The organism is Frankia sp. AvcI1 (assembly GCF_001420875.1).
Classification (GTDB): Bacteria; Actinomycetota; Actinomycetes; order Frankiales; family Frankiaceae; genus Frankia; species Frankia alni.
Genome location: NZ_LJFZ01000002.1, coordinates 154,181 through 196,959, shown reverse-complemented (window position 1 = coordinate 196,959; position 42,779 = coordinate 154,181). Strand labels below are relative to the sequence as shown.

Annotated in this window: 20 protein-coding genes and 41 pseudogenes (1 of these 61 cut by a window edge); 27 read left to right on the top strand and 34 right to left on the bottom strand. The window is 71.7% G+C overall.

Features of this window, described 5'->3' with window-relative positions; all coding sequences use genetic code 11:
- The coding region (locus tag UK94_RS03095; protein WP_055748642.1) for a TetR/AcrR family transcriptional regulator at positions 1 to 608 on the top strand (608 nt) is incomplete at its 5' end.
- Between the two features lie 249 nt (positions 609 to 857).
- On the opposite strand, the gene UK94_RS03090 is transcribed toward UK94_RS03095, so the two are convergent.
- The 3 genes and pseudogenes from UK94_RS03090 to UK94_RS72710 form a co-directional block, all read right to left on the bottom strand.
- Positions 858 to 1,634 carry an SDR family oxidoreductase gene (locus tag UK94_RS03090; RefSeq protein WP_055748641.1) on the bottom strand — a complete coding sequence of 259 codons (777 nt, stop codon included), beginning with the start codon at positions 1,632 to 1,634 and terminating at the stop codon, positions 858 to 860.
- A gap of 152 nt (positions 1,635 to 1,786) precedes the next feature.
- Positions 1,787 to 2,140 (bottom strand): annotated as a pseudogene (locus UK94_RS03085) (nuclear transport factor 2 family protein); the annotation flags it as partial.
- A gap of 1 nt (position 2,141) precedes the next feature.
- A pseudogene (locus UK94_RS72710) lies at positions 2,142 to 2,197 on the bottom strand (nuclear transport factor 2 family protein); the annotation flags it as partial.
- Between the two features lie 129 nt (positions 2,198 to 2,326).
- Between UK94_RS72710 and UK94_RS03080 the strand changes: the two are divergent.
- Complete coding sequence (locus tag UK94_RS03080) at positions 2,327 to 2,938, top strand: TetR/AcrR family transcriptional regulator (RefSeq protein WP_055748640.1); 612 nt, start codon at positions 2,327 to 2,329, stop codon at positions 2,936 to 2,938.
- Positions 2,939 to 3,121: 183 nt separating this feature from the next.
- Here the strand turns inward: UK94_RS03080 and UK94_RS38160 are convergent.
- From UK94_RS38160 to UK94_RS72705, 3 genes and pseudogenes are all read right to left on the bottom strand, one after another.
- Positions 3,122 to 3,603, bottom strand: a pseudogene (locus UK94_RS38160) (LLM class flavin-dependent oxidoreductase); the annotation flags it as partial.
- 1 nt (position 3,604) lies between these two features.
- A pseudogene (locus UK94_RS38155) lies at positions 3,605 to 3,901 on the bottom strand (LLM class flavin-dependent oxidoreductase); the annotation flags it as partial.
- 1 nt (position 3,902) lies between these two features.
- The coding region (locus tag UK94_RS72705; RefSeq protein ID WP_268761200.1) for a hypothetical protein at positions 3,903 to 3,973 on the bottom strand (71 nt) is incomplete at its 3' end.
- A 285-nt stretch (positions 3,974 to 4,258) separates the two neighbouring features.
- Between UK94_RS72705 and UK94_RS38150 the strand changes: the two are divergent.
- From UK94_RS38150 to UK94_RS38140, 3 genes and pseudogenes are all read left to right on the top strand, one after another.
- Positions 4,259 to 4,893: pseudogene (locus UK94_RS38150) on the top strand (toll/interleukin-1 receptor domain-containing protein); the annotation flags it as partial.
- A gap of 280 nt (positions 4,894 to 5,173) precedes the next feature.
- Positions 5,174 to 5,698, top strand: a 525-nt coding sequence (locus tag UK94_RS38145; RefSeq protein ID WP_235486297.1) for a hypothetical protein, incomplete at its 5' end; no start/stop codon positions are given.
- Between the two features lie 267 nt (positions 5,699 to 5,965).
- Positions 5,966 to 6,190 (top strand): hypothetical protein, encoded by a 225-nt coding sequence (locus tag UK94_RS38140; RefSeq protein ID WP_011601815.1) that lies wholly within the window; start codon positions 5,966 to 5,968, stop codon positions 6,188 to 6,190.
- Positions 6,191 to 7,415: 1,225 nt separating this feature from the next.
- Here the strand turns inward: UK94_RS38140 and UK94_RS38135 are convergent.
- The 13 genes and pseudogenes from UK94_RS38135 to UK94_RS38075 all read right to left on the bottom strand — a co-directional run.
- Positions 7,416 to 7,621 (bottom strand): annotated as a pseudogene (locus UK94_RS38135) (LLM class F420-dependent oxidoreductase); the annotation flags it as partial.
- 198 nt (positions 7,622 to 7,819) lie between these two features.
- Positions 7,820 to 8,426, bottom strand: a pseudogene (locus tag UK94_RS38130) (MFS transporter); the annotation flags it as partial.
- A 1-nt stretch (position 8,427) separates the two neighbouring features.
- Positions 8,428 to 8,763, bottom strand: a pseudogene (locus UK94_RS38125) (MFS transporter); the annotation flags it as partial.
- A gap of 1 nt (position 8,764) precedes the next feature.
- A pseudogene (locus UK94_RS38120) lies at positions 8,765 to 8,844 on the bottom strand (hypothetical protein); the annotation flags it as partial.
- Positions 8,845 to 8,884: 40 nt separating this feature from the next.
- Positions 8,885 to 9,067 (bottom strand): annotated as a pseudogene (locus UK94_RS72700) (MFS transporter); the annotation flags it as partial.
- A gap of 477 nt (positions 9,068 to 9,544) precedes the next feature.
- Positions 9,545 to 9,694: pseudogene (locus UK94_RS38105) on the bottom strand (Fe-S cluster assembly protein HesB); the annotation flags it as partial.
- A gap of 1 nt (position 9,695) precedes the next feature.
- Positions 9,696 to 9,935: pseudogene (locus UK94_RS38100) on the bottom strand (Fe-S cluster assembly protein HesB); the annotation flags it as partial.
- A gap of 1 nt (position 9,936) precedes the next feature.
- Positions 9,937 to 10,111 (bottom strand): annotated as a pseudogene (locus UK94_RS38095) (Fe-S cluster assembly protein HesB); the annotation flags it as partial.
- A gap of 872 nt (positions 10,112 to 10,983) precedes the next feature.
- Positions 10,984 to 11,285: pseudogene (locus tag UK94_RS38090) on the bottom strand (carboxylesterase/lipase family protein); the annotation flags it as partial.
- 1 nt (position 11,286) lies between these two features.
- On the bottom strand, positions 11,287 to 12,528 hold a 1,242-nt coding region (locus tag UK94_RS03035; protein WP_268761192.1), incomplete at its 3' end, for a carboxylesterase family protein.
- A 242-nt stretch (positions 12,529 to 12,770) separates the two neighbouring features.
- Positions 12,771 to 13,243 (bottom strand): annotated as a pseudogene (locus UK94_RS38085) (epoxide hydrolase); the annotation flags it as partial.
- 1 nt (position 13,244) lies between these two features.
- Positions 13,245 to 13,700 (bottom strand): annotated as a pseudogene (locus tag UK94_RS38080) (alpha/beta fold hydrolase); the annotation flags it as partial.
- A gap of 1 nt (position 13,701) precedes the next feature.
- On the bottom strand, positions 13,702 to 13,859 hold a 158-nt coding region (locus UK94_RS38075; protein WP_235486390.1), incomplete at its 3' end, for an epoxide hydrolase N-terminal domain-containing protein.
- Positions 13,860 to 14,027: 168 nt separating this feature from the next.
- Here UK94_RS38075 and UK94_RS38070 point away from each other — a divergent pair.
- The 4 pseudogenes from UK94_RS38070 to UK94_RS03015 all read left to right on the top strand — a co-directional run.
- A pseudogene (locus UK94_RS38070) lies at positions 14,028 to 14,277 on the top strand (MarR family transcriptional regulator); the annotation flags it as partial.
- Between the two features lie 196 nt (positions 14,278 to 14,473).
- Positions 14,474 to 14,536: pseudogene (locus UK94_RS75720) on the top strand (hypothetical protein); the annotation flags it as partial.
- A gap of 26 nt (positions 14,537 to 14,562) precedes the next feature.
- A pseudogene (locus UK94_RS38060) lies at positions 14,563 to 14,721 on the top strand (type II toxin-antitoxin system prevent-host-death family antitoxin); the annotation flags it as partial.
- Positions 14,722 to 14,769: 48 nt separating this feature from the next.
- Positions 14,770 to 15,157, top strand: a pseudogene (locus UK94_RS03015) (type II toxin-antitoxin system VapC family toxin); the annotation flags it as partial.
- 431 nt (positions 15,158 to 15,588) lie between these two features.
- Here the strand turns inward: UK94_RS03015 and UK94_RS03010 are convergent.
- The 3 genes and pseudogenes from UK94_RS03010 to UK94_RS38040 all read right to left on the bottom strand — a co-directional run.
- Entirely contained in the window at positions 15,589 to 16,395 is an 807-nt protein-coding gene (locus tag UK94_RS03010; protein ID WP_011601804.1) for an FAD:protein FMN transferase, read from the bottom strand.
- Positions 16,396 to 17,881: 1,486 nt separating this feature from the next.
- Positions 17,882 to 18,191, bottom strand: a pseudogene (locus UK94_RS38045) (ferric reductase-like transmembrane domain-containing protein); the annotation flags it as partial.
- A gap of 1 nt (position 18,192) precedes the next feature.
- Positions 18,193 to 18,429, bottom strand: a pseudogene (locus UK94_RS38040) (oxidoreductase); the annotation flags it as partial.
- A gap of 1,366 nt (positions 18,430 to 19,795) precedes the next feature.
- Between UK94_RS38040 and UK94_RS75715 the strand changes: the two are divergent.
- From UK94_RS75715 to UK94_RS02975, 6 genes and pseudogenes are all read left to right on the top strand, one after another.
- A pseudogene (locus tag UK94_RS75715) lies at positions 19,796 to 20,090 on the top strand (SWIM zinc finger family protein); the annotation flags it as partial.
- Between the two features lie 605 nt (positions 20,091 to 20,695).
- Positions 20,696 to 23,047: DUF5691 domain-containing protein (locus tag UK94_RS02990; protein ID WP_235486293.1), on the top strand; the 2,352-nt coding region annotated here is incomplete at its 5' end.
- A pseudogene (locus tag UK94_RS38030) lies at positions 23,044 to 23,508 on the top strand (AAA family ATPase); the annotation flags it as partial. The gene UK94_RS02990 and the pseudogene UK94_RS38030, both read left to right, overlap by 4 nt.
- A 1-nt stretch (position 23,509) precedes the next feature.
- Positions 23,510 to 24,045: pseudogene (locus UK94_RS38025) on the top strand (AAA family ATPase); the annotation flags it as partial.
- Between the two features lie 164 nt (positions 24,046 to 24,209).
- Positions 24,210 to 26,684 carry a DUF5682 family protein gene (locus UK94_RS02980; RefSeq protein WP_055748628.1) on the top strand — a complete coding sequence of 825 codons (2,475 nt, stop codon included), beginning with the start codon at positions 24,210 to 24,212 and terminating at the stop codon, positions 26,682 to 26,684.
- A complete protein-coding gene (locus tag UK94_RS02975) occupies positions 26,677 to 27,933 on the top strand; it encodes a VWA domain-containing protein (RefSeq protein ID WP_095212512.1) in 1,257 nt (418 codons plus the stop codon). Before UK94_RS02980 ends, UK94_RS02975 begins: the two co-directional genes overlap by 8 nt.
- A 14-nt stretch (positions 27,934 to 27,947) precedes the next feature.
- Here UK94_RS02975 and UK94_RS38020 read toward each other — a convergent pair.
- Together UK94_RS38020 and UK94_RS38015 are read right to left on the bottom strand one after the other, a co-directional pair.
- A pseudogene (locus UK94_RS38020) lies at positions 27,948 to 28,263 on the bottom strand (transcriptional regulator); the annotation flags it as partial.
- Between the two features lies 1 nt (position 28,264).
- On the bottom strand, positions 28,265 to 28,805 hold a 541-nt coding region (locus UK94_RS38015), incomplete at its 3' end, for a helix-turn-helix domain-containing protein (protein ID WP_235486291.1).
- 204 nt (positions 28,806 to 29,009) lie between these two features.
- On the opposite strand from UK94_RS38015, the pseudogene UK94_RS38010 reads away from it, so the two are divergent.
- The 3 pseudogenes from UK94_RS38010 to UK94_RS72695 all read left to right on the top strand — a co-directional run.
- A pseudogene (locus tag UK94_RS38010) lies at positions 29,010 to 29,371 on the top strand (SDR family NAD(P)-dependent oxidoreductase); the annotation flags it as partial.
- A gap of 1 nt (position 29,372) precedes the next feature.
- Positions 29,373 to 29,712 (top strand): annotated as a pseudogene (locus tag UK94_RS38005) (SDR family oxidoreductase); the annotation flags it as partial.
- A gap of 1 nt (position 29,713) precedes the next feature.
- Positions 29,714 to 29,768: pseudogene (locus UK94_RS72695) on the top strand (3-oxoacyl-ACP reductase); the annotation flags it as partial.
- Between the two features lie 116 nt (positions 29,769 to 29,884).
- Here UK94_RS72695 and UK94_RS02960 read toward each other — a convergent pair.
- Complete coding sequence (locus UK94_RS02960) at positions 29,885 to 30,595, bottom strand: WYL domain-containing protein (protein ID WP_011601793.1); 711 nt, start codon at positions 30,593 to 30,595, stop codon at positions 29,885 to 29,887.
- Positions 30,592 to 31,599 (bottom strand): alpha/beta hydrolase fold domain-containing protein, encoded by a 1,008-nt coding sequence (locus tag UK94_RS02955; RefSeq protein WP_011601792.1) that lies wholly within the window; start codon positions 31,597 to 31,599, stop codon positions 30,592 to 30,594. Before UK94_RS02955 ends, UK94_RS02960 begins: the two co-directional genes overlap by 4 nt.
- Positions 31,600 to 32,762: 1,163 nt before the next feature.
- On the opposite strand from UK94_RS02955, the gene UK94_RS02940 reads away from it, so the two are divergent.
- Both UK94_RS02940 and pip read left to right on the top strand, forming a co-directional pair.
- Entirely contained in the window at positions 32,763 to 33,605 is an 843-nt protein-coding gene (locus UK94_RS02940; RefSeq protein ID WP_157734095.1) for a GNAT family N-acetyltransferase, read from the top strand.
- 14 nt (positions 33,606 to 33,619) lie between these two features.
- A complete protein-coding gene (pip, locus tag UK94_RS02935; RefSeq protein ID WP_011601788.1) occupies positions 33,620 to 34,573 on the top strand; it encodes a prolyl aminopeptidase in 954 nt (317 codons plus the stop codon).
- Positions 34,574 to 35,213: 640 nt separating this feature from the next.
- Here the strand turns inward: pip and UK94_RS02925 are convergent.
- Positions 35,214 to 35,463, bottom strand: a pseudogene (locus UK94_RS02925) (DUF427 domain-containing protein); the annotation flags it as partial.
- A gap of 1 nt (position 35,464) precedes the next feature.
- A pseudogene (locus UK94_RS72690) lies at positions 35,465 to 35,597 on the bottom strand (hypothetical protein); the annotation flags it as partial.
- 322 nt (positions 35,598 to 35,919) lie between these two features.
- Here UK94_RS72690 and UK94_RS02920 point away from each other — a divergent pair.
- The 3 genes and pseudogenes from UK94_RS02920 to UK94_RS37995 form a co-directional block, all read left to right on the top strand.
- Complete coding sequence (locus UK94_RS02920) at positions 35,920 to 36,327, top strand: hypothetical protein (protein WP_011601785.1); 408 nt, start codon at positions 35,920 to 35,922, stop codon at positions 36,325 to 36,327.
- A gap of 178 nt (positions 36,328 to 36,505) precedes the next feature.
- Positions 36,506 to 36,647, top strand: a pseudogene (locus tag UK94_RS38000) (tyrosinase family protein); the annotation flags it as partial.
- Position 36,648: 1 nt separating this feature from the next.
- Positions 36,649 to 37,152: pseudogene (locus tag UK94_RS37995) on the top strand (tyrosinase family protein); the annotation flags it as partial.
- A gap of 684 nt (positions 37,153 to 37,836) precedes the next feature.
- Here the strand turns inward: UK94_RS37995 and UK94_RS37990 are convergent.
- Positions 37,837 to 38,119, bottom strand: a pseudogene (locus UK94_RS37990) (helix-turn-helix domain-containing protein); the annotation flags it as partial.
- 209 nt (positions 38,120 to 38,328) lie between these two features.
- Between UK94_RS37990 and UK94_RS02905 the strand changes: the two are divergent.
- The gene (locus UK94_RS02905) at positions 38,329 to 39,549 is read left to right on the top strand and encodes an FAD-dependent monooxygenase (protein WP_041938713.1); all 1,221 of its coding nucleotides are present in this window, start codon (positions 38,329 to 38,331) and stop codon (positions 39,547 to 39,549) included.
- A 126-nt stretch (positions 39,550 to 39,675) separates the two neighbouring features.
- Here the strand turns inward: UK94_RS02905 and UK94_RS72685 are convergent.
- The 5 genes and pseudogenes from UK94_RS72685 to UK94_RS02895 form a co-directional block, all read right to left on the bottom strand.
- Positions 39,676 to 39,755 (bottom strand): annotated as a pseudogene (locus UK94_RS72685) (hypothetical protein); the annotation flags it as partial.
- A gap of 1 nt (position 39,756) precedes the next feature.
- Positions 39,757 to 39,964 (bottom strand): annotated as a pseudogene (locus tag UK94_RS37985) (putative protein N(5)-glutamine methyltransferase); the annotation flags it as partial.
- Position 39,965: 1 nt separating this feature from the next.
- Positions 39,966 to 40,382 (bottom strand): annotated as a pseudogene (locus tag UK94_RS37980) (methyltransferase); the annotation flags it as partial.
- A gap of 26 nt (positions 40,383 to 40,408) precedes the next feature.
- Positions 40,409 to 40,578: pseudogene (locus UK94_RS72680) on the bottom strand (putative protein N(5)-glutamine methyltransferase); the annotation flags it as partial.
- A 106-nt stretch (positions 40,579 to 40,684) separates the two neighbouring features.
- Positions 40,685 to 41,191: a hypothetical protein gene (locus UK94_RS02895; protein WP_157734094.1), complete on the bottom strand. Its 507-nt coding sequence runs from the start codon at positions 41,189 to 41,191 to the stop codon at positions 40,685 to 40,687.
- Positions 41,192 to 42,099: 908 nt separating this feature from the next.
- On the opposite strand from UK94_RS02895, the pseudogene UK94_RS37970 reads away from it, so the two are divergent.
- The 3 pseudogenes from UK94_RS37970 to UK94_RS37960 all read left to right on the top strand — a co-directional run.
- Positions 42,100 to 42,334: pseudogene (locus UK94_RS37970) on the top strand (histidine kinase dimerization/phosphoacceptor domain-containing protein); the annotation flags it as partial.
- Positions 42,335 to 42,468: 134 nt separating this feature from the next.
- Positions 42,469 to 42,753, top strand: a pseudogene (locus UK94_RS75710) (histidine kinase); the annotation flags it as partial.
- Position 42,754: 1 nt separating this feature from the next.
- Positions 42,755 to 42,779 (top strand): annotated as a pseudogene (locus tag UK94_RS37960) (histidine kinase); its annotated part runs 295 nt beyond the window's last position; the annotation flags it as partial.

The following is a 42,779-nucleotide window of genomic DNA, read 5'->3' as shown; positions in this document are numbered from 1 at the left end:
TATCGGGCGCCACCGGCCGGACGAACCAGAAGGCCAGGACCCGCAAGGCCATCGTGCAGGCGTGCCGAGAGCTGATCCGCTCGGGCGCCGAGGTCACGATGCCGCAGGTCGCGCAGGTCGCCCTGGTGTCCGAGGCCACCGCCTACCGCTACTTCCCCGACCTGGTCTCACTGATCCAGGAGGCCCTGGTCGGGCTGTGGCCGCAACCGGCGCAGGCCCTCGCCCCGATCGCCGGGTCGACCGATCCCGGGGAGCGCGTCGCCTTCGCCTGCGAGCATCTCCTGCGCCAGGTACTGGCCTACCAGGGCGCGGTGCGGGCGACGATCTCCCACACGATCACCGCACCGCTCCGGGCGCGGGACCGCCCCGGCCTTCGTTTCGGCCTGATCGACCACGCCCTCGCGCCGTTCCAGGACCCGGCCGGTCCGGCCTACCTCGGCCCCGCCGCGCTGGACCGCCTGAAGCTCGACCTGGCGATCACCGTCAGCGCCGAAGCCCTGTTCGTCCTGACCGACCTGTGCCGGCTGCCACCGGAGGAAGCGATCGCCAGCGCGGTACGTACGGCCACCACCCTCACCCGAGCCGCCTTCACCGACCCGCCCGGCTGACAGCGCGGAACAAGAAAACAAGGTCAGCGCCGAAATCGACTTACTTCCAGGGGCGCGAGATCCACAATGACCCGGTGACTGAGACTCGCACAATTCGGTCCGCGACGATGGCGGATGTTACGCTGCGACTCAACACGGGAATTTTCAACACCGCGCACAGCGGTTTTTCGGGCGACTCGGTTACGAGCCGTACAGCATTCGACTCATGNGACGACCCTTGAAATGCGCGAACTCTCACGCCAGGCCAGCTCAGGGCTGTGAGTGAGACGGCAGCGGCGCCGCGCCGTGGTGGGCGGTGAGCCCTCCGTCGGCGACCAGCGTCGTACCGGTGATGTAGGACGCCTCGGGCGAGGCCAGGAACCAGATGGCCGCCGCGTGCTCACGCGCCTGTCCCCAGCGCTGCATCGGGATCCGCCGGCCTACCGCCGCCGCGGACTCCGGCTCGGTCCGGTGCCGCGCCGTCAAGGGGGTCTCGCTGAGGCCCGGCGCCACGGCGTTGATCCGGATGTGCTGGGCCGCGTGATCGAGTGCCGCGGCGCGCACCATGTTGATCACCGCCGCCTTGGATGCGTTGTACGCCCAGTTCCCCGGCTCACCCTGAAGCCCGGCACTGGACGCGGTCACGACGATCGCGCCACCGCCGGCGGCACGCATGGCCGGAACGACCGAACGTATCCCGATCGCGACGCCTCGCACATTGACGGCGAAGATCCGGTCGAGCCGATCGATCGCATCGGCGTCCTCCCACGGCAGGGTCCCGCCGATCCCGGCGTTGAGGACCGCGACGTCCAGCCGCCCGAACCGATCAAGCGCGAGCCGCGCCATGGCCGTGCCGGTCTCCTCGCGGGAGACGTCCCCGACGAGCGGCACGACCTGCTCCGACGCCGACCGTCCGATCAGGGCGGACAACCCGGCCTCGTCCAGGTCGACCGCGACGACCCCGAACCCCCGGGCAGCGAACAACTCCACGCACGCTCGCCCGATGCCGGACGCCGCTCCCGTGATGACGACCGACGAGGCGACCACGCTTCCTCCAGGGAACTCGGGGAGACCACCGCGGCGGCGAATCCGGTTGCGACGCCGGCGTAAGCCTNCCCCATCAGGGTGAACGAGCAGCTTCGACGCCATGATGCGCAGGAGTCGAATCCCGACGAGATGGCCTACCCGTGGACGTGCTGTCAGCGGGGCACACCGCCGAGCGGCGCGCGGCGGGCGACGATCTTTCGGTGGCTGATGCGCCAGGTGCCGTCGCGGCGGACGATCAGGTCGTCGTAGAGCACGCTGCCGGTGGTGCCATCGGCCATGATCCCGATGCCCTTCGACCGGGCCCGGACCCGGCCGTCGGCCTGTTCGGTGAGAACGATGTTGGTGACGTGGTGACCGACGGGGTTCGCCTCGCCCAGGGCGAGGGCCGCGGATCGGATGGCCGCCACCCCGGTCAGCGTCCCCTGCCCGAAGTCGATCAGGTCATGGGTCACGTCAGCAGTGAACAGCTCCGCCAGACGGTCGAGTTCCCCGGCATCGACGAGATGNCCGTACTCGTGGATGAGGTCGTTGACAGCAATCCGGTCGTCGACGGTCAACGTCATCGGCTGGGTCTCCGCATCGTCGCATCCAACACATAAGTGGGGAGATCCCCATTTCCTGTCGACGATAATGGGCGCCTCCCTCGGTCCGCAAGCCCCGGGTCCGCATGCCCCGGTCCGCAAGGAGCCGCCGTGACGCAAGACCTGCCCCCGCGCGCCGCGGGAACGCGCGCGGCCGGGCGACGGCTGCGGTCGGACGCGGCACGCAACGTCGAGTTGCTGGTGACGGCGGCGCGGGCGTTGTTCGACGAGCGCGGCACCGAGGTAGCCCTCGACGAGATCGCCCGCCGCGCCGGCGTCGGCAACGCCACCCTGTACCGCAACTTCCCGACCAGGGGCGACCTGCTCGTCGCCGTCTACTCCGAGGAGGTCGACGCCCTGTGCGGGCACGGCGCCGCGCTGCTCGAGACGACCCCTCCCGGTGACGCCCTGTTCGCCTGGCTGGACCTCTTCGTCGTGCACGCCGCGACCAGGCGCGCGCTCGCCCTGGCCGCGATCTCGCAGGGGCCCGACGAGCGGCGCGGCGAGTTGGCGGAAGGCTGGCACGCGTCGATGCGCTCGACACTGGCAGCACTCCTGGCCCCAGCGCAGGAAGCCGGCGCGGTGCGCCCGGACCTCACCGCCGCCGACCTGCTGGCCCTCACCAACGCCACCGCCCTGGCCAGCACCGACCCCGCGGACGCCGTCCGGTTGATGCACGTCCTGCGCGGCGGCGTCGAACCTCGACCGGACCTGCCGCCCTGAACCTTCGCGGCGCCATCTGGCCGTCGGCAGTAGATCGCGGCAAGGCTCTGTCCTCTGCGGTATGGCCGCGTCGCCGCGGCGGATCGGCTCACGGGACCGCGGCCGGGCTCATCCCGCCAGACCGCCGAGGGCCTGAAGGGTGCGATCGCGCTCGGCGGCGGTGGTGATCCCGGTGGGATTGGNGATGAAGCGGGTGGCACCGGCGTCGGTGAGGCGGTGAAGCTGCGTTTCGAGGTGCCGCTCGTCGCCGATGATCGCAACCTCGGCAGGATTGGCGGCGCCCTCCTGGTCGAACATCGCCTGGTAGGAGGGGAGGTCGGCGTAGCACGCGAGATGGGCGGCGGCGCGGCGGCGGGCCTCCTCGGGATGGTCGGTGACGCACACCGGCAGGCTCACCGCGACCTGCGGCGCCGCGGCCCCGCCGCCGGCGGCGGTGATGGCGGGAACGATATGGCTGCCGATCGTCCGGGGGCCGGCCATCCAGGTCACCGTTCCGTCGGCAAGCTCGCCGGCGACGCGCAGCATCGCCGTGCCAAGCGCGGCGACGAGGACGACGGGCGGGGTGCTCCCGGCGACGTGACCGGAGAATCCGCTGGTGTCTGCGGTGATCATGTCACCCTCGAAGACGACCGTGCCGTCGCGCAGCAGCGGCTGCAGGGCGCGTANGTACTCGCGCATGTAGGTTGCGGGGCCGTCGAGATCGATCCCGAAGCGCCGCGCGACCGGCCGCCGGTGTAGCACGCCGAGGCCGAGGGTGAGCCGACCACCGCTGGCCGCCTGCACGGTCTGTGCCTGACTGGACATGGTGATCGGATGCCGGCTGTGGGTGACGGTGACGGCGGTGCCAAGCCCGACCCCGGGCACGTGTACGGCCAGCGCGGCGAGGGCGGTGAGCGCGTCGAGGTCGTACTGCTGGCCCAGCCAGACCGAGCCGAGGCCGGCCGCCGCGGCAGCTTTGGCCTGNCCTACCAGCACGTCGATGGCGTTCGACGCCTCGGGTCCGGGCGGTACGAGGGCGAGCCCGATCGGGATCATGTCGCCCACGCTAACCACGTCACCCCGAACTATCGAAACCACTTGAGTGGAATCCAGCGCCGGCACCGAGCACACGGCCGCCGCGCAAGATCGGGTCTCGTGGGGCGAAGATGCCGCCGAACTATACTCGACCACCCGGATGGACGATCCACGGCACGACGGAAGGGCGCTTCCGACGTCCCACTCGAACCGTTGATCCGTCCTGCCCCGACCGAGACCCGCATGCCGGTCGAAAGGCGCCGCCTGCAATAATGCGATATCACCGTCCTGACAGGGGTCCCCGAGGTGGCCGAGCAGCAGTGGGATTTCTTTGTTTCGTATGCGGCCGTCGACCGGGCCTGGGCCGCGTGGATCGCCTGGGAGTTGGAAAACGCCGGCTACAGCGTACTGTTCCCGGAGTGGGACTTCGTCCCCGGCTCACACTGGACGAGTCAGCTGCGCGCCGGAATCGAACGATCCACCCGGATGCTCGCCGTACTTTCCGAGCAGTATCTTTCGTCTGTATACGGGACGGCGGAATGGCAGACCGTCTACCGGGCCGATCCCCAGGGTTTCCGGCGTCGCCTGGTGCCAGTCCGCATCGAGAACTGCCGCCGGCCCGACGTTCTGGGCGGGATCGTGTCGTTCGACTTGTTCGGCTGCTCCCGGAAGGAAGCCGGCGATCGCCTGCGGACGCAGATCACGGCGGTGGTGGGCGGTCGCGCCAAACCACTGACCCAGCCTGCCTTCCCCAACGACGGAACGCTCGAACCAGGTATTCCCGGAAGCGCCGCCGACGGTGCCATCGCGCCGTCGGATGGCCCGATCCCGCCCATGACGCAGCCCTCCACGGAACCACCGGGATTTCCGTGGACTCCGGCGGCACCGGCCAGTGCGGACACGGGCGGCCGCGCGGCGCCGAACCATGGTCGGACTCCCCANCTCCCCGGCCCGTCGCCGTTGCGATCCAGCGCTCCCTCCGGCCTGCAGATCGTCTCACGTGAACCGGCCGTCAGTGTTGGTCGACGCGTCGATGTCGCAGCCGACCACCCGGCACACGGACCGTCCCACCGGGGCGAGAAGAGATCGGGCAGAGATCCTCGTCGGTCGCGCCGCATGCCCCTGATCATCGGCGCCATGATCACTGCGGTCACCGCGGTCACGCTGGTCATGTATTTTCCCAGGTCGCCATCAGGGCCACCGACGACACGTCCCGACCCNCCGACCACACCCGTTCCCACCAGATCGCCGGCAACGACTGCCAGCACGCCGACGCCGATCCCACCCGACGGTCGGGACGAGGGATCGGTCGACAAACCGAGAGAGTCCGCGACTCCCAGGCCCGCGGGAGGCGCTAGAGGTGCTACTGGCACTCCCTCCAGCACTCCTTCCAATACCCCTTCCGAAATTCCAGGAATCACCCAGCGACTCCACGGAAGCTGGAATTGCATTTACCAGGAATACCCTCAGGGTACAGCAGGAGGAGAATGTCAGGCCAGGGTCAACTTCTCCGCCCAAGAGACCTTCATCCTGCACTACGACGATGATCATCCAGAGACTTCAGGCGAATATCAGGTTCTGGGTAGAGACAAGGCGGCCGGCCAAGGAAACGAGGCAGAATACCTTATGCAGATCAGCGCCCCCGGCGAGCAGAGATTCTTGAGATTCTGGTTTGATAATGATCAACTCTACCTGCTGGACAACAAGGATAATAAAGAGGTTCTCTACCATCTGCAGCATGCCTGAATGATGGCCGTGAAGTGCGGCCCGCTCGGTGCCCGCCCAGTCTCGGAAGGTGACCAAGACCCGGGCGGACCTGACCCTCAACGATCTCCGACGCCCTCCGATGCGCCCAACCGCCGTGACCCCGCGTGCATGGCGGCCTTGGGACGATCTCGCGGAGGTCTTCGCCCTGCCGTCCGACGCCGACTGGCCCGGCGATCGCGACCTCGTCGACAACACCCTGACGGACCCCTGGGAAGATCGATGAATCGTGGCGTCCTGCACACCAGCGTGCTGGTCGCCACCGACGTCCTTCCGATCCCCGGTGAACTCGCGGTCAGCGTCATCAGCATCGCCGAGCTTCAGTTCGGCGTTCTCGTTGCCAGGACACCCGAGGCCCGCGCGAACCGACTCGCAGATCGCACCCAGCACGATCTCCTCGACCTGGTCCTCGGTCATCACGGGCGCGTCGCGGCTCTCCACCGCGCGCGACAGGATGCGCCGAACCAGGGCTGACGTGGGGAGGTGCTCAGCCGCCGCGCACGCCTTGAGCGCATCCGCCGACGACGCCGGCACCCGTACCGAGACCTCAGCCTGCTCGGACTCGATCGAATCGCCCGCGCCTAGAACACCTCAGGTCCGGCAGACGTAAACATGCCGCCCGTCGCAGGAAAGGTTGCCGTCGATCGCCGCCCGTCAGTCGAGCCCGCCGATGCCCTCGAGGGGAAGGGACACGCCGTTTGCGGCGCGCCAATCTCGCTTCGATGGGTACGACGTGCTCTCAGGTGCGACGTGCTCTCAGGTGCGACGTGCTCTCAGGTGCCAGGTCGGTCGGACCACCAAAAGCCACCTTCCATGTCTGCCAACGAAAAGGATCTACGCTCGGCGCCTCGTCGACGGACAAGAGAGACGCGACCATCAGCCGACCGGTCGAGCCGGATCTCGACAAGCGACAAGAAGGTGTCCGACTCGAAGTATTCCTGAATCAGCATGATGATGTACTGCAACCGGACTCGGTCCCGCTCATCCCCCTGCGCTTCGGCAAGACCGAGGACGGAATTCTCCTCGTCCAGCCGGCTGAAGTACTCCTTCAGAAGATTCAGTTCAAGCGTGACGCGAACCGCTCGATCCTCATCACGAAGATCGAATGTTCCAGCTGTAGAGTCCAGGCCAGAGATCGGATATCGACGCCGGAGGATTTCGACAACAGCATCGAACAGTTCTTGCTTGTCGGCCATGTAAACCTCGGNGATTCATGGTGACTGTCACAGTGGCCAGCCTGGGCTGTTCATCTCGAACGTTACCTGATCCTACTATGAGGGTAGCCGGTGCCGGGACACAGGAAAGTGCTTCTGACCTGGGAGGACACAGGTGTCTCACCCGAGAATGACAGGGAGGGGACGGCCCAGGACGCTCGCCGAGCGCGACGGAGACCGGACGCCNGTGGAAGAGCATCGCCCTGCGACGAGTCCTCGATGCCCTGTTCTGGGTCAGCAACCGCGACACGTGGAGACTCATCGGTCGGCACCACCATGATGGTGAGACAACCGCAGGGACATGATCCTCGGACGCGGAAGGCCGAACAAAGCCGTCTCGGCAGACCGGACTGGCCCGAGCCGGTGCCGGCGGCGGTCACGGCATCCAGCTTCACCGTGCCGCGCCGATGACGCGTGCTCCGCGGCTACGAAGAAGCTGGACGAGCAGGATGCCCGCGCCGCGGCGCTGCGGCGCCGCCGCCGCCGGCGGCGGTGATGGCGGGCACGATGTGGCTGCCGATGGTCCGGGGACCGGCCATCCAGGTCACCGTTCCGTCAGCGAGTTCACCGGCGACGCGCAGCATCGCCGCGAGCCGTCGTGCAGCAGCGGCCGCAGGACGCACAGGTACTCGCGCATGTACGTGGCCGGACCGTCGAGATCGATTCCGAAGCGCCGCGCGACCGGCCGCCGTGCAGCACGCCGAGGCGTCGTGGGGGTGTATCTCGACCCGCCGGGACCCCCGCGGTGAAGAAGTCCGCTGCTGAGCCACCCGCGGTTCCACCTCCGCTTCACCCCGACCTCGTCGTCATGGATGACTGCTGCGGTTGTTTTGACGCGTCATTGGGATGGATTTCACGTTGCCCTTGCCGAAATCTTCATCCGTGCGGCTCATGCAGCATTCCGCAAACCTGGCAGGATCAGGCACAGCACTGCCGCCGTGGCGGCCGTGGCGGCGAAGGCGCCCACCGCCCAGGCGCCGGACACGTGCTGGACAAGCAGCCCAGCGGTCAGCGGCGCCAGCGCAGCCAGCGCGGTAGTCGCCATGACCACGGTATTGATGACCCGCCCGCGCATTTCTGCCGGTGCACTGCGGAGCGTCACGGCAAACAGCGCGGCGTTCACGGCCGGCGCGAGCAGCAGCGCCAGAGCGATCGGCGCCGCCACCAGCGGCGACGGGAGGAGCGGCGCCGCAGCACCGAACAGCAGCGCCCCAGCCAGGGTGATCGTGGTGGCCAGGGCTCCCAGGCGCATGCGCCCCTGCAGCCGGGGGGCCACTACGGCGCCGAGCAGCCCGCCGGCCGCGATGGTCGCCTGCACCAGGCCGAGCACCGCAGTGGAGGTACCGTGATGACGCAGCGCGAGCGTAACGGTGAAGATCACGCCGGTGAAGGCAAAGTTCATCAGGGGTGCCGTTATCGCTACCGCGCGCAGGATCGGCACCTGCCAGACGAACTGCAGGCCGTCGGCCACCTCGCGCCACAACGCCTTGCGCTCGNCCACGTTCTCCGGGCGGAACCGCCCCCGGATCCTGTTCACCGTGCCGAACGAGACAACGTAGGAGACGGCATTGGCGAGGAACGGGACGGCCTGGCCCAGCCCGAAAAGAGCCCCGCCGAGCGCCGGGCCGGCCAGGGCGGCAGCGTAGGTCCTGGCCTCGGTGGCGGCCGACGCCTGCTCCAGTTGCCCGTCCGGCACGATCCCCGGCAGTACCGCGGCAGCCGCCGGGTTGAAGATGGCGCCTGCGCCTCCCTCGATCAGGCACACGACCAGCACGACCGGCCAGGACGCGAGATCGGTCGCGATCAGGATGCCGAGCAGGGCCAGCAGGGCCGNGCGCATCGTGTCACAAATGATCATCGTCAGCCGCCGGTCGAACCGGTCAGCGAGCGCCCCGGCGGGCAGCTGCAGGCACANNAGGGTCATTGCCCGCGACGTCCCCACCACCCCGGCGANCACCGCCGAATGGGTCAGCGCCAGGATAAGCAGCGGATAGGCGAGCAGGCCGATCCCTGAGCCAGTATCAGAGAGCAGCTGGCCGGTCCACAGCATACGGAAGCCCTCGTTGCGCCGGAGAGGAACCTCTTGGTGCACATTGGCATCTGTCCCGACTCCGGTAGCGTCGCTCACCTTCGGCATTGTATGTACCAAGTTTTAACGATGTCCACGTATCGGATTATCTTCGGCGGGCGATGATCCAAATCGCCGCCCAATATCCTGCGTCGTTGATTCGTCCGCGGTAGGCAGCGAGGGTTCCGAGACTCTGGTCGGCGGTCTTCGTCCAGACGAACGGCCTCGGGTCCCTTGTTCCACGCACTGATCCACTTTNGGATGCCGGCTTCGAGTTCGACGACGGACCGGTGGGTCGAACGGCAGAGTTTCCGGCGGCTGAGTTCAACGAACCAGCGTTCGACCAGATTCATCCATGACGACGAGGTCGGGGTGAAGCGCAGGTGGAACCGCAGATGGCTCAGCGCCACTACTTCACCGCGAGGTCCCGGCGGGTCGAGAGACACCCCCACGACGTCACGGACCTTCTCCACGAACCGCGGATCGGTCGCAAGCTTCCGCCTCTCGACCAGATGCGGCTTCAGACCGATACTACGGTCAGGGCGGCTACGCCTTGGCGGCGGCCTTCATAGCTTTCTTGTAGTCGCGGACCTTGCTGCGGGACTCGGGGCTGGTGATGTCGGCGACGGAGCGGTGGCTGCCGTCCTCGCCGAACGGTGCACACGCCTCGCGCCAGCCGGGCGGGGTCACACCGAGNTGCTTGCCGAGCAGGGCAACGAAGATCCTGGCCTTCTGCTCGCCGAAACCAGGCAGCGCCGCGACCTGCTTGAGCAGCTGACGGCCGTCGGCCGCCGTCGTCCACACCGCCGCCGCATCACCATCGTAGGAGTCGAGCAGTAGCCGGCACAGCGACTGCACCCGCTTCGCCATCGAACCCGGGAAGCGATGCAACGCCGGCTGCCGGGAAAAGATCGCACCCAACTCGTCCGGGTCGAACNCCGCAAGCTCCGCCGGATCCAGCGGCCGCCCCAGCCGCTCCACCAACTCGTACGGCGCCGCAAACGCCCGCTCCAACGGGATCTGCTGGTCCAGCACCATCCCGATCAGCAGCGCCAACGGGTCGTTCGTCAGCAGTTCGTCGGCCTCGTTGATCTGGCTCAAGTGCAATCCCACGGCATCACCGTAGCCGACCACGCCAGGCTCGGCGTTGGCCCGACCGGCGATGGTGCGGAAGGCGTTGCTAGCACCGCACCACCACGGCTGGTACGCCGCCCGCCTGAACGAGCCGGGTGATGTCCTTGGGGTCGCTGGTCAGGATGCGGTCGCCCGGACGCGCGAGCAGGACGACCGTCGCGTCAACCACATCGGACGTACCGGCCCGGCCAAGTAGCACACCGGCATCGCGGCCGGTCCGCTCATCAACGGTGNACACCTCCACCGCGCGTAGCAGGCGGGCCAGTGCGGCCTGCGGCCCGGCGTGATCCCGCCAGACCTGGGCAACGACGACGGCGTTGCTCCGTAGCCCGATGCCGAGGTCCGCGCGGCGCATCTGGATCACCTCACCTCCGCCACGCACGAGTTCACCGTGGCCGTGGCGGAACGGGCCGGACGCACGGCGGAGGACCCCGACGTCATCGCGGTCAGCGGCGCCATCATCGGCATCATGATGATCAGCCAGCTTGACACGTCCAGGCGGCCGGGCCGTCCTCACCGCATCGGGACCCGGTTGTTGCGATCGACGACGCCCTGGCCCGGCTGCACAAGGGATTCGGCACGCTCTGAACGGAAACGTCAACGGCGGAACCTCCGGCGGCTCGGAGTGCTCACGGCGACGCGGCCTCCATTCCGCGATCCCGGAGCACGAATCGGTGGGCGGTCCGGTTCTGTTCCCTGTCTGTCCGAGGTGCTTGTCCAGCACCATCCCGATCGGCAGGGCCAGCGGATCGTTCGTCAGCAGCTCGTCCGGCTCGTCGCTCTGGCTCACGTGAAGTCTCAGGTCGCCGCGCCGACGTACTCGAAGACGCCGCCAGCCTGCCGGGCAGTCGTCACGGCGCGTGGAGGAGGAGGGGCGGGAAGGAGTGGTCCTGCCAGATCAGGCGGGATCGCTCCTCCGGGTAGGCGGTGACGACCGGGGAGGTGTCGAAGATCTGGGTGAGGCGGTGGTCGCAGTCGTAGGCCGGCCAGCCAGGGTCGCTCCGGGTGGCGAACGTGGTCCAGGCGCTCCGCATCCGCGCCGACAGCGCCGTCGCCTCCGGGGTGGGGCTGTCGCCGATCAGCAGGGCGGGCTGGCCGCTGGTGAGGTTGCCGAACACGAGCGGGACGTCGAGGCCGTGGCAGGCGCCGAGTGNGCCGCCCATGCCCGGGGCCGGCCAGGTCAGCTCGTAGAGGTGCACCCGGCCGCCGCCCGCGACCTGCACCTGCGCGAGGTGCAGGGTGGGCATCCGAAACAGCCAGTCCGAGTGCACCAGTTCGTACAACTGCTCGGGGCCCGCGTCCGGGTAGGCGTCACGGTAACGGCGGGCGCCGTCCCGGCCGGGGGCGAAGTCCTGCAGCGCGGTCGCCGCCTGGTCGGGTGTCACCTGGCCGAGCAGGCCGGTGAGGGCGGTGAACAGCCGCTGTTCGTCGCGGGTGTGGCCGGCGAGCAGGTCGACGTCCCGGCCGGCGCCGGCGGCCAAGGCCTGCCACGGCGTGGCCGGCAGGACCTCGCCGTCGACGACGGGGGCGAACAGGATCGACCGGAGTGCGGCCTGGCCCCAGCGCCGCGACCGCGTGGCCATCGTGGCGGCGACGGTGTCAGCGGCGACGGTCAGCAGGGCCGGATCCACAGTGGCCAGGTCCGCGACGGTGGGACGCAGTCCCAGTTCGTCGGCGCAGGCGGCGGCGATGTCGGCGGCGAGCTCGGTCGAGAAGAAGGTGCCCGGCACGCTCTGCGCGATGGCCCTGCGGAACAGCCCGGCCGCCCGAGGCATGGCCAGCAGGGCGGCGACCGATCCGCCGCCGGCGGACTCGCCGAACACCGTGACCTCGTCCGGGTCACCACCGAAGGCGGCGATGTTGTCGCGTACCCATTCCAGCGCGGCGACCTGGTCGAGCAGGCCGCGGTTGGGGGGCGCTCCCGTGATCTGCGCGAAGCCCTCCATCCCGAGGCGGTAGTCGAAGGTCACCACGACCACACCGCCGTCCCGGGCCAGGTGAGCGCCGTCGTACTCGGGCCGGCTGGACGCGCCGATCGCGTACGCACCGCCGTAGATCCAGACCATCACCGGAAGCTTCGCGGCCGGGTCGGGTTCAGGCGACCAGACGTTGACCGTCAGCCAGTCGTCGCCCGGCGTGCCCTCGGCCGACGGGCCCCGGCCGAGCACGTCGGACTGCGGCGGCGGAGTACCGTAGGACAGCGCCGACCGCACACCGTCCCAGCTCGCGGCCGGCCGCGGTGCGGCGAAGCGGAGCCCGCCGACCGGCGGCGCGGCGTAGGGAATGCCGCGGAAGACCGCCACGCCGGACTCCCGGCTCCCGCACAGCGCCCCGCCCGCCACACGGGCCCCGGGCCTGGACCCGGCAGACGCCGGTACAGCACCGACGGTCGTCATCGCTCCTCCAACGCGGACGCTGCGCACTCGTCCGCGATCGCGATCGCGGACGCGGACGCGGACGGCGGAATCATCACGCAGGACCGGGAACGCTCGCCATCCATTTACCGTGCCCTGTCGACGGCTCCACCACAGGACGGCGACCAGGGCGTGCCAGGGGTTGAAGGAGACGGGTGCATCGAGGCACACCAGCGCCGCCAGTGCCTGCCCCAGCCGGGACAGCACTGGCGAGGCTGCTGGCCTCACAGGCGCTGGAAGAAGGCGCGGATGTCGGCGGCGAGCAGTTCGGGCACCTCAAGTCCTGGGAAGTGGCCGCCACGGTCGGCCTCCGTCCACCGGGCGATCGGCATCCGCCGCTCGGCGTACGGACGGATCGGGCGGGTGATGTCCTCGGGCAGGACGAGGACGCCCACCGGTTGGACGGTCCGCCACGAGGGCGGGCCGCCGGTCTCCCGGTGCAGGCGCGGGGCCGAACCGGCGGTCCCGGTCAGCCAGTAGAGCGTCGCGTTGGTGAGCAGCCGGTCGGGACTGATCGAGAAGTCCGCGGCCGCCCACATCGTCATCGGGTCGAGCAGCCAGGCGAGCAGACCGACCGGTGAGTCGTTGAGGGCGTACGCCGGGGTCTGCGGCCGGGTGCCGTTGATCGTCCGAACCGCCGGCTGGTTACGCAGGTAGGCCTCGGTCTGGACGAGCCGCTCCTGGTCTCCCGGGGTCANCCGGGCGCGGTCCGGGTCGCCGGGCAGCGGTGGGGTCGGGAGGTAGTTGAGGTGGATGCCGACGACGTGGTCGGCGTCGTGCTGGGACAGCGCCCGGGACACCGAGGCCCCCCAGTCTCCCCCGTGGGCGCCGTACCGCCGATAGCCCAAACCACACATCAGCTCCGCCCAGGCACGTGCCACGCGGTCGACATCCCAGCCGCGCTCGCGCGTCGGGCCGGAGAAGCCCCAGCCCGGAATCGACGGGACGACCAGGTGAAACTCGGCCGAGAGCGGCCCGATCACGTCGAGGAACTCCACGATCGAGCCCGGCCAGCCGTGGGTCAACACCAGCGGGAGCGCCTCCGGCCGCGGGCAGCGCACGTGCAGGAAGTGGATCCGCTGGCCGTCGATCTCGGTGACGAACTGCGGATGGCTGTTCAGCTCGGCCTCCGCCGCACGCCAGTCGTAACGGCGNCGCCAGTGGTCGGCCAGGTCCCTGACTCTGGCCAGCGGCACGCCGAACTCGTCGCCGACGCCCGGCAGCTCGTCGGGCCAGCGGGTGCGGTCGAGGCGTGCCTGCAGGTCGTCGAGGTCGGCCTGCGGCGCGTCGACACGGAAGGATTCGATCCTCACCGTTAGTCCTCCTAACGTTTGTCGCACCAACGTAAATCGTTGGTGGGACGAACGCAAGGCGCTACGATGTGGTTCATGCCGGAGCGCGGCCGTCACGGGTCGATCGACCCCACCGCCGTCCCCGCGCGCCTACGGTCGCTGGCCACCCGGCTCNTCGGCCGGGGCGCGGTGCACGCGGACCGGATCTCGCACGCCCGCCTCGCGGCGGTGGGGGCGACGCGGTGGCAGTACGCGACGCTTGTGACGCTCCGCGACGCCGGCCCGGCGAGTCAGGCCGCGCTCAGCGAGCGCACCGGCATCCACCGCAGCGACATGGTGGCCGTGCTGGGCGGCCTGACCGAGGCCGCGTACGTGGAACGCACCCCCGACCCCGCCGACCAGCGCCGCAACATCGTCACGCTGACCGCGGCCGGGCGCTNCCGGCTGCGCGCCCTGGACCGACTCGTCGACCAGACCCAGGACGAACTGCTCGCCCCGCTGACCCCGACCGAACGCGCGGAGCTGATCCGCCTCCTGCAACGCATAGACGATCATCACTCGACACGCTGACACGGCTGGCGGGCAGGCATGAGGCCGCGGAGGCACAGCGCTGTACATGTAATAACGTGGAGCGCATGACAGCGTTGCCAGACGGCGGCCAGCCTCGGGTGGGGATGCGCGAGCTCTCCCAGCGGACCNCCAAGGTTCTCGCGCTGGTCCGCGNGGGTGCGACGGTCGAGGTGACCGACCGAGGCAGAATCGTTGCGAGAATCGTTCCGGCGGAGGACGACCGCTACGAACAGCTTGTCGCCGCCGGCCTGATCCGCCAGGCCACCGGTCCGTTCAACCCTGCGCATCTACCGGAGCCGGCGGCCAATCCGACNGGCCGTTCCACCGACGAGTGGCTCGCCGACCTGCGCGGCGAGGGCTGATGCCGACGCGGATCTATCTCGACACGTCCGCCCTGGCAAAGATGTTCATCGCCGAGAAGGAGTCAGATGACCTTCGTCAGTGGCTCGTCGAGCAGGTGCAGCCGCTGCGTCTCGTCTCGTCGGCCCTGCTCGCAGTCGAACTGACCCGGCTGCTCGGACTGATCAACCCAGCCATACTCGGCCTGGCGGAGTCCTTCCTTTCCAGCGATGTGGATCTCGTGCAGATCACTCCACCGCTGCTCGCCGACGCTTCCCGCGTGCCTCCGGCCCGGTTGCGGACCCTCGACGCGATCCACCTGGCGACAGCGCTCGACCTCAGAGACTCTCTGGACATCGTGCTCAGCTACGACAAGCTGCTCATCGAGGCCGTGAGCGCGTCCGGCCTGGNACCCGCGTCGCCCGGCGCCGAGGCTTAGATCCCGTCGCCGCAGCGGACGACCAGTTTTCCACGGGTGCGCTCGCGCAGGAGATCGACACAGGCCTGGGNACCGTCCNCGAGNTGGTATCGCCGACTGATCGGGGTCTTCCGCCACTTCGCCAGCAAGGAGAACCTGGTTGCCGCGATCCTCTGTGACCAGCTCGATCGTCTTTCCGCCGCCGGGACGGCGCTGCTGACGGCGGCCGATCCGAAACCGATCCCCTGCCCAGTCCGGCGCCGGCCCGACCCGCCCTCGGCGGATGACCACGGCCATGNCGCCCGAGTGGACCAGGACGGAGCACTCCTCTCGGCTGCACCGCCCGGGTCCGCTGCGGCCAGGCCGCACATTCGGACGCCTCGGGACCGAGCGGGACACGCCCGTCCGACGGGAATCCACCCGCTACAGTGCCGGCATTCCCAGCTGCTGTCTCCCGGCGGCCAGTTGACCGGGGAAGGCCTTGCCGGCGCGGATCCGGCCGGTTGTCGTGACGGTAAGCCACGCCCAACCCGCCCGAGTGAACTCCGCGAGCAGGTCGCCCGTATCCGACCCGGCGGCGAGCGCCGCGGTCGCGTAGGCGTCCGCCACGGTCAGGTCGGACCCGACGACGGTCACGGAGGCCAGACCGCTCGCGGGCACGCCGGTCGACGGGTCGACGACGTGGCTGCCACGCTCCGCGATACCGGACGTGGCCACGGCGAGATCGGTGCCTTCGACGACCGCGACCAGCCCGCCCCGGTCGAACGGGTCGACGATGCCGATCCGCCAGGGCTTGCCGGACCCCGATCCCTCGGCTGACGATCCCTCGGCTGACGGTCCGGCCGCGCCGCGGATCCGCAGGTCGCCGGCCGCGTTGACGCAGTGGTCCGGGGCGCCGGCCTCGATCAGGGCGGCGGAGGCCGCATCGGCGGCCCAGCCTTTCACCAGCCCGGTGGGGTCGAGGGTGCCGTCCCGCCGCCAGGCCGGGTCGAACCAGCCGCCGGTGGCGTCCCGGCAACGCCCGGCCAGCCGATACACCTCGCGCACGTGCTCCGGGCAGTCGGCGAGGTCGACCTCGCCCCGCCGCAGCCGAGACACCCAGGACTCGGGCCGGAACGTACTGAAGTCCTCGTCCGCCTGATGCAGGACGGCGACGGCCGTCTCGATCGCCGCGTCGAGGGCCGGCGGCGGCAACGGGGTGCGCACGTCGATGCTGACGACCGTGCCCATCACCGGCTCGGGGTGAACCCGGCCGGTCCGGCCCGCTGGCCTCGGCGCGTTCGTCGGGCTAGGCACCGAGCTTGTCCAGTACCGACTGGACGGACCATGCATACCCGTAGCTGGTGAATGATGCGCCGGAGACCGAATCGATCTTCGCGCTCTGCGCGTCGAGGACCTCCTGCNGCAGGAGCGGCACGGCGTACTCGTTGATCTGGCGGTCGCGTGGATCCTGATCCGGCACTACCACCGGCACCACGTCGACGATCGTGCTGCCGGCCAGGACGACGTCGACCTGTACCGGCCCGAACCTGGTGTCGATCGCGTCCCCTCGCACGGTCTGTCGGGCGCTGGAGCCNCCGGAGCCGGCCGCACCACCGGAGCCGGACGAGACGGATGGGTCGGGCGCGGCGGATGCCTCGGACGGGTCGGAATCGGGTGAGGCCGAGGGGGCGGCGTCGGCTGCCGTGGCCCGGTCAGGCGGCGCGGACGCCAGCGCGGAGCTCGGTGCGGACCCGTCGCCGGAAATCGTCTTGACGCCGACGACGAGGACGACCGCGCTCGCCAGGGCGGCGAAGCCGAGTGGACCCCGGTAGCGGCGACTGCCGATGTCGTTCATCGCAGGCTGTACTCCTCCGTGTGGATCTGACCCGTCGGGACGCCGAGATCACGCAACCCGCGTGCGACAACCGCCGTCATCCCGGGGGGTCCACAGACAAAGACGTCACGCTGCGCGACGTCCGGTACGGAGACGGCGATGATGTCGGATGCGAGCGGGTCGTAGCCGAGTTCCCGCCGGCTGCCGACGACCTGGTGGAACACGAGGCGCCCGTGAGCGGCGAGAAGCGACAGCTCGCCGCCGAGCGGCAGATCGTCCGGCCGNCTCGCCCGCTGCAGGACGATGACGTCCCAGCCCCGGTTGACGAGGTCCTCGGCCACCGCCCGGACGGGCCCGATGCCGCTGCCACCGCCGATCAGCAGCGCCTTGCGTGCGGGGGCGTGGGCGTGGGCGTGGGTGAAGTGCCCGAACGGCCCTTCCGCGAGCACGCGGGTTCCGGGCCGGAGCCGGGCGAGGTCCCTGGACTGGTCGCCGAGATCCTTCACGGTGATCCGCAGCAGGTCCGGATGCGGGGGCATCGACAACGAGTAGGCGTGCGCGGACGCCCACTGCCCGCGGGCGAGGAACCGCCACAGCAGGAACTGCCCGGGAAGTGCGCCGAGCTGGTCCAGCCGCCGCCCCCGAATCCAGACGGACACGACCCCGGCTGCCTCCACCACCACCCGGTCGACGGTCATCCGGTGTCGCAGGTCGGCCCGCGCCGGCAGGACGATCCGCCAGACCACGAGGCAGGCGGCCACGGCCAGGTACAGGGCCGTCCACAGCAGCCTGTTCCGGGGATGGTCGACGAAGTCCTCGCCGCTCGCGATCTGATGGAAGAAGGTGAGCGCGACTGCCGCGTAGACCGTCAGATGGACCGCGTACCACGCCTCATACGANATCCGGGCGCGCAACGACCAGGCGCTGCTGATCCCCACGGCGACGAACAGCAGTGCGCCGATGGTCGCCTCCCACTCGTCCGGGTACCGCGTGATCACCGTGACGAGTTCGGACAGCGGCTGCTCGTGCGCGCTCAGCCCGTAGCCCCACACCGTCAGCAGGACGTGCCCACCGATGAGGAGCACGATGTTCGTGCCCAGCCCTCGATGCCAGGACGCCAGCCGGTCGAAGCCGATCGCCCGCTCGAGCGCCGGCACCCTGGCCATCAACATCAGTTCCACCAGCACGAGATAGGCGGCCAGCAGGCCGGNCACCCGGCCGAGCGCGGTCATCGTGGCCGCCGCCGTCTGCACCCGGGACGAAGGCGTGTCCACCCACCACAGGGCGATGACGGCGACGCCGACCGCGGTGAGCCCGAGGCGCACCGCCAGATCGGGAAGCCGATCCTCGGACAGCAGATCGCGCGACCACGCCGTGACGCGCGGCCGCCTGGGTTTCAGCCCGAGGCGAGCGTGCGGCTCGGGCGCCGGAGGAGGCATCCACGTCATGTGGCAACGTTGNGCGAAAAGGCTGAAAAGTGGCTGACCTCGGTCGCTGTTGAACCTGAAAAGCACCTGTGGGTCAACCGAGANCCCNCCCCGGTCTCCGCCCGCCGTGTGTCGACCACCGTGCGTGTCCGCTTCGCCGGCTGGCTGCGCCCGGATCCGGGGCGTTTCGCAGGTCGCCGTCGGGAACGTGCCGGCTCGGGGGTGGTCGGACGGCCGCGACTTNGCGATCTTCTTGATCTCCCGGTGTTCCAACCGCCGTCGTCACCTCGCGCAACCGGACGAAAGCCCGAACGGAACCCGCGCCCTCAGGTAAAATCTTTCGCGGTATGCCGAGAAAATCGGACGAGGTGACGCCGGCCGAAGCGACACGGTTGAAGGCGTACTGGTACGCGGTCCGCAAGCCCCGGGTGGTCCACGAGGCCGGGGTGGTGTCGCTGGTTCTCCCNGGGTACTTCGGTGGCCGTCCATGGTCCATCCCGGTAGATCGGGTTGCCGTGCGCGACCTGAGCAGCGCGCCGCTACCGGAGGACATCCCAGANCCCGAGCCGGTTCTGGCCCGTCAGGTGACGATTCCCTACCTGTTCACCACGGGGCCTTTGACCCTGCCGAACCTGCTGCTGATGTTCACCGAGCCGCAACGGGTGCCACCGCTTCGGCTCGGGCCCGCGATGGCGCCGAACTCCGACCTTCCGTTCGGTTACTTCTCGACGCGGGCGGAGCGCGGGGCCTACGTCGACGGCGTGAAGCTGCGTGCCGAGAACCCATCGGGGCTGGAGCGACTCCTGCTCGCCGCCGGAACCACCCGGTTCGAGGACCCGGTCCGATGGCTGCACCGGCACCGGCAGGTGATCACGGATGCGGCCGATCAGGAGAGGATCACCCGCCGCCGCGTCGTCGGACACCGGATCCAACTGGCCGCCGCGTTCGTCTGGGTCCCGGCNGTCATCGGCGAGGAGGCCCTCATCGGCGAGGACGGACCCCTCTGGGCCATCCTGTTGCTCCTGGCCGTCATCGTCGGGACGCTCGGGCTGAGCGTGGTCGGCGGCCGGCGCGCGCGATAACCACCGTGGCCCTCCCGCAGCCCGGTGGCGCCAACCATCTGCCGTGCCGGTCGGCAGTGCAGGCAAAGCGTGGTCTCGCCGGGGAGCCGGGTCCCGCCAGGTAGGTGAGGCCCACCTTCCTCGGCCGGGTTGAGCGGCTCGGGTGCGGTGTGAGAATTCAGACCTGCGGATGGTTGAACCATTTTACGTAGTGCCTATTCACTGCATGGCACCTCGGCCACCAGCGCCGCCGGTCGGATCGATGGCCTTCGTCCGGGTGCTTGCGCCGGNCAAAAGTGTCGGAGGTCGGGGCCAGACTCCCTGGCATGTCGCTGACACCTGTCTCGGCCATGAGCCGCGAGGCCGTCCTCACGTTGGCGCCCGATTCGGCTTCCGCCCGGGCGGGCGAACGGCTCGGTAGCACCGGAAGCTGGTCGGGCCTCGGCATGTCCAACCAGGCGCTGTGGGGGGCGTGCCGGGGAAGCGGAGCCACGCCGTACCGGGTGGTGGTGCTGGCCGGCGCCGAGTTCGCGTCCTCCTGCACCTGCCCGAGCCGGAAGTTCCCCTGCAAGCATGCCCTCGGCCTGCTGTTCCTCGCCTGTGCCACCCCGGCCGCGCTGGNCACCGGCGACGATCCGCCGGACTGGGCCGCGGACTGGCTCGCCCGGCGGGCCGCCCGCGCCGCGCGTGCAGCCTCACCGGAGGCGGCACCGGGTGAGGCCGCGGGAACGGGCAAGGCCGGAACCGGTGGGAAGGCCGGGGCGTCCCGCGCCACGTCGGCGGCGCGCACGCAGGCCCGCCGCGACGCCCGGGTCGACGCCGGGGTCGCGGAGCTGAGCCGCTGGCTGGTCGATCTCGCCCACGGCGGGCTCGGCGCCGCCCAGGTCCAGCCGGCCTCCTGGTGGGAGGCGACCGCGGCGCGGATGGTCGACGCGCAGGCTCCGGGCCTGGCCGAAGTCGTCCGCGACATGGCGCGGATCGCCGCGGCGGGCGGTCCCGACTGGCCGGCGCGGCTCACCGACCGGCTCGGCCGCCTGTACCTGCTCTGCGAGGGCTGGTCGAGGCGGGGGGAGGTGGAGCCCGCGCTGGTCGACGTCGTGCGCGACCGGATCGGCTTCTCCCGCAGCGCCTCGGACGTGCTCGCCGGCGAGCGGCTCGCCGGGCCGATCGACGTCCTCGGCGAGCGCCGGTTCACCACCGGAAAGCTGCAGGGGCGGCGGCAGTGNCTGCGGGTGGCCGGGATCGAACGGCTCGCCCTGCTGGTCTCCTACGGCTCCGCCAAGGAGGTCCCGCCGCCGACTCTGCCTGTCCTCACCCGCTTCCAGGGTGAGGTAGCCGCGTATCCGGGGCGTCGTCCGACCAGGGTGGCCCTCGCCGAGACCACCACGGCACCGCAGCCACTCGCCGAACTGGCCGCTACCGACGCCGGTGACACCGCCGGGACCTGGCAGGAGGCACTGGCGGCGCTCACCCCGGCGTTGGCGGCGGACCCGTGGGCCGACCCCGTCGCGTTCATCGTCCGGCAGCTCACCGTGCTGCCACCCATCGTCGACGCCCACGACAAGGCGCCGACGGGCGCGGTGGCACGGAAGGGCCGACAGGGCGGGGGCCCGTCGGGCGTCGGTGCTCGCTGGCTGCTGCGAGACCGGGCCGGTCAGGCCCTTGCGCTGACAGCCGACGCGGGCGCCCGGTGGGGTTGGCACCTGCTGGCCCTCGGCGGCGGCCACCCCCTCGACCTCGGAGTGGAGTGGGACGGGTTCGAGCTGGTGCCGTTGGCGGCGATGGCGTCCCGGCCGCAGCCCGGCACCGGCCTGCCCGCGCGGACGGGCGCCGCGGATCCTGGGGCCGAGCCCCCAGTACCCCCCGGGCAGCCCGCCTGTCCGCGACCGACGCCGGGATGGTCGAGCCTGGTCGACGCGGCTGTCGTCGGCTCGGCGCGTGCCGCCGTGCCCGTCCTCCCCGACCTCGGGGACGCTGCCGGCTCCGGCGGAGGCGGCGGTGGAAGCGGCGGCGGAGGCGGCGCGGCGGGGGACGGGCCCTCGCGCGCCACCGCTCTGCTGCGGACGGCGGCCCTCGCGTCCTGCGCGCGCCGCGCCGGCCTGTTCGCCGCCGACGCCCGTGCGCTGCCGGACCCCGCCCCCGCCCCGCCCGAGCGGGCTCCGACGCTGGCGCCGCACGCGGCGCGCATCGTCGAGGGCGCGCTGGACGGATCCGAGCCCGCGGGGACCCGCCAGTACCTGGAGCTGATGGCCGAGGGAGGGTGGCGCGTTCCGGATCTCCTGCTGGCGGGGCTGCTGTCGCGGGGCCTGCGGGATGTGGCGATGCGCGCCCCGATCGCCAGGGTTCTGGGTGAGCGCGGGCGGTGGCTCGCCGGCCTGCACCCGGACGGCCGGTGGGTCTCGCGCACCCGCCTCGCCGAGTGGCCGACCGCGAGCGCCCTCGAGCGGCGCACGCTGGTGCAGGAACTGCGGCAGCGCGACCCGGCCGCCGCGGTGACGCTCCTGCGCGGCCCGGCGGACGATCCCCCCTTCGCCGCGTTCGACGCGGCCGGCGCCGCGGAACGCCTCGCCTTCTGCGAGGCGCTGCGGGTCGGTCTCGGTCCCTGGGACGTCGACCTGCTCGACCATGCCCTTGACGACCGGCGCGAGGACATCCGCCGGGCCGCGGTCGAGATCGCTCTGCTCCTGCCCGGCTCCGGGCTGCAGGCACGCGCCGAGGCGCGCACCGAAGGAATGATCGCGTCGCGGCGCGGCAGACTGATCGGGCGCCACCATCTCGAGATCACCCTGCCGACCGAGTGCAGCGACGAGATGCGCCGCGACGGCATCAGCGACACGGATCCGCCCAGCCTGATCCTCAGCAGGGCGACGGCGGGCGAGATCATGTTCGTGGCCGAACTCGCCCGCGTCGATCCGACCGTGTGGACGCGCCGCACCGGGCTGACCCCGAAGGAGTTCCTCGATGCCGGGGCCGACCTGCCCGGGGCACGCCATCCGGTGAGCCAACTGCTGAGCATCGGGCTGCTGCCCGCCGTCCTGCGCCATGGCGATCCCGGCTGGGTTGCGGCGCTGCTGCCCCACGTCGGGCGGACGGACCAGGGGCGGCTGCTCGCCTGCCTGGCCGAGCCCGCCCGCACGCAGGCTCTCACGGACACGCTGCGCGGGCTGAGGCTCGACTCCTACCACCCAGACGGGTCAGCCGCCCGAGACCAGGACGGGCGGTGGCCGGACACGCCGGTCGAGCGGATCACGACGCTGTTGACCGCGGTGCCCGGCCCGTGGTCCGAACCGTTCTCCCGGGCGGTGTGGACCGCGCTCACCGCCCTGTCCGCACGTCACTACTCCGACGACTACCTCCTGCGTGAGCTCATCGGACCTATGGCCTGGGCGTTGCATCCCGACACCGATCTCGGCGATCCCAATCCGGATCGGCCGAGGTACCTGGATCTCGACGGGCGCACCCGGCTGACCACGATCCTCGGCGCCCGACGGCGGCTACGCGCCGCACTGACCGACCCACCCCCCGCCGACACCGCGCCGACCCGCCCGGTGCACCTGCCTCAGGAAGGCCCCTCATGACCCTGGCGCCCCCGTCCACCAGCACCGCCACGCCCGACGCCGGTCCCACCGCGGACAGCGCGCCGCTGCTGCGTCCGCACGCCGAGCAGGCGTACGCCGGCGAACTCGCCGCGCTCACCGCCGCCGACACCAGGGCACGCCCGCCGTCGTGGCGGCTGTCGCCGTGGGCGGTCGTCACCTACCTGCTCGGCGGCGTGCTCGACGACGGGACGGTCATCTCCCCGAAGTACATCGGTTCCCGGCGCCTCGTCGAGGTCGCGGTCGCCACCCTCGCCACCGACCGGGCGCTGCTGCTGCTCGGCAGCCCCGGCACCGCGAAGAGCTGGCTGTCCGAGCACCTCGCCGCCGCGGTCAGCGGCGACTCGACCCTCGTCGTGCAGGGCACCGCCGGCACCTCCGAGGACGCCGTCCGCTACGGCTGGAACTACGCCCGCCTGATCGCCGAGGGGCCCTCCCCCGATNCGCTGGTGCCCTCGCCGGTGATGCGCGCGATGACCCGCGGGTCGATCGCCCGGGTCGAGGAGCTCACCCGGATGGGCGCCGAGGTGCAGGACGCGCTCATCACCGTGCTGTCGGAGAAGACCCTGCCCGTGCCCGAGCTGGCCAGCGAGGTGCAGGCCGTCGCCGGATTCGCCGTGATCGCCACCGCCAACGACCGGGACCGCGGCGTCAACGAGATGTCCTCGGCGCTGCGCCGCCGGTTCAACACCGTCGTGCTGCCGCTGCCCGCCAGCGAGGACGCCGAGGTGGAGATCGTCACCAGGCGGGTCGCCGACCTCGGCCGGACGCTGGCGCTGCCGGACGAGCCACCGGCCGCGAGCGAGGTGCGCCGCGTCGTGCAGATCTTCCGGGAGCTGCGCGCCGGCGTCACCCGCGACGGGCGCACCACGCTGAAGTCCCCGACCGCCACCCTGTCCACGGCCGAGGCGATCAGCGTGATCACCGGGGGCATCACACTGGCCACCCACTTCGGCGACGGCCGACTGCGAGCCGAGGACNTCGCCGCCGGNCTCGTCGGTGCGGTGATCAAGGATCCCGCGACGGATCCCGTGGCCTGGCGCGAGTACCTCGAAGGCGTGGTCCGGGACCGGAAGGGCTGGTCGGACCTGTACCGGGCCTGCCGTGACCTGGACGACGACGCGCGCGTCCCCGGCGACGCCTGATGACCGTCACCGTTCTGGGGGTGCGCCACCACGGCCCCGGTTCGGCGCGTGCGGTGCGGGCGGCGCTCGCCGAGCTCGATCCGGACCTCGTCCTCGTCGAGGGGCCGCCCGAGGGGGACAGCGCGCTCGTCCACGTCGGCGCGCTCACCCCGCCCGTCGCGCTGACCGCCTACGCCGTCGACGAGCCGCGCGACGCCGCCTTCTGGCCCCTCGCCGAGTTCTCCCCCGAGTGGCAGGCCCTGCTGCACGGCCGCGCGGCGGGCGTGCCCACCCGGTTCATCGACCTGCCCTTCGGGCACGACCTGGCGTTGCGCCGGCGCGACGCCGAGACCGACTCTGACGAGGACACGGGGGAAGCCGACGAGGACACGGGGGAAGCCGACGAGGACACGGGGGAAGCCGACGAGGACACGGTCCCGGAGCTGGTGGCCGACCCGCTTGGCTGGCTGGCGTTCGCCGCCGGCCACGACGACCCGGAACGATTCTGGGAGGACCTCGTCGAACACCGCCGGCCCGCGAGCACCCCGACGGCCGGCGCGGGCGGCCGTTCCCCGGGTCTGGAGCTGTTCGCCGCCGTGGCCGAGGCCATGGCGGCGCTGCGCGATCCCGACCACCAGCCCGGTCCGGCGGCGTCGCGGGGAGCGCACGCTCGGCGGGAGGACCTGCGGGAGGCGCACATGCGCCTGGCGATCCGTGCGGCCAGCACCGGCGCCGACGCCGCTGCGCGGGTTGTCGTGCTCTGCGGTGCGTGGCACGTCCCGGCGCTGACCGGCCGGACGGGCCGGACCACCGTCGCGGCGGACCGTGAGCTGCTGCGCGGCATCCGGCCGGTGCGCACCACCACGACGTGGGTGCCGTGGACGCACGCGCTGCTGAGCGCCGACTCCGGCTACGGCGCCGGCGTCACGTCACCGGGCTGGTACCACCACCTGTGGACCGCCCCCGACCAGGTCGGCGCCCGGTGGGTGGCCCGCGTCGCGGCGCTCCTGCGCGCCGCCGACCTGCCCGCCTCGACGGCCTCGGTGGTGGAGACCGTGCGGCTGGCCGAGGCCCTCGCCGCGGTGCGCGAGCGAGCCGTCCCAGGGCTCACCGAGCTGACCGACGCGGTGCTGGCCGGGCTCTGCGCCGGTGACCCGGTGCCGCTGGCCGTCGTCCGCGAACAGCTCGTCATCGGTGACGTCGTCGGCGCCGTCGGCCCCGACGTGCCCACCGTGCCGCTGGCCGCCGACGTCGCCCGCACGCAGAAGAGGCTGCGGCTCGCGCCCACCCCGGTGGAGAAGCCACTGCGCCTGGACCTACGCCGCGAGCTCGACCGGGAACGCAGCGCCCTGCTGCACCGGCTGCGCCTGCTCGACGTCGACTGGGGCATCCCCACCGCGACCAGCAGCACCGGCACGTTCGCCGAGGGCTGGACGCTCGCCTGGCAGCCGACGTTCGCGCTGGCACTCGTCGTGGCCGCCCGGCACGGTGCGACCGTCGAGGACGCCGCGGGCGACGTCGTCGCCGAGCGCACCCGGGCAGCGCCCGACCTCGCCGCCATCACCGGGCTGTTCGAGCAGGTGGTCCTCGCGGACCTGCCCGCCGCGCTGGAGGCGGTGCGCGCGGGGCTCGAACAGCGCGCGGCCACGACCGGCGACGTCGCCCACCTCATGCTGGCACTGGCCCCGCTGGCCCGGGTCCACCGCTACGGCGACGTGCGCGGCACCGACACCGGCCTGGTCGTCGGGCTGACGACGAGCCTGATGACCCGCATCTGCGCGGGGCTGCCGGCGGCCTGCGCAAGCCTCGACGACGACGCCGCGGACGCCATGGTCGCCGCCGTCGACACCGCGGACACCGCCTTCGGGCTCGTCGCCGACCCCGAACACGTCGCCCGGTGGCACGCGGCGGTCGGCGTCGCCGCCACCACGGCCGGTGGTAACCCGCTGGTTGCCGGGCGGTGCACCCGCATCCTGTCCGATGCCGGCCGGCTCACGCCCGCGGCGGTGGCGACCAGGCTGGCGCGGGCGTTGTCCGCGGCCGGCGGCGCCCCCGCGGACGCCGCGCACTGGCTCGCGGGCTTCCTCGGCCGGTCCGGCGCGGTGCTCGCCCGTGACCCCGCGATGCTCTCGCTCGTCGACACCTGGCTGGCCGGCCTCGACGGGGACGCCTTCACGGTCGTCCTCGCGCCCCTGCGCCGCACGTTCGCCGCCTTCGCCGGCCCGGAACGCCGCCTGATCGGCGAACGGGTCCGCTCCGGCCTGCCCCGGCCGACCGCCGAGCCCCCGGGCGGCGCCGTGACAGACCCGGCAGACACCACGAGCCCGGGAGGGAGTCCGGCCACGGCCAGACCGCCGACCGGGGCGATCCCGCCCGGCGACGGCCCGGCCTGGGACCCCGCTCGGGTCGCGATCGTGTTGCCCACCCTCGCCGCCCTGCTCGGCCCCGACAGCGCAGCGCCTGCCCGCGCGGAGAAGGAACACACCGATGCCTGACCCCACGATCACCGACGTCGACGGTCCGCCACCGGCACGGTCCGCCCACGGCGAGACGGACAAGACGGAGGTGGCGGAGGAGGAGCGGCTGCGGCGGTGGCGGCTGGTCCTCGGGGCGCCGGCGGCGCCCGCGTTCGGCCCGGCGCGGGCGCTGTCGAAGCGGGACGCCGACATCGACGCCGCGCTGGGCGCGCTCTACGACGCCGACGGCGAATCCGGTGGCGGTCGCGGCCGGGAGCGCTCGGCGGGGCTCGGCGGATCGGCGCCGGCGGTGACCCGCTGGCTCGGCGACATCCGCGACTACTTTCCGTCGTCGGTGGTGCAGGTCCTCCAGCACGACGCCGTCCAGCGGCTGGGGCTCGCGCAGCTGCTCATGGAGCCCGAGCTGCTGGCGGCGGCCGAGCCCGACGTCCACCTGGTGGGCACGCTGCTGTCGTTGCGTTCGGCGCTGCCCGAACGCACCCGGGAGACCGCGCGGAGGGTGGTCCGCATGGTCGTCGAGGACATCGAGCGGCGGTTGGCGCAGTCGCTGCGCTCGGCGGTGTTCGGCGCGCTGAACCGCGGCGAGCGTGCCCGCACCCCACGGCTGCCCGACGTCGACTGGAACCGGACGATCCTCGCCAACCTGCGCAACTACCAGCCCGAGCAGCGCACCGTCATCGTCGACCGACTGGTCGGATACCAGCGGGCCCGGCGGGTGGCCGCGTTGCGCGACGTCATTCTGCTCATCGACCAGAGCGGCTCGATGGCGTCGTCGGTCGTCTACGCCGGGGTGCTTGGCGCGTCGTTGGCGAGTATCAGGTCCCTGAGCACCAGGCTGGTCGTCTTCGACACGTCTGTGGTGGACCTGACCGACTCCCTCGACGACCCCGTCGACGTGCTCTTCGGGGTCCAGCTCGGCGGCGGCACCGACATCGACCGCGCGGTCGGCTACGGCGCGAGTCTCGTGCGCCGGCCCGCCGACACCGTCCTCATCCTCATCAGCGATCTCATCGAGGGCGCCGACCAGTCGTCGTTGATCGCCCGGCTGCGTGCGCTGGTCGACGCCGGGGTCACCGTCATCGTGCTGCTGGCGCTGTCCGACGACGGCGCCCCCGCCTACGATCACCAACTCGCGGCGACCTGCGCGCAGCTCGGCGCGCCGGCCTTCGCCTGCACCCCGGACAGATTCCCCGAGCTGCTGGCCACGGCGCTGCGCCGGGAGGAGGTCGGCCGGTGGGCAGCGCTGCACGGCCTCGTCCCGGCCTGACCCGGCGGCCGGCGTCAGCGCGAACGGCCAGGTGCCAGGAAGGTCTGGGTGCCGAGGACGGCGAGCATCTCCAGGCGTTCACCCGCCCCCGAACCGGGCTGCGGGCGGAACAGGACCAGTCGCTGGCCGGACGGCGGGCTGACCACCGCGTCGCACTCCAGGTCGAGCCGGCCGACCTCGGGATGGAGGAGCACCTTCCGGGTGGTCCGCCGCACCGCCACCTCCTGGCGGGCCCACACCTCGCGGAACTCGGCGCTGGCCGCCGAGAGCTCGGCGACGAGGGATCGGACCGCCTCGTCCTCATGCCGCCGGCCAAGCGTGACGCGCAGGNCCGCGACGTGCTCGCGGCCGAGCGTGTCGTGCTGGTCGGCGAGGTATCGCGCGCGCAGCTCACCGTCGGTGAACCAGCGCCACAGGAAGTTGTGCGCCCGACCCGGCGCGCGGGCGATCGGGCCGAGCAGCGCGATGTTCAGCGGGTTCTGCGCCACGACGTTGGCGAGGTCGTCGGAGATGAGCGCTGGCACGGTGGGCGCGAGTGCGTCCAGCACGCACATCAGGCCGGCGTCGGCGTAGCCGAGCGAGCAGTGCCGCGGCGGGGCCTCGTGGCCGGCCAGCAGGTAGACGTGGTCGCGCTCGTCCAGCGTGAGGCGCAGCGCCCGCGCGATCGCGCCGAGCATCGACGGCGACGGCCTCGGCCCACGGCCCTGCTCAATCCGCTCGTAGTAGTCCGTCGACATGTCGGCGAGCACGGCGACCTCGTCGCGGCGCAGACCGGGCGCCCGCCGCCGACCACCGGCGACCAGCCCGACGTCCGACGGCCGCAGCAGCTCCCGCCGGTGACGAAGGAATGCACCCAGCTCCTGGCGCTGCACGGCGGTACCTCCGCGTGTTCCACTCGACGGCTTCCACGCGGCCGTGTGCCCACGGCCCGTCCGACCTCCCCATCATGACCGCGGCCGGCCGGACTATCCCCGGACTCGCGATCCGGGGATGACCGAGACTCCGCTGACGGCCGGCGGAGGTGCCAGGGTGGTTGACGAGCANCACAGGCGTGTCACGGGAGAAATGAGGAACTCATGTCCGACAGCAGAATCGCCCTGATCACCGGCGCGAGCCGCGGCCTCGGGCGCAGCATGGCCACCCACCTCGCCCGCGCCGGGGTGGGCGTCATCGGCACCTACAACAGCCGCAAGGACGAGGCCGACCGGCTCGTGGCGCAGCTCGAAGGGCAGGGGGTGCCCGCGGCGGCGTTGCAGCTCGACGTGGGCAACAGCGGCGACTTCGCCCGATTCGCGGCCGACGTCCGCACGACGCTCGCCGGCCTCGGCGCCGAGCGCCTCGACTACCTCGTCAACAACGCCGGCGTCGGCCTCTACGCGCCGTTCACGGAGACGACCGAGGACCAGTTCGACGAGTTGTTCCGGATTCACGTCAAGGCNCCGTTCTTCCTGACGCAGACGCTGCTGCCACTGCTGGCCGACGGCGGACGCATCCTCAACGTCTCCTCCGGCCTGGCCCGCTTCACCCATCCTGGCACCTCCGCCTACGCCGCCGCGAAGGGGGCGATCGAGGTCCTGACCAGGTATCAGGCCAAGGAGCTCGGCGAGCGAGGTATCCGGGTCAACGTACTCGTGCCGGGGGCGATCGCCACCGACTTCGGCGGCGGCCGGCTCCGGGACAACGCCCAGCTCAACGAGGCGGTCGCGAGCGCCATCCCGCTGGGCCGCGTGGGCGAGGCCGAGGACATCGGCGCGGCCGTGCCGCTGATCCTCGCCGATGNCTTCGGCTGGGCCAACGGCACCCGTATCGAGCTGTCCGGCGGCCAGAACCTCTGATCCACCGCTGTCCCACCTCACCCGGCGCCGCCCCACCCAGCTCCCCGCCGGCCTCTCCCGCCCGCCGCCGGACCGGTCCTACCCGGGCCGCGTCGGCGCGGATCGGGCTGGCTGCGTCAGGGGGCCAGGCTGTCCAGCACGGCCGGAGTGACCGCGCCCGTGGCGGCCGAGCCGAGCAGGTCGGCGAGCTCGCGGCGGGGGGCGGCCTGCCCGGTCGGGGCGGCGGCGCGAATCCGGTCGAGCCGGAAACCGCGCGGGGCGCGCCGCAGGCGGCACCAGGCCACCAGGTACCAACGGCCCTCGGCGGCGAGCAGGCCGGCCGGCTCCACCTCCCGCTCCGAGGTGCGCCCGCCGGCGTCCAGGTAGCTCAGCGACAGCACCTCCCGCCGGGTCAGGGCCCACTCCACCGCGCCGCGGACCGTTGGGTCGAGCCGGGACGGCAGGGCGACGATCTGGGCGGCCAACTCGTGCGCCTCGACGAGGGCCTGGCCGGACAGGGACGCGGCAATCTTCCGCATCGCGCCGCGGATGCCGTCGGCGAACGGCGCGGAGCCCTCCGCGGCGGCCAGCGCCGCGGCCACCGCCAGGGCCTCCCCTGGCGTGAACCCGATCGGCGGCAGGGTCATCGCCGGGTCCACGGACCAGCCGCCGCCGCGCCCGGTGGCGCTGTAGACGGGGGCGCCTGTCTCCGCCAGCGCCTTCAGATCCCGCTGCACGGTGCGCTCGCTGACCTCCAGACGTCGCGCGAGCACCGGCACCGTGACGGGACGCGGCGCCACCGCCCGCAGCTCCTCCATCAGCGCATAGAGCCGGTCCGTTCGGGTCACGGCCGGAGGCTACGTCCCGCCCCCGACAGGAACTCGGTCTGCCGGCGCAGCTCCCGTTCGGTGATGGTGAGGGGGAACAGGGTGAACCCGTGCATCGCCCCGGCCACCACCTCCAGTTCCACCGGCAGTCCGGCGGCCCGCCAGCGCGCGGCCATGAACAGTGAGTCGTCGCGCAGCGGATCGTCGGTGCCGACCACGAAGCGCGCCGCGGGCATGCCCGCGAGGTCCGCGTACAGCGGGGACACGTCCGGGTCGCGCCGCTGCTCGGGCGTCCGACCGGGGACGAACGCGTCGTAGGTCCCCCGTAGCGAGTCGGTGTTGCTCACCAGCCGGCGGGAGCCGAACAGGCGCTGGCTCGGCGTCATCGACAGGTCGTACGGCCCGAACGTCAGGTGGGCCGCCCGAAACGCCCCCGTGATCGCGTGTCGGTCCCGCAGCCGCAGCAGGCTGGTCAGCGACAGGTGCGCGCCGGCGGACTCGCCGCCGATGAGCAGCCGGTCGGTGCCGAACTCGACCGCGGCGTTGCGGACCAGCCACAGCGCGGCCCGTTCGCAGTCGTCCAGCGCCGCCGGGTACGGGTGTTCGGGCGCGAGGCGGTAGTCGACGCTGAGCACGGCGAGCCGGGCGGTGCGGGCGAGGTCCCACAGCTGCTCGTCCTGCCCGTCGGCCGAGCCGAACATCCACGCGCCGCCGTGGATGTGCAGGTAGGCGCCCTCGACGACGGGCGGGACGAAGACCCGCAACCCGACCCGCACCCCGTCGACCTCGACCTGCCGGTCGTGCGCCTCGGCCAGGCGCACCGGCGGCGCCTCGCCACCCACCCGGTTACGCCGCAACGTCGCCAGCGTCGCGGCGTCCACCCCTCGGCTGCGGTCCGGCACGGAGCCCGCCTTGGCCTCGAACGCGGCGTTGAACGCCTCGGTCTCGGCGAGACAGTCGAGCCCGGTCGTGACGAGGGAATCGTTACGGACAGCGGACGGCGGCGCGATCGCGAACTCAGTCATGATTCGATCGTTGCCCCGGCCGGCGACAACCTACTGTCACCCTTCCGCCGTGACCATCGTCACGGAACGGTGGTGAAGAACTCGTAGGCGATGCCGTCGGGGTCACGGATGTAGACGCCCCGGCCGCCACCGAGGTGGTTGATCTGACGGTCGACGGTCCGCGGCGCCGAGCCCCAGGCCAGGCCGGACCGCCTCGCCTGGTCGAGGGCGACGTCGAAAGTGACGTCGTCGACCAGGAAGGCGTAGTGGCCGGGACGGGCGCCGAGCCGGTCATCGAAGTCGAGGGTGAGCTCGTCGTTGACGCGGACCGGAACAAAAGGACCGGCCGGTTCGCCCGCCTCGACACCAAGCAGGGCGGCGAGCAGCCGGGCCGAGCGTTCCTTGTCGGCCACCGGGACGATGGTGTGGTTGAGCACGACAGTCATGGGCGTACCTCCAATGCGGTCCGAGTGGCCGGCATGGCGGCGGTCGGTGTGGTTGTGGCAGTCGGTGTGGTCGTGGCAGTCGGTGTGGTCGTGNCAGTCGGTGTGGTCGTGGTGGCCGGCGTGGTCTCGGCGGCCAGGCGGGCGAGGTAGGCGGCGAAGCGGCGGGCGTCGTCGGCCGGCCAGTCCGCCACGAGCCCGGCAAACATGCGCTCCTGCCAGGCGCGGGCGGCGGCGAGCAGCTCCGCGCCGGCCGGGGTGACGGCGAGTTCGGCGCGGCGCGCGTCCGCGGGCGAAACGCTCTTGGTCACCAGTCCGGCGGACACGGCGGCGGCAAGCATCCGGCTGGCGTTCGACCGGTCGAGCCCGAGCTCCGCGGCGACGTCGACGATCTGGGCGCGGCCGTCACGGCTTGCGGCATCGATCGCCGTCAGGACAAGGACGTGACCGGTCCGGTCGACGTCCTCGCCGGCCGCGGCGGTGGCCGTCCATCGCCGTGACCAGAACCTGACCAGCCGGAACAGCGCGGGTCCGCCCGGCGCCACATCATCGGCGCCATCAATATCTGTGCGCATCGCATAGATATTACATGCGAATCGCATACGATTGCCGGGATCTTCTGACGGTCTGGAGAAGCGTGCCGTCGATCCGACCCGGGCGGNGCCTGNCCAGGGGCCATAGTCGACGGAGCTACCGGGGCCGGCATCGATGTCCCGTACCAGACAGGCGGGAGGCGGACGCATGACTGGGACCGGGCATGGGACCGGGCAACCGGCGGGCACGAGCACAGCTACGACGCTGCCGGGGCAGGAGACGCTGCTCGCCAGCTGGGCGGCCCTGGCCCGAACATCACCGGGCGCCGGGCTGGTCCACCCGCCCGGTGCGGTCGCGGCGGTCTTCCCGGACTGGGCGCCGCTGAACAACGCGATCCTGCTCGACGACGTGGCCACCGCGTCGACGGTCGCGGGCCGGCTGGGCAGGCTGTACGCCGCGGCCGGCGTCGACACGTGGGCGCTGTGGATCCCGAGCCGGGCGACGGACCTCGACACCCCCGACGAGCCGCGCACGGTCGACGGGCCGTGCACGGTCGACGGGCCGTGCACGGTCGACGGGCTCACTCGTGACACCACGACGCTCGTCATGCGGGCCGTGCTGCAACCTGGGCCGACCCGGACCGACGGCGTCGTCCGCACCTCGATCGACGCGGCCATCCGGGCCGCCGACGGGCCGCTCGACGCGGCCGAACTCGGTTTACCGGAGGCGGTGCCGGGCCTGGCCGCCTGGGCCCTGCTGCGCGACGGAGCCGCGGTGGCGGGCGCCTGGAGCTTCCGGCACGGCGCCGACTGCGGGATCTACACGGTCGGGACGGCCCCGGCCTGGCGACGGCGCGGCCTGGCGACGGCGCTGCTGCGCCACGTGCTCGCCGTCGCCGAACAGGACGGGGCGCGGACCGCGACCCTGCAGTCGACGCCGATGGCCCGTGGCCTCTACGCCGCCCTCGGCTTCCTCCCGGTCGGTCGCTACGAGGAGTGGGTCCACACGATCGGAATCCCGACCACTGCCGGTACCCACCGTGACCAGTAGGCCAGGATTGGCCGATGGGATCGCAGTATCCGCCGATCGAGCCGTACGACACCGGGATGCTCGACGTCGGCGACGGCAACCTCGTCTACTGGGAGGTCTGCGGCAACCCGGCCGGCAGGCCGGCGCTGGTCGTCCATGGCGGGCCGGGTTCGGGCTGCTCGCCGCAGGCGCGCCGGTGGTTCGACCCGGACCGCTACCGGATTGTCCTGTTCGACCAGCGCGGCTGCGGCCGCAGCACCCCGCATGCCGGCGACCACGACACCGACCTGCGGCACAACACCACCGGCCATCTGCTGGCGGACATGGAGCTGCTCCGCGAGCACCTCGGGATCGACCGGTGGTTGCTGTACGGCGCCTCGTGGGGTTCGACGCTCACCCTGGCCTACGCCGAGCGCCACCCGTCCCGGGTGTCGGAAATCGTCCTTGTGGCCGTGACGATGACCCGCCGCCGCGACGTCGACTGGCTCTACCGCGGCGTGGCCCGGTACTTCCCCGCGGAGTGGGAGCGGTTCCGCGACGCACTGCCGCCCGCGGACCGCGACGGCGACCTCGTCGCCGGCTACGCGCGCCTGCTTGCGGATCCGGACCCGGCGGTGCGTCAGCGGGCCGCCGACGACTGGTGCGCCTGGGAGGACGCGGTCATCTCACTGGAGTCGAACGGGCAGCCGGGCGCGTACGGCAGCCGCCCACAGCGGGCGAGGCTCGCGCTGGCGCGGATCTGCTCGCACTACTTCGCGCACGGGGCCTGGCTGGACGAAGGCGTGCTGCTACGCGACGCCGGCCGGCTCGCCGGCATCCCGGGGGTGCTGATCCACGGCCGCCATGATCTGGGCGGCCCGTTCCGCGTCGCCTGGGAGCTGGCCCGTGCCTGGCCGGACGCCGACCTCGTCCCGATCACCGATTCCGGCCACACCGGGAGCGAAACCCTGGGCCGGTACCTGCGCGACGCGCTCGACCGGCTCGCCTGACCCGACCGGCTCACCTGACCCGACCAGCGCGCCTGACCCGTGCCGGCGGGCCAGGCGCGGGCGCTCAGGAGGCGCTGGTCGTCCCGCGACCGGCCGTGGCCGCCACCAGGGCGACGAACCGTTCCAGTTCCCGCGGGTTGCGCACCACGTGGAGCTTCGCGGCGGCGCGGCGCGCCGAGATCCGGGCCATGACCTGCGGGAGGCTGCGGCGCCGATAGCCGATCGTCCACCGCCAGAACTCGAGGTTCTCCCTTGAGCGCCGCAACGCCCGCCAGGCGCAGCGGGGCAGGGAGAAGTCGAGCACGACGATGGTGTCCGCGGCGGCGAACCGGTCCAGGGACACCTCGTAGGGCCCGAGATCGCCATCCATGATCCAGGCATCCGCCCGGACGGCCTCCCGCTCGGTCCTCGTCCACTCCTGCGGCAGGCTGGGCCGCGGCCCGGGGCGCCAGAAGAGCTGGTCCAGCTCGATCACGGGAATGCCGGTGATCTCCCCGAGCCGGCGGGCGAGGGTGGACTTCCCGGCCCCGCCACGGCCGAGGATGACGATCCGCCGCATACCGCGAGCCCTACTGNCGACGGGACCTGCGCTCGCGACCCCGGCCGAAGCGAAGCCGCGAAGGATGCCGCGCCGCCGGGTTCACGCGGCGGCGTCGGGGAGGGTGATCTCCACGCGGTCGGCGTAGAAGGCGATCCGGCCGGCGATGTCCGCGACGGCCGGGTAGGGGGTCTCGTAGGTCCAGATGACGTCGCGCAGCGTCGTGCCGTCCGAGGTCTCGACGCTGTAGTAGCTCGCGTCGCCCTTGTACGGGCAGTAGCTGGTGGTGTCGCTGCGGCGCAGCACGCTCTGGTCGACGTCGGCGATCGGTATGTACTGCACCGGCGGATAGNTGGCCTCGCGCAGCGTCCGCGAGTCATGCGAGTCGGCGACGACACGCCCGTCGATCCGGACGACCACCCGCCCACCGGTCGGCTCGACGGTGATCGGATGATCGGCGTTCGGCAGCAGGACCGTTCGCGACATCGGACTTCCTCCAGACCGGCTGGGCCCGCAGGCGGACCCGCGGATGCGGACACCTCGGCGGCGAGCAGCCGACGAGGGCGGCCCGACCGGCAAGGGCGAAACTCGGCGCGAACAAAGGCTCCGCCGCATCGCGGGAGCCGTCAACCCTGCTCCCNCACAGCCCTCACGAGGTGGCATCCCGCGTAGCCGCCTCTGCCATCCCGAGCTCGGGTATCGCGGAGGACGACGTCTAGGCGACAGTTCGCTGTGAATTCCTCACCCACGGTAGATGCTGCGGCCACATCATCGCATCGTGGCAGCCACNAGACCTCGGGGGACCTCCATGCCATCGGACACCGCCGACCCCATCCAGCCGGCCTTCCTCGCGACCTACCTGGCCGGACTCCCACAGCCCGAGCACGATCACACCGGTCCGGCGCGCAGCGTGCGCGAGGACGACTTCGACGGCCATCACGTCGTCGTCACGACCACCTACGAGATCACCGTCGACGGGCGGCCGTTGGACGTGCACATCGGGCTGTCGAACGACGGCTCGGCGCACTGCCACGGCCTGCCCGCCTACCAGCTCCCCTCCCTCGTGGACCTGGTGCGGGTGCTCATCCGCACCTTCCCCGAAGAGTTCTCCCCGCAGCCGTCGCCCGCCGAGGGCCACGAAGGCCACGATCACGAAGGCCACGATCACGGCGGCAGCGGCCACATGCACGGCGACGAGACCCCGGGAGGTCGGTGAGATGGCCGCGATCCGCCGGGACATCCTCCGCGACGACAAGGCGCGTGCGGACTACATCCGCGGCGTCAAGCTNCTCAAGCACGAGCCCACCACGCTGACCACGGACCGGTTCGGCATCCCCGATCGTGCCCGCCCCGTGTACACCTACGACCTGTTCGTCATCTGGCATGTCCTCGCCATGAACACCGCGGTGCCTCCGGGCGGTGACGCCGGGACCCGCAACGCCGCGCACCGCGGGCCGGTGTTCCTGCCCTGGCACCGGGTGATGCTCCGGTGGTTGGAGGCACACCTGCAACGGGTTCTCGGTGACCCGGACTTCGNCCTGCCCTACTGGGACTGGGCGCTCGACGGCACCCCGCCCGCGCCGGGCGGCGTGGCGAACCCGGCCGCCTCGGTGCTGTGGCGGGACACCCCGGACGGGTTCGGCGGTCAGGGCAGCCCCGTGCGCGGTGGGGCGTTCGCCTTCGACCGGGCCGACCCGACGAGTTTCCGGGTCCGGATCGCGACCGGTTCCAGCGGCGCGCTGCGCCAGGTCACCGAGCGCGGCCTCGCCCGCAGTTTCGGCCAGAACGCCCCGTTCGGCTCGCCGCGGCTGCCTCGCACCGGCGACGTCCGCGCGGCCTACGACACGCGTGCCGACCCGAGCCTCGCCGACTACGACCGGCCGCCGTTCGACGTCTCCTCCCGCGGCTTCCGCAACCGGCTGGAGGGCTTCACCGGCCCCGGCCTGCACAACCAGGTCCACCTGTGGGTCGGCGGCGACATGGCCCCGGCGTCGTCCCCCAACGACCCGGTGTTCTTCGTCCACCACTGCAACGTCGACCGNCTCTGGGAGGGCTGGATGAGCCGCAACGGCCGCCGGTACCAGCCGGACATGACGGCCCCGCCGACCCTGNTCGNCCACCGGATCGACGACCCGCTCGTCTCCCCGTTCACCCCGGCCAGCAAGCCGGACACCCCGGGCGGCGTCCTCGACGTCTCGGCCATCTACACCTACGACGTCCTGCCCTGACCCTCGCGCCGTCGGGTGTCCGGAGGGGACCGGACGGCGCGAGGGGGGCCGGGCGGCCGCCCTGGACGATCAGGACACGGCGGGGGCACCGAGCTCGGCATGGTCGACGAGGTCGACGAGGTCGGTGAACCCGCGGCGGTCGACGAGGTCGGTGAACAGGTCCACGACGTCGGCGGCGAGCGAACGCAGCTCGTCGGCCGTGACCGGGCGGCTGTTCTCGAACGCGAGCTCGACGGTCCGGGCGAGCAGGTCCGCCCGCCGTTCCAGGGTGGCGACGGCGGGCTGGGCGGCAGCCCGCGGCGCGGCGTTCTCGCCGCCGGCCAGTTCGTCCTCGGCCCGCACGAAACCCTCGAACGTCGCCTGGAAGGCGTAGGCGACCTCGTCGGCACCGAGCTCGGCCCGGNGCACACCGTATTCGGCGAGCAACCGAAAGTACCGTTCGGACACCAGGTGGTGGCGTTCGTCCCAGGCGGGGTCGTGTTGGCGGGCCAGCCGGNCGAGCAGCTCCGGGTCGGACAGCAGCAGCCCGCGCAGCAGCGGACGGTGCATCACGGCGAGGAAGTAGTCGTGGGCGAACTGGTGCGGCAGGCAGGTACTCGGCTGGGTGCGCATCGCGACGAGCAGCTCGGAGATCGCTCGGGCCACCGCACGGTCGAAGACGGCGGCGAACAGCTTCTCCCGCGTCTCCCAGTGCAGGTAGACCGTGCCTTTGCCGATGTTGGCGCCGAGCGCGACATCCTCGACGGTCACCCGCCGCGCGCCGTGACGCACCAGCAGATCNTCGGCGGCATCGAGGATGCGCGTGGCGCGCTCCCGCCCGCGCGACGAGTCCCGGGACCGGCCGGCTGTCGGGCTCACGGAACGACCGTATGACCGCATTCGAGAGCTGGTCAACGTTCATCACACCGCGCATTCAATTTTTGACCAGATTTGAAACCTGGTCATACGCTGACGGTCCGATCGGCCTCGACCCCACCTGCGGAGGACGCATGGGCAACCGGACGGTGCTCGTCTCCGGCGCCGGCATCGCCGGGACGACGCTCGCGTACTGGCTGTCGTGGCACGGCTTTCGGCCGACGGTGGTCGAGCGCGGGCTGTGGCAGCGGACCAGCGGCAGCCCGGTGGACGTGCGCGGCCCGGCCCTGCGGGTGGCAGAGCGGATGGGGGTGCTCGCCCGGCTGCGGGCCGCCGCCACCAACGTGACGGGAATGCGCTTCGTGGACGCGGCCGGCCGCAGCGTCGGCCGTGTCAACCTGCGCGCGCTCGCGCGCGCGACCGGCGGTGGCGACGTCGAGCTTCCTCGCGGCGCGCTCGCCACGATCCTGCAGGCGGCGAGCGCGGAGCACGCGGAGTTCGTGTTCGGCGACTCCATCGCCGGTCTGGCGCAGGACGACCACGGCGTCGACGTGACCTTCGACCACGGTCGTTCCCGCCGATTCGACCTGGTCATCGGCGCCGACGGTCTCCATTCGGCAGTGCGCCGGCTCGCCTTCGGGCCAGATGCCAACTTCGTACGCCACCTGGGTCTCTACATCGCCACAGTGCCGTTCAACGGACCGATCGAGCACCGGCGTGAGGTGGTCATGCACAACACCCCGGGCCGGGCCGTCGCCCTGCACCCCTCCGCCTCGGGGCCGATCGCGTTCTTCGCCTTCCGCCGCCCGGATCTGGCGGACTTCAACCATCGCGACATCGACCAGCACCGCACTCTGCTCGCCGGCGCCTACGCAGCCGGATCGTGGCGGACGCCGGAACTGCTGGCGCGGGCACAGGCCAGCGAGGACCTCTACTTCGACGCGGTGAGCCGGGTGGACGTACCCGCCTGGTCGACTGGTCGGATCACGCTCGTCGGCGACGCGGCCTCCTGCGTGTCCCTGTTCGGCGACGGCTCCTCCCTGGCGATGGCCGGGGCGTTCGCACTCGCCGAGGAACTGGCCGCAACCCCCGATGATCACCGCTCGGCCCTGCGCCGCTACGAGGCGCGTCACCGCCACCTTGTCGAACCACGCCAGCGCGGCGTCGACCAGGCCGCCCACCTGCTCATCCCCACCACCTGGACCGGCATCCACGCCCGCAACGCAGCCACCCGCCTGTGGCCGGCCGCCGCCGCCGCGGGCTGGCTCGGCAGCCGCCTGACCACCGCCGGTCGCGGCCCCAGACCGCCTCGCCGCACTCCCGCCCGCCCCGCCGGCGCCACCTCACCGGGCTGACCACACCCCTTCCCACACCGTGATCATTTTTCGCGGCGCGAGCGGAAAAGGCCCGAACATACGTCGGACGACGACTNCCCCGCCGGCCCTCCGCCAGGGGTGCTTCATCTTCGAGGGTCTGTTCCCTCACCGTCGGTCCGACGTTGCCGCGTCTGCGGCCCGAGAGACCGCGACAACCACGGTGGCTGCCGATTCCTCGGACTGGANGATCCGGACGATCAGCCCGGTTTGGGTGACCGCGTCAGCGAGCGCGGGCGACTGCTGCGCGCTGGTCTCGAACAGGAGGCTGCCGCCCGGGGCCAGCCAGGACGGCGCGTCGACGACGACCCGTCGCAGCACGTCGAGGCCGTCCGTTCCACCATCGAGAGCCAGTCGGGGCTCGTGCTCCCGCGCCTCGGGCGGCATCAGGCCGATCNCGTCGGTCGGGACATACGGCGCGTTGACCACCAGGAGATCCACACGTCCCCGCAGCGTCCTGGGGAGCGCGGCGAACAGGTCACCCTCGTGCACCAGGCCCCCGCCGGCGACGTTGCGCCGAGCGCAGCGCACCGCGGCAGGCTCGATGTCGGCGGCGTGCACCTCAGCAGCGGGCAGAGCCGCGAGCAGTGCGGCAGCCACTGCACCGGATCCACAGCACAGGTCGACCACGACCTCGCCGGGCCGGCCAACGGCCTGGCCGAGGGCCTGTCGGACGAGGAACTCGGTACGGCGCCGGGGCACGAACACACCGGCCTCTACCGCGATCCTCAGGCCGCAGAACTCGACCCAGCCGAGAAGGTGTTCCAAGGGCTGGCCGGCGACCCGGCGGTCAACCATCGCTGCCAGCTCGGCGGNTGTCCGGGCAGCGCCCACAAGCAGNCGGGCCTCGTCCTCGGCGAAGACGCAGCCTGCGGCACGCAGCCGATGAACGATGTGGGGCAACGAGAGAGACGGCGGAAGGGACGAAGGCAATGACGACACGGGAAGCCTTTCGGGACACCGAAGGGCGTCCTCCCGATCACCAGGCTTGGTCGAACCACATGTGATCATGGGAGGAGTACACCCACCTTGATACCGCGGAAATGGGTCCCACCTCCTCAAAAAGATCATTTACGGCTGCGCTCACACTACCAGAGCCAGTCCGCCCTGCCAGGAGCTAGCCACGGCCCGCTGGGACCGGTAGCAGGGCCCGATCGAGCAGTCCCGCGACGACCGCACCGATAACCGCAAGATCGAGATAGTGGCAGGCCATCGCCCCCGCATAGCTGGGGCCGCCCCACGCATTCGCCGTGAAGTTCGGGTCCAGTCCCCCCAGCACCTGCAACCCGGCCCGCCAACACAGGTAGAGCAGCACCACGGCCGAGGCGGCGAGAACAGCGAGCCGCCACAGCTCCGCCGGGCGGCGGCGGACAGCGAGCGCCGTCAACGTGATCCGCCGTGCCGCGGGCCGGCCGAGCGGCGCAGGCAGCGCGCCCCGGGCACGCCACTCGGTCGAAGGCCGCCGGCGACGCAGCCATGAACCGGTGGCGAGAACTCCGGCCAGAATCAGCACGGCGAGGTGTGGCCCCCAGGCGGCAGTGCCCGCGCTGTGCTCCGCGCGCACCGAGGACCGGTGCTGGTACGTGAGGTAGCCCGAGACGACGCCTGCACTGAAAGCGCTCACGGCGAAGCCGGCCAGAACGGGCGACAGCCCTGCGGTTACCCGACGCGAGGGAACGGTTCGGGGATGCCTGTACGGCCAGTCCCGGAGCCGTGGTCGGACGGTGACGGCTCTGCGCGGCGAGGCGCCAGCTGGACGGGAGGGAGNGGATGGACGCGGCTTCATGTCCATCAACATCGCGTTCTTGGGCCGGCCTGTCGTCCATCGCCGGAACCATCCTCGGGTCCTTCGAGGGGTGGACTCGGCGCGGCTCGTCCGACCGGAGGCGGATGGCCCGAGTCATCCTGTGGAGGGACGCCGGAAGCCGACCTCGGCGTCTACCGTCACATTCCATGGCGCTCATCACGCCGGCCCCGTCCGGCCNGACCCATCGGCCCGCACGCATGCAGGAATTCGCCGGGTCCGCCAAGGTCGGCCGCAGTGCAGGACCCGGCGCCGTCGACGTCGCGGTTGCCCTTGCTTCCTTCGCCCTGTTCAGCCTGCCCGCCGCCCTGACTCCGACGGTCTCGCCTGGGGCTGACGCCTACGGCTCAACTTCGCACATCCTGCTGTTCGGGGTGCTCTGCGCCGCCCCGCTGATAGCAGCCCGACGCTGGCCGCTTCCCGTGCTCGCCAGCGTCACCGCGGTCCTCTGCGCGGCCGCGTTCGCAGGGGTCCGCTTCACGCCGCTGGTCAGCAACGCCGGACCAGCGCTCGGCGTTGCCGTCCTCACCGTCGCCGATCACCACCCCAGGCGAACGTCACTGNCCGCGAGCACGGCGGCAGTCGCATCGATCGCGGTCTCCACCGCCGTCGCCATGCGCCTGTATCCCGATCAGGAACAGGATCTGGTCCAGGCACTCATCGCCGCAGCGNCCTGGCTGGTCGGCGATNCCTTCCNCACCCGCCGCCGCTATCGGTGTCGGCTTGCGCTGGAGGCGCGCCGAGAGGCCGCGGAGCGGGAGCGCCGGATCCGCGCCGAAGAACGGCTTCGAGTCGCTCGGGACGTCCACGACGTCGTGTCGCACACGCTGAGCCTGATCGCGGTCCGGTCCGGAGTTGCGCGTCTGCTCGAGGACCCGCGCGAGGCACGCGAGGCACTGAGCGTCATCGAGACGACGAGCCGCTCAGCTCTCGACGAGGTACGCCGCGTCCTGCGCAGTACCCNCCAGGAGATCGAGGAGCCATCCGGCCGATCGGATGCGACGCTGACAGCGCGACCAGAAAGAGAGCCGACCGGAGTCTCGAGCCGGGCGGATCAGACGGTCCCGTCGAGCGGGCAGNCCGAGCGCGCCGAATCAGTGCAAGCTGACGAACGGTTCAGTGCTGACGCACCGGCCAGGATCACCGAGCCGAAGCTCGCAGACCTCGACCATCTGGTCGCCGGGCTGCAGCGACATGGGTTCCGCACGTCATACCGGCGCACCGGCACCGAGCGCTGCTATCTCCCGGTCCTGGAAACCTCGGTGTACCGCATCGTCCAAGAAGCACTGACGAACGTGGTTCGGCATGCCGACGCCACCGAGGCCCAGGTCAGCGTGCACGACGGGCCGCGGGAACTGGTCGTGCGCATCGTCGATGACGGGNGTACCTCACCAGGCAGCCCAGAGCA

Coding starts and splice junctions, on each gene's coding strand:
- UK94_RS02920 (WP_011601785.1), top strand. CDS start 35,920: ATGCCATCGGACACCGCCGACCCCATCCAGCCGGCCTTCCTCGCGACC.
- UK94_RS03010 (WP_011601804.1), bottom strand. CDS start 16,395: ATGGGCACGGTCGTCAGCATCGACGTGCGCACCCCGTTGCCGCCGCCG.
- UK94_RS02975 (WP_095212512.1), top strand. CDS start 26,677: ATGCCTGACCCCACGATCACCGACGTCGACGGTCCGCCACCGGCACGG.
- pip (WP_011601788.1), top strand. CDS start 33,620: ATGGGATCGCAGTATCCGCCGATCGAGCCGTACGACACCGGGATGCTC.
- UK94_RS02980 (WP_055748628.1), top strand. CDS start 24,210: ATGACCGTCACCGTTCTGGGGGTGCGCCACCACGGCCCCGGTTCGGCG.
- UK94_RS02905 (WP_041938713.1), top strand. CDS start 38,329: ATGGGCAACCGGACGGTGCTCGTCTCCGGCGCCGGCATCGCCGGGACG.
- UK94_RS02955 (WP_011601792.1), bottom strand. CDS start 31,599: ATGACTGAGTTCGCGATCGCGCCGCCGTCCGCTGTCCGTAACGATTCC.
- UK94_RS02940 (WP_157734095.1), top strand. CDS start 32,763: ATGACTGGGACCGGGCATGGGACCGGGCAACCGGCGGGCACGAGCACA.